General features: G+C 56.4%; 67 protein-coding genes and 3 tRNA genes (2 of these 70 running past the window's edge). 20 read left to right on the forward strand and 50 right to left on the reverse strand.

The features are described from left to right. From Pla52o_RS16185 to Pla52o_RS16390, 43 genes are all read right to left on the reverse strand, one after another. Window positions 1-891, reverse strand: partial view of a hypothetical protein gene (locus tag Pla52o_RS16185; protein ID WP_146595616.1) — the 5' portion only. The gene continues 798 nt to the left of window position 1, outside the view; 891 of the gene's 1689 nt are visible here — the first part of the coding sequence; it begins with the start codon at window positions 889-891; the stop codon falls past the left edge of the window. Beyond that, window positions 891-3098 (reverse strand): hypothetical protein, encoded by a 2208-nt coding sequence (locus Pla52o_RS26970; protein ID WP_197169278.1) that lies wholly within the window; start codon window positions 3096-3098, stop codon window positions 891-893. The genes Pla52o_RS16185 and Pla52o_RS26970 overlap by 1 nt, the downstream gene beginning before the upstream one ends. Before the next feature lie 29 nt (window positions 3099-3127). Further along, window positions 3128-3439, reverse strand: a complete 312-nt coding sequence (locus tag Pla52o_RS16200; RefSeq protein WP_146595618.1) for a hypothetical protein — start codon at window positions 3437-3439, stop codon at window positions 3128-3130. A gap of 58 nt (window positions 3440-3497) precedes the next feature. Continuing rightward, window positions 3498-4013 (reverse strand): hypothetical protein, encoded by a 516-nt coding sequence (locus tag Pla52o_RS16205; protein ID WP_146595619.1) that lies wholly within the window; start codon window positions 4011-4013, stop codon window positions 3498-3500. 55 nt (window positions 4014-4068) lie between these two features. After that, on the reverse strand, window positions 4069-4560 hold the full coding sequence (locus Pla52o_RS16210) for a hypothetical protein (protein WP_146595620.1): 492 nt from the start codon (window positions 4558-4560) through the stop codon (window positions 4069-4071). After that, window positions 4557-5120 (reverse strand): hypothetical protein, encoded by a 564-nt coding sequence (locus tag Pla52o_RS16215; protein WP_197169279.1) that lies wholly within the window; start codon window positions 5118-5120, stop codon window positions 4557-4559. The genes Pla52o_RS16210 and Pla52o_RS16215 overlap by 4 nt, the downstream gene beginning before the upstream one ends. Next, a complete protein-coding gene (locus Pla52o_RS16220) occupies window positions 5113-5841 on the reverse strand; it encodes a hypothetical protein (protein WP_146595622.1) in 729 nt (242 codons plus the stop codon). The genes Pla52o_RS16215 and Pla52o_RS16220 overlap by 8 nt, the downstream gene beginning before the upstream one ends. Beyond that, window positions 5834-6343 (reverse strand): phage protein Gp36 family protein, encoded by a 510-nt coding sequence (locus Pla52o_RS16225; RefSeq protein ID WP_146595623.1) that lies wholly within the window; start codon window positions 6341-6343, stop codon window positions 5834-5836. Before Pla52o_RS16225 ends, Pla52o_RS16220 begins: the two co-directional genes overlap by 8 nt. 55 nt (window positions 6344-6398) lie before the next feature. Beyond that, entirely contained in the window at window positions 6399-7544 is a 1146-nt protein-coding gene (locus Pla52o_RS16230) for a hypothetical protein (protein ID WP_146595624.1), read from the reverse strand. A 59-nt stretch (window positions 7545-7603) separates the two neighbouring features. Then, window positions 7604-8053 carry a head decoration protein gene (locus tag Pla52o_RS16235; protein ID WP_146595625.1) on the reverse strand — a complete coding sequence of 150 codons (450 nt, stop codon included), beginning with the start codon at window positions 8051-8053 and terminating at the stop codon, window positions 7604-7606. Between the two features lie 197 nt (window positions 8054-8250). After that, window positions 8251-9408, reverse strand: coding sequence for a hypothetical protein (locus tag Pla52o_RS16240; RefSeq protein ID WP_146595626.1), 1158 nt, complete (start codon window positions 9406-9408; stop codon window positions 8251-8253). Window positions 9409-9507: 99 nt separating this feature from the next. Then, window positions 9508-9732, reverse strand: coding sequence for a hypothetical protein (locus tag Pla52o_RS16245; RefSeq protein WP_146595627.1), 225 nt, complete (start codon window positions 9730-9732; stop codon window positions 9508-9510). Continuing rightward, window positions 9729-11210 carry a terminase large subunit domain-containing protein gene (locus Pla52o_RS16250; protein ID WP_197169280.1) on the reverse strand — a complete coding sequence of 494 codons (1482 nt, stop codon included), beginning with the start codon at window positions 11208-11210 and terminating at the stop codon, window positions 9729-9731. The genes Pla52o_RS16245 and Pla52o_RS16250 overlap by 4 nt, the downstream gene beginning before the upstream one ends. Before the next feature lie 2 nt (window positions 11211-11212). After that, the gene (locus Pla52o_RS16255) at window positions 11213-12256 is read right to left on the reverse strand and encodes a hypothetical protein (protein WP_146595629.1); all 1044 of its coding nucleotides are present in this window, start codon (window positions 12254-12256) and stop codon (window positions 11213-11215) included. Beyond that, entirely contained in the window at window positions 12257-13135 is an 879-nt protein-coding gene (locus tag Pla52o_RS16260; RefSeq protein ID WP_146595630.1) for a LamG-like jellyroll fold domain-containing protein, read from the reverse strand. Next, window positions 13132-13725, reverse strand: a complete 594-nt coding sequence (locus Pla52o_RS16265) for a hypothetical protein (protein ID WP_146595631.1) — start codon at window positions 13723-13725, stop codon at window positions 13132-13134. Before Pla52o_RS16265 ends, Pla52o_RS16260 begins: the two co-directional genes overlap by 4 nt. Further along, on the reverse strand, window positions 13725-13898 hold the full coding sequence (locus Pla52o_RS26975) for a hypothetical protein (RefSeq protein ID WP_197169281.1): 174 nt from the start codon (window positions 13896-13898) through the stop codon (window positions 13725-13727). The genes Pla52o_RS16265 and Pla52o_RS26975 overlap by 1 nt, the downstream gene beginning before the upstream one ends. After that, complete coding sequence (locus tag Pla52o_RS16270) at window positions 13891-14310, reverse strand: hypothetical protein (RefSeq protein ID WP_146595632.1); 420 nt, start codon at window positions 14308-14310, stop codon at window positions 13891-13893. The genes Pla52o_RS26975 and Pla52o_RS16270 overlap by 8 nt, the downstream gene beginning before the upstream one ends. Window positions 14311-14316: 6 nt before the next feature. Next, window positions 14317-14757, reverse strand: coding sequence for a hypothetical protein (locus tag Pla52o_RS16275; protein ID WP_146595633.1), 441 nt, complete (start codon window positions 14755-14757; stop codon window positions 14317-14319). Window positions 14758-14839: 82 nt separating this feature from the next. After that, on the reverse strand, window positions 14840-15502 hold the full coding sequence (locus Pla52o_RS16280; RefSeq protein ID WP_197169282.1) for a hypothetical protein: 663 nt from the start codon (window positions 15500-15502) through the stop codon (window positions 14840-14842). A gap of 121 nt (window positions 15503-15623) precedes the next feature. After that, entirely contained in the window at window positions 15624-15926 is a 303-nt protein-coding gene (locus Pla52o_RS16285) for a hypothetical protein (protein ID WP_146595635.1), read from the reverse strand. A 39-nt stretch (window positions 15927-15965) separates the two neighbouring features. Beyond that, complete coding sequence (locus Pla52o_RS16290; RefSeq protein ID WP_146595636.1) at window positions 15966-16937, reverse strand: hypothetical protein; 972 nt, start codon at window positions 16935-16937, stop codon at window positions 15966-15968. Then, window positions 16928-17866: a S8 family serine peptidase gene (locus Pla52o_RS16295; RefSeq protein ID WP_197169283.1), complete on the reverse strand. Its 939-nt coding sequence runs from the start codon at window positions 17864-17866 to the stop codon at window positions 16928-16930. Before Pla52o_RS16295 ends, Pla52o_RS16290 begins: the two co-directional genes overlap by 10 nt. A 53-nt stretch (window positions 17867-17919) precedes the next feature. Further along, a complete protein-coding gene (locus Pla52o_RS26980) occupies window positions 17920-18228 on the reverse strand; it encodes a hypothetical protein (RefSeq protein WP_197169284.1) in 309 nt (102 codons plus the stop codon). A gap of 137 nt (window positions 18229-18365) precedes the next feature. After that, window positions 18366-18713 (reverse strand): helix-turn-helix domain-containing protein, encoded by a 348-nt coding sequence (locus tag Pla52o_RS16300; RefSeq protein WP_146595638.1) that lies wholly within the window; start codon window positions 18711-18713, stop codon window positions 18366-18368. 719 nt (window positions 18714-19432) lie between these two features. Beyond that, a complete protein-coding gene (locus Pla52o_RS16305; protein WP_146595639.1) occupies window positions 19433-21919 on the reverse strand; it encodes a phage/plasmid primase, P4 family in 2487 nt (828 codons plus the stop codon). Between the two features lie 95 nt (window positions 21920-22014). After that, window positions 22015-22965, reverse strand: a complete 951-nt coding sequence (locus Pla52o_RS16310; RefSeq protein WP_146595640.1) for a hypothetical protein — start codon at window positions 22963-22965, stop codon at window positions 22015-22017. 32 nt (window positions 22966-22997) lie between these two features. Next, complete coding sequence (locus Pla52o_RS16315; protein ID WP_146595641.1) at window positions 22998-23510, reverse strand: DNA N-6-adenine-methyltransferase; 513 nt, start codon at window positions 23508-23510, stop codon at window positions 22998-23000. 22 nt (window positions 23511-23532) lie between these two features. After that, the gene (locus Pla52o_RS16320; RefSeq protein ID WP_146595642.1) at window positions 23533-24321 is read right to left on the reverse strand and encodes a hypothetical protein; all 789 of its coding nucleotides are present in this window, start codon (window positions 24319-24321) and stop codon (window positions 23533-23535) included. After that, entirely contained in the window at window positions 24318-24791 is a 474-nt protein-coding gene (locus Pla52o_RS16325) for a hypothetical protein (protein ID WP_146595643.1), read from the reverse strand. The genes Pla52o_RS16320 and Pla52o_RS16325 overlap by 4 nt, the downstream gene beginning before the upstream one ends. After that, window positions 24788-25534 (reverse strand): hypothetical protein, encoded by a 747-nt coding sequence (locus tag Pla52o_RS16330; RefSeq protein ID WP_146595644.1) that lies wholly within the window; start codon window positions 25532-25534, stop codon window positions 24788-24790. The genes Pla52o_RS16325 and Pla52o_RS16330 overlap by 4 nt, the downstream gene beginning before the upstream one ends. Next, window positions 25527-25781 carry a hypothetical protein gene (locus tag Pla52o_RS16335; RefSeq protein WP_146595645.1) on the reverse strand — a complete coding sequence of 85 codons (255 nt, stop codon included), beginning with the start codon at window positions 25779-25781 and terminating at the stop codon, window positions 25527-25529. The genes Pla52o_RS16330 and Pla52o_RS16335 overlap by 8 nt, the downstream gene beginning before the upstream one ends. After that, a complete protein-coding gene (locus Pla52o_RS16340) occupies window positions 25778-28363 on the reverse strand; it encodes an AAA family ATPase (protein WP_146595646.1) in 2586 nt (861 codons plus the stop codon). Before Pla52o_RS16340 ends, Pla52o_RS16335 begins: the two co-directional genes overlap by 4 nt. A 351-nt stretch (window positions 28364-28714) precedes the next feature. Beyond that, a tRNA-OTHER gene (locus Pla52o_RS16345) sits at window positions 28715-28805 on the reverse strand. An 11-nt stretch (window positions 28806-28816) separates the two neighbouring features. Next, window positions 28817-29458 (reverse strand): hypothetical protein, encoded by a 642-nt coding sequence (locus Pla52o_RS16350; RefSeq protein ID WP_146595647.1) that lies wholly within the window; start codon window positions 29456-29458, stop codon window positions 28817-28819. Window positions 29459-29621: 163 nt separating this feature from the next. Continuing rightward, window positions 29622-30758 carry a hypothetical protein gene (locus Pla52o_RS16355; RefSeq protein WP_146595648.1) on the reverse strand — a complete coding sequence of 379 codons (1137 nt, stop codon included), beginning with the start codon at window positions 30756-30758 and terminating at the stop codon, window positions 29622-29624. Between the two features lie 62 nt (window positions 30759-30820). Beyond that, window positions 30821-31093, reverse strand: coding sequence for a hypothetical protein (locus tag Pla52o_RS16360; protein ID WP_146595649.1), 273 nt, complete (start codon window positions 31091-31093; stop codon window positions 30821-30823). A gap of 56 nt (window positions 31094-31149) precedes the next feature. Continuing rightward, a complete protein-coding gene (gene rimI / locus Pla52o_RS16365; protein WP_231612397.1) occupies window positions 31150-31656 on the reverse strand; it encodes a ribosomal protein S18-alanine N-acetyltransferase in 507 nt (168 codons plus the stop codon). Window positions 31657-31689: 33 nt separating this feature from the next. Then, window positions 31690-32148, reverse strand: coding sequence for a hypothetical protein (locus Pla52o_RS16370; RefSeq protein WP_146595650.1), 459 nt, complete (start codon window positions 32146-32148; stop codon window positions 31690-31692). Between the two features lie 58 nt (window positions 32149-32206). Further along, on the reverse strand, window positions 32207-32386 hold the full coding sequence (locus Pla52o_RS16375; RefSeq protein WP_146595651.1) for a hypothetical protein: 180 nt from the start codon (window positions 32384-32386) through the stop codon (window positions 32207-32209). Window positions 32387-32394: 8 nt separating this feature from the next. Continuing rightward, window positions 32395-32736: a hypothetical protein gene (locus Pla52o_RS16380; protein ID WP_146595652.1), complete on the reverse strand. Its 342-nt coding sequence runs from the start codon at window positions 32734-32736 to the stop codon at window positions 32395-32397. Next, entirely contained in the window at window positions 32723-32989 is a 267-nt protein-coding gene (locus Pla52o_RS16385; protein ID WP_146595653.1) for a helix-turn-helix domain-containing protein, read from the reverse strand. The genes Pla52o_RS16380 and Pla52o_RS16385 overlap by 14 nt, the downstream gene beginning before the upstream one ends. After that, a complete protein-coding gene (locus tag Pla52o_RS16390; protein WP_146595654.1) occupies window positions 32970-33233 on the reverse strand; it encodes a hypothetical protein in 264 nt (87 codons plus the stop codon). The genes Pla52o_RS16385 and Pla52o_RS16390 overlap by 20 nt, the downstream gene beginning before the upstream one ends. 180 nt (window positions 33234-33413) lie before the next feature. Between Pla52o_RS16390 and Pla52o_RS16395 the strand changes: the two genes are divergently transcribed. The 5 genes from Pla52o_RS16395 to Pla52o_RS16415 all read left to right on the forward strand — a co-directional run bounded on the left by Pla52o_RS16395 (window position 33414) and on the right by Pla52o_RS16415 (window position 37722). Continuing rightward, entirely contained in the window at window positions 33414-33854 is a 441-nt protein-coding gene (locus Pla52o_RS16395) for a hypothetical protein (RefSeq protein ID WP_146595655.1), read from the forward strand. Window positions 33855-33869: 15 nt separating this feature from the next. Continuing rightward, window positions 33870-34541 carry a hypothetical protein gene (locus Pla52o_RS16400; RefSeq protein ID WP_146595656.1) on the forward strand — a complete coding sequence of 224 codons (672 nt, stop codon included), beginning with the start codon at window positions 33870-33872 and terminating at the stop codon, window positions 34539-34541. 70 nt (window positions 34542-34611) lie between these two features. Further along, window positions 34612-35535 (forward strand): hypothetical protein, encoded by a 924-nt coding sequence (locus Pla52o_RS16405; RefSeq protein ID WP_146595657.1) that lies wholly within the window; start codon window positions 34612-34614, stop codon window positions 35533-35535. Between the two features lie 5 nt (window positions 35536-35540). Next, window positions 35541-36029 (forward strand): hypothetical protein, encoded by a 489-nt coding sequence (locus tag Pla52o_RS16410; protein WP_146595658.1) that lies wholly within the window; start codon window positions 35541-35543, stop codon window positions 36027-36029. Window positions 36030-36582: 553 nt separating this feature from the next. Beyond that, complete coding sequence (locus Pla52o_RS16415) at window positions 36583-37722, forward strand: tyrosine-type recombinase/integrase (RefSeq protein ID WP_146595659.1); 1140 nt, start codon at window positions 36583-36585, stop codon at window positions 37720-37722. 127 nt (window positions 37723-37849) lie between these two features. On the opposite strand, the gene Pla52o_RS16420 is transcribed toward Pla52o_RS16415, so the two are convergent. The 5 genes from Pla52o_RS16420 to Pla52o_RS16440 all read right to left on the reverse strand — a co-directional run bounded on the left by Pla52o_RS16420 (window position 37850) and on the right by Pla52o_RS16440 (window position 41352). Next, window positions 37850-37934: transfer RNA gene (locus tag Pla52o_RS16420), tRNA-Leu, on the reverse strand. 262 nt (window positions 37935-38196) lie between these two features. Further along, entirely contained in the window at window positions 38197-38703 is a 507-nt protein-coding gene (locus tag Pla52o_RS16425) for a hemerythrin domain-containing protein (protein WP_146595660.1), read from the reverse strand. A 401-nt stretch (window positions 38704-39104) separates the two neighbouring features. Next, the gene (locus tag Pla52o_RS16430) at window positions 39105-39557 is read right to left on the reverse strand and encodes a hypothetical protein (RefSeq protein WP_146595661.1); all 453 of its coding nucleotides are present in this window, start codon (window positions 39555-39557) and stop codon (window positions 39105-39107) included. Between the two features lie 158 nt (window positions 39558-39715). Then, window positions 39716-40327 (reverse strand): class IV adenylate cyclase, encoded by a 612-nt coding sequence (gene cyaB, locus Pla52o_RS16435; protein WP_146595662.1) that lies wholly within the window; start codon window positions 40325-40327, stop codon window positions 39716-39718. An 83-nt stretch (window positions 40328-40410) separates the two neighbouring features. After that, on the reverse strand, window positions 40411-41352 hold the full coding sequence (locus tag Pla52o_RS16440) for a hypothetical protein (protein ID WP_146595663.1): 942 nt from the start codon (window positions 41350-41352) through the stop codon (window positions 40411-40413). Window positions 41353-41432: 80 nt separating this feature from the next. Between Pla52o_RS16440 and Pla52o_RS16445 the strand changes: the two genes are divergently transcribed. After that, on the forward strand, window positions 41433-42026 hold the full coding sequence (locus tag Pla52o_RS16445) for a TlpA family protein disulfide reductase (protein ID WP_146595664.1): 594 nt from the start codon (window positions 41433-41435) through the stop codon (window positions 42024-42026). 235 nt (window positions 42027-42261) lie between these two features. Here the strand turns inward: Pla52o_RS16445 and Pla52o_RS16450 are convergent, their stop codons facing one another. Then, window positions 42262-43326, reverse strand: a complete 1065-nt coding sequence (locus Pla52o_RS16450) for a thiamine phosphate synthase (RefSeq protein WP_146595665.1) — start codon at window positions 43324-43326, stop codon at window positions 42262-42264. Between the two features lie 84 nt (window positions 43327-43410). On the opposite strand from Pla52o_RS16450, the gene Pla52o_RS16455 reads away from it, so the two are divergent. From Pla52o_RS16455 to Pla52o_RS16470, 4 genes are all read left to right on the forward strand, one after another. Beyond that, window positions 43411-44145, forward strand: a complete 735-nt coding sequence (locus tag Pla52o_RS16455) for an SGNH/GDSL hydrolase family protein (protein WP_231612398.1) — start codon at window positions 43411-43413, stop codon at window positions 44143-44145. A 52-nt stretch (window positions 44146-44197) separates the two neighbouring features. Further along, window positions 44198-44271 (forward strand) — tRNA-Arg (locus tag Pla52o_RS16460). A gap of 131 nt (window positions 44272-44402) precedes the next feature. Then, window positions 44403-44825: a protein-tyrosine phosphatase family protein gene (locus Pla52o_RS16465; RefSeq protein WP_146595667.1), complete on the forward strand. Its 423-nt coding sequence runs from the start codon at window positions 44403-44405 to the stop codon at window positions 44823-44825. Window positions 44826-44930: 105 nt separating this feature from the next. Further along, window positions 44931-45386 (forward strand): hypothetical protein, encoded by a 456-nt coding sequence (locus tag Pla52o_RS16470; RefSeq protein WP_146595668.1) that lies wholly within the window; start codon window positions 44931-44933, stop codon window positions 45384-45386. A 157-nt stretch (window positions 45387-45543) separates the two neighbouring features. On the opposite strand, the gene Pla52o_RS16475 is transcribed toward Pla52o_RS16470, so the two are convergent. Beyond that, on the reverse strand, window positions 45544-46455 hold the full coding sequence (locus tag Pla52o_RS16475; RefSeq protein WP_146595669.1) for a sugar phosphate isomerase/epimerase family protein: 912 nt from the start codon (window positions 46453-46455) through the stop codon (window positions 45544-45546). A 904-nt stretch (window positions 46456-47359) separates the two neighbouring features. Between Pla52o_RS16475 and Pla52o_RS16480 the strand changes: the two genes are divergently transcribed. The 10 genes in view from Pla52o_RS16480 to Pla52o_RS16525 are tightly spaced (at most 54 nt apart) and all read left to right on the forward strand, a layout consistent with a single transcriptional unit that may run on beyond the window. Beyond that, on the forward strand, window positions 47360-47668 hold the full coding sequence (locus Pla52o_RS16480; protein WP_146595670.1) for a universal stress protein: 309 nt from the start codon (window positions 47360-47362) through the stop codon (window positions 47666-47668). Window positions 47669-47721: 53 nt separating this feature from the next. Next, complete coding sequence (locus tag Pla52o_RS16485; protein ID WP_197169286.1) at window positions 47722-49431, forward strand: cation:proton antiporter; 1710 nt, start codon at window positions 47722-47724, stop codon at window positions 49429-49431. A 54-nt stretch (window positions 49432-49485) separates the two neighbouring features. Further along, window positions 49486-49980 (forward strand): Na+/H+ antiporter subunit E, encoded by a 495-nt coding sequence (locus tag Pla52o_RS16490; protein ID WP_231612417.1) that lies wholly within the window; start codon window positions 49486-49488, stop codon window positions 49978-49980. Further along, window positions 49977-50243 carry a monovalent cation/H+ antiporter complex subunit F gene (locus Pla52o_RS16495; RefSeq protein WP_146595673.1) on the forward strand — a complete coding sequence of 89 codons (267 nt, stop codon included), beginning with the start codon at window positions 49977-49979 and terminating at the stop codon, window positions 50241-50243. The genes Pla52o_RS16490 and Pla52o_RS16495 overlap by 4 nt, the downstream gene beginning before the upstream one ends. Before the next feature lie 2 nt (window positions 50244-50245). Next, entirely contained in the window at window positions 50246-50548 is a 303-nt protein-coding gene (gene mnhG, locus Pla52o_RS16500; RefSeq protein WP_146595674.1) for a monovalent cation/H(+) antiporter subunit G, read from the forward strand. Continuing rightward, window positions 50545-50832, forward strand: coding sequence for a Na(+)/H(+) antiporter subunit B (locus Pla52o_RS16505; protein WP_146595675.1), 288 nt, complete (start codon window positions 50545-50547; stop codon window positions 50830-50832). The genes mnhG and Pla52o_RS16505 overlap by 4 nt, the downstream gene beginning before the upstream one ends. After that, window positions 50829-51563, forward strand: a complete 735-nt coding sequence (locus tag Pla52o_RS16510; protein WP_146595676.1) for an MnhB domain-containing protein — start codon at window positions 50829-50831, stop codon at window positions 51561-51563. Before Pla52o_RS16505 ends, Pla52o_RS16510 begins: the two co-directional genes overlap by 4 nt. After that, window positions 51560-51886 carry a cation:proton antiporter subunit C gene (locus Pla52o_RS16515; protein ID WP_146595677.1) on the forward strand — a complete coding sequence of 109 codons (327 nt, stop codon included), beginning with the start codon at window positions 51560-51562 and terminating at the stop codon, window positions 51884-51886. Before Pla52o_RS16510 ends, Pla52o_RS16515 begins: the two co-directional genes overlap by 4 nt. Further along, window positions 51876-53354 carry a complex I subunit 5 family protein gene (locus tag Pla52o_RS16520; protein ID WP_146595678.1) on the forward strand — a complete coding sequence of 493 codons (1479 nt, stop codon included), beginning with the start codon at window positions 51876-51878 and terminating at the stop codon, window positions 53352-53354. Before Pla52o_RS16515 ends, Pla52o_RS16520 begins: the two co-directional genes overlap by 11 nt. Continuing rightward, on the forward strand, window positions 53351-54618 hold the 5' portion of the coding sequence (locus tag Pla52o_RS16525) for a complex I subunit 5 family protein (protein WP_146595679.1). It continues 229 nt past the right edge of the window; 1268 of the gene's 1497 nt are visible here — the first part of the coding sequence; it begins with the start codon at window positions 53351-53353; its stop codon lies off the right edge, out of view. The genes Pla52o_RS16520 and Pla52o_RS16525 overlap by 4 nt, the downstream gene beginning before the upstream one ends.

The raw sequence follows: 54618 nt of genomic DNA on the forward strand, positions 1-54618 counted from the left end.
CACTGCGGACCAACGCTTTGAAATGATCGCTTGAAAAATCTGCCACGCCCGCACTCGCGGTTGATTCTGTGCGAGCTCGACCTCGACCGACATTGAGCTGTCGATGCGGTCACGGCTGTATGGGTTGACTCGCGTTCGGTGAGATCCAGAGATGTCGACTACGCCAGCGGGCCAGCCATTGGGCGACTCAATCTCAGTGTCGGTGATAACGAAATCGAGCCGCGATTTGTCCTCGGAGATTTGGAACATTTGCTCACGTTGAAAATTGTCGATCTTTCCAATGGCAATTTTGTCGCGGTATTCGTCGGCGGAATCAGGGATGCCGTCGTATTCATCACGAGTCATGGCGATGATCAAGTGGCCAGCAATCGAACGAGTTGTGAAACCTTTCCGGTTGACGGTGTAGGTGACCGAATAAGCCATCGTCATCACGCCGTCGTAGCGAGCGCCGGAACACTCAGGCACGTGAACGTCACATTCCCAAACGCACTCAGCGGCTCCGGTGTGGCCGATCGGCAGCCAGGAGATCATGCGAGGCTTTGGACCAAACGCAACGTCTCGCACCTCAACCTCTTCCTCCTCCGCGTCGTTGAAGTTGACGCGAATTGAGGGGCCGAACCCCTTTTGAGATAGCTCGAATTTCTTTCCAGGTTTGCTCAGTCGCTGGCGAATCGCTTCGACGTGCGAATCCTGATCGCTGTAGTCGTCGTTTGGTGCAATGATCGCCTTGGCTGTGACCTTGTGTTTAATGTAGGAGACCGTGCGTTCGGTGGCGTCATATACCATTTCGCTCGACACGTCGACGTGCGTAAGGGAACCGAAGGTGTAGCCGTTGTAAAACAGCACGCCATGGTCAATAGAGTCTTCGGGTGATGGTTCTGGATCTGTCATTACGGAACTCGATTCGGTTTGACTCCGCCACCGCCACCGCCACCGCCTTGGTTTCTGGCAACGACGTTTGCGAGCTCTTGCATGAATTGGTCCATCCCGCGTCCGGGGAGTGGCGTGTTGTCTTTCCCAAGGTCGTCGATAGCCTTCTTAACCTTAGTGAGCGCCTCGATGTATTCGAGCGACTCTTTCGTGCGATCCATCCCCGAAAACGGAATGTAGGTAACCAGCACGTCAAGGCCTTCTTTTGCAGCCTCAACCACGCGGACGCCAAGCGTTAGGGTGTCGGCAATCACTTCAATTGTCGGTGCCAAACTTGATGCCAGCAGGTCATAAATCTTGGTTTGCAAATCGTACACAGCGTCATCAAGTCGAGCCTTTGCCGATTCGACACGAGCCACGTCGGGCCCAATTTTTTCGGCTCGCTCTACACGGCTGGAGAATCGCTCCGCCTCCGCTTCTGCTCTTGCCGCAGCAACCGGTCCAGACACGTCCTCAAGCTCGTTGCCCATCGCCTGGAATCGATTGACGACAGCCAGGAATGCGACGAGCATCAGGCCCGCTGCTGCTGTTACCGCACCGATCACCAACGCGAGTGGACCAAGTGCGGCGGTGACTCCTGCGATTGCGGCTGCGGCACTTCCGGTCGCGGCTGCTCCGGCGCCGGTGGCTGCGGCAGCTCCGGCTCCGGCCCCGGTGGCCGATCCAGCCGATGCGGCACCGATTCCGACTCTCGCGGCAACCCTCGTGGCAAATCCACCCACGGCACGACCAGCACGGCTACCAGCGACCTTGCGTCCAGTGCTTGATGCAGCACGACCGACGCGGCTCTTTGCGACTCGCGATCCAATCGCACTGGCGTGTTTCTTGACGCTCGACCTAGCGTTGCTCGCGGCACGACCAACGCGGCTACCGGCAACCTTGGCTGATACGCGGCGAGTCGTGTTTACCGCAGCATCTTTAGCGCGTCGAGCCACCTTTCGCGGGTGAAGCTTTTCCACTCGCGATCGGACACGTCCAGCGATTTCCCTCGCTCGAACCGTTGTCCTTTCCACTCTCTCGCTTTTCGCAACACGGTCAACCACGCGATCGCGAGTGCTTCGGATCGCGTCGGTAATCCGTTGGACGACCGACATTTTATCCTGGGTCGACTTAATCGACTCCTCGGTGCTCTTGCTTGTCTCCTTCGACGATTCCTCACGCGACGACTCTTCTCGTGATTCATCGCGAGAGTTTTCTCGATTCGACTCGATTGACTTTTCGCGTGATTCCTCTCGTGATGCCTCACGGCTTTCCGTGTTCGTTTCGCTCGCTCTTTCGATTGTGGATTCGCGAGACGATTCCTCACGCGACGATTCACGATCGACCTTTTCCGACCGACTAACTGATTCATCCGGCTCAGGCCTGGCCTTTGGTCCCGATGCGTCCGACGATGGCTCACGCACGATCTCACGCACGACTTCACGCGAAGTGTCTCGTGAGTGGTCGGTTGCTTGCCGTGACTCCTGGCGGCTCTCGCGGTCGCGATCAGCTCGCGCAGTGTGCGTCCGCTGGTCGTCTCGTTCGGTTTCGGTTTGGTGGTCCGCTCTTACGCGATCACCAGCGGTGCGAGTGCTCTGTCGATCGTCTCGGCTTGACTTGGTGTGCGACTCAACCCGCTCGCTTCGTTCGATACGGCTAGCGGCCCGGCCAGCAAAGAATCCGACCAGTGAACGAGCGATGTCTCGCGGGGACAACCAGTTTTTGACGCCTCGCAAGGCATTGCCAAGCTCGCGAAAGTCGTCTCGCTTTGGGTCGTCTGGCGGGGTCTCGGATTTCGCATCAGGGCCTGGCGGCTCGGCTCGATCGACCGAAGCATTATTCTCTGGTGTACCTCCGTCCGGTCGCTCCGTCCGATCAGGAGGCGTGAGCGTTGACCGATCGTTGATCTCCGTCGCCTGCCGGTTGATCAGCAACGCGAGGTCCCGAATGATCCGGTCTAGATTCGCGTCGATGTCGCGACTTGACGCCGGGCTTGAGTTCCCCGTGCGTTCCCCTTGGTGATCGCTGGCCCGGGTCGGCTCATCGCTTTCCCATGGCTGCGATTCTCGGCTACCTGTCGCCTCGGGTGTGTGCGGACGGGTAGCAGTGCCAGCGTCTGCGGCTCGATCCGAAGCGGTGGTTGATGTTTCACCGCCATCTACCAATACAACTTCGATCTGAGTGGACAAGGGAAGGCTTTACATGCGAGAGGGTTTGGCTATCGAGCGATCTGTTTTGCGAGATCCTTGACGCTCGCGTTGAATTTATCGTTCACGATCCCCCACACCCTCGCGGCCACCGTTGGCGTTGCGACAGGGCAGCCAATCGCCACCAACTCCTTGCCAAGGTCGGCGAAGAAAGCAGCGTTGCCCTGGATGATGCCGGACTTCTGGACAAGCTTGTGCTTGTCCTCGATTCGTTCGCACGTGAGCTTGACTGTGATTAAGTCAGTATCCCACGAGTGGGACTTCTCCCCATCACGAAACACAAATGAGAGGTTTCCAGAATCGAGTTCGATCGGCTTGGGCATACTTCTTATCAGGGGAGAGGGGAGCAATGGGGACACGCAACGATCTGTTGCTTGCCAACTAGGCAACGGTTCCAAATAGTCCAGTGGACATTTCTGGGTAGATCCGCTGGCGAATCGGAACCTCGCGAAGGTCGGGAGCGAAAAGGATTTCAACGGGGAACCCTTCCGCCAAGATCGCGAGCGGCAACGTGATCGTAGATGGCCCGTCCTCGGATGCTGACGTGCCACTGACTGCGGTCAACACGAGAGACTTGGCGATGGGTGTGCCTTCGGATGAGCCATCACCACGCACCACCAGCTTGCCGATCTTCCCAAGTGTCAGTGCCGTGCCTGGGGTGCTGGCAAACGGCTCGGAGCATTCCGCCACGGCAGCCGCCAACGCTTCGATCAACCGATAGCTAATGAATTGCTCACGACCACGGTACACGGCATCTTGCGGGGTGTCACCGCCAGCATCGCCAGTGATGAGCCGCTGAAAGAATTGATGCGACAGCGTAAAGCCCTCGGCGGTTTGGCCGAGTGCCTTGGCGTTATAGGTCGCGGTGTATTGGCCTGCTACAAAGTTACCGGACATGGTGCGATCTCAAAATCTAAAATTGAAATGGTGAAAAAACTTGCGGCGAAAATTCTTAGTAATCGCCTTCGTCGTCGTTGTCGTCAGGTACTTCGGGGAGCCGGTCGGCAGCCGCAAGCAACTGGTCTTGGCTGACCTGCTGTCGCTTCGCCTTTTCAATCAGGCTCATGCCCTTGGGGTGGATTAGGAGCAGCGATTCGGCTTTCGCGAGACAACCAGGGCAGTTCGCGACCTTCGGGTTGTCAGTCACCGCTTCGTCGTTCGAGACCGTGGCGAGATATGCTCGCTTTGAGTCGCAAGCGATCACGTAGCGAACGCCGCCGTTGCCGCGGACTGGGCCATCGGGGTCGGGAACCAGCATGTGCGTGAGCGTCATCACACCGACCATGGGTGCAGAGTTCGCGCCGCATTTCGGGCAGGAGAACAAGTCGTGCTCAACCTTGAACCGAAATTCTTGGTTTGATTTTTCGCGGCAGCGAGGGTTCCGGCAAAAGCCGGTCACTGGCTGGCTTAAAACCCGATCTTCGGGAACAATGATACCGCTCATGCTTGTTGCCTTCGTGTCATGACAAATCGTGCGCCAGAGAATTTCACACCCCGACGAATCGCAAGCGTTGGATCACCCTTTGCGGTGCTGCTTGCTGCGTCGTAGGGGTCTTTGAAAACCGGCTGGGGTTTAGTGTCGGCGGAGTCAAATTTCAGCGGCTCCAGGAAACCTTCGCGGCTGCCGAGGGTGCTGATATTTGAGGTCGCCAGGTTCATTGGTTCGTAGCGAAAATCAATCGCGTCCATCACTGCCGTTAGGTCGGCATTAAGTCCGCGTGTCCTCTCGAGCAAAACGCTGCGTCTGCGATCGCGTGGTACGTCACCCATCCGGTGATAGACGACCACGCGGACCGACAACAACAGGTCAATCGCTCCGCCGCTTCGCGCGTGATGCTTGCCAGCGACAAGCCCAGCGGACGAAACGCTAAAGTGCTTCGCCGACGAAATCGCCGGTACTGTTTCGTCATCTAGCTCAACATCGCATTGGCTCTCATTGAGTTTCAGTTTCGTTCGCAACGTATCGCGGACAGCCTCAAGCAAGGCGGTTTCGGCTTCAATCATGCCTGCCCCCAATTGCGTGCTCAAGTGCAATCGTGATTGCTCGTTCTCCGGTCAACGCCCATCGGTCACGCCACACCTGTGGAGCCTCGCCTTTCGGCAAGAATGGTCGCTTTCCGTTTTGATGAGCAGCTGCGTAAGGGACGTTCGTCCCCACGATCACGCCGCCCAAAATCGTCTTAAATATCTGATCGGAGTTGCTGCCAACTTCGCCCGGCGAGAGGCTGTTGAGCAGCACGCCAGTGTCTCGCAAAATCTCGTGAGGAATGTTCGCATACTCAGCAATCTTCGTCTTGCCGCCCTCTGCTTTGACTGTCGCCCACGCGATTTTCGCCGCCCTCGCCTTCGCGGCCCCCAGCGGCATTGAAGCCGCAAATCGAGCCAACCGAGTGCCGTAAATCTCTCGCCATCGTTTGAGTTGTCGCCTGGTCAGCAAGCCATCCTTGCCACCCGGTGCGTGCCCCTTTCCTTTGGGTGCTCGGCGTCCGTAGGCTAAGGTTGCCGGTGCGAGCGGAGGCCATTTAACCCCGTCCTCTCCGGTGCCGCCTTTTGCCTTGCGAACGAAGTCGTCGTGAATGTCGGACAGGGCGGCCATGCCGATCGAACGGTGAACGCCCTGTGCTAAAATCGCGTGCGACGCGCCACGCCCGGTCAAGCTTTGAATCACTTGACGTACAAGCGTGGCAGCGTCAGCACGCGACCCCCTGAAGTACACTTTAGCCATCGTAAAACACCGCCGATTTCGCTTCGTCACGTTCTCGCGTGCTCGGCTCTGGGCTGCTCGATTGCCGAACCACACGAATGCGTTCGTTGCGATACCTACGGTCAACGGTGAGGTTTGAAAATGTAGGTTCGTTGCCCGGTTTCTGAGGCAGTCCCGGCAGTTTGTATCTCCCCGATGCAAGGCGAGCCAGGAAGCCAGTGTCAGGGTCTACGATGCGATGGAACTCCATCTCGAGCGATTCGGGAGGCATATTTCCACGACGGAGGCAAAGCGATCGGCAAGCCATCACCACCGCCCAGTCATTAAGTGTTGCGTTGCCGACCAAGCGACTCTCTTCGTACCGTCTCAGTGCCGAGGCGTCGATTTCTCGCGATGCCCGCCCGATGCAATCGTCCACAATCCCGCTGTCACCGAATCCGTCATCGTCGTGATCCGAAAATGCCGTCACTCCGTCTGCGGAGAGATAGCGATTCAGGTCATCGGCGGTGCAATACAAATTCATTTGTCATCGGGCGTGGGGAATACAAATCTGTTTGTCGAAAACCGCAGTCAGCGGCTTAGAATTCGACCGTCGCGTAAGCGGTGCTGGCTGGCACATGGTTAACGATCATCGAGTTATCTAGAGCAAAAATGTCAGTGCTCGTTGGGTTGGATCGCTTCACACTCCACGAGGCCAAGCCGACCTTGACGCTCTCGGGGCCACCATCACGCTCGGCAATCGGCTCGCTGCCTTCGTAGCACGAAATGGTGTTATCCGATGGATTGTGGCCAAGGAATAACGCGTTGCTGTCACCCACGTACTTGGTGAATGTCTCCGCACCGGGTGCTCCGATGTCCAACCCTTCGTCGGTGATGTACCACACCACGTCGGGATAGACGCTCAGGCGAGCGCGATAAACATTTTGCATCGTCGCACCCACCGCAGGGTCAAGCGAATCTCGCTCAAGCACGACAAACGGAGGCGTTGCCGAGCCGTGGACTGCCGCGACGTGCTCATTGTTGATCACATAGTTCCAGACCTTTGTTCCGCAAACCACCGCATGCAGGTGTCCACCACAAAGCTGCTGGAACGCTGCGTTGATCTTGCCGACATGGCCGGGGATGTCGGCTGTGGTCGTCGACCATTTTGTATCGATAATGTCGCCGGTGCCGAGCATGTTGAGCTTGGACTTATTGCCGGATGGCATTCGTGCCGCCACGTTGCCGATCTGCTGTCCACCGCCTGCGAAGTCGAAGAACGCAGTATCGTCCTGCCGGTTGATGTAGAGCGAATCGCGAAGCGTGCCGACCAGCATCGCCAAACGGAAATTGCTAGCCAATTGGCTCAGCGTAGTCGTTTGGCGGCGGAGCATGTCTGCCCCCGCACGGTCACGAGTGGCGGGGTCATCGATGCGACCAAGGTTGTGCAGCATCTCCGCCAACATCGAGACGCTATCGTGCATCCGAGCGTAAGTGAAATTCACCCGCCCAACACCTTGAGGATTACGCCGAGCAGCTGCGGAGCCTGGGGCCGTCAATTGCCCAACGGCTCGCACGTTGTTGTAGATGTGATAGCTGCCCTCGCGACCATGGCCAAGGTTCTCGATCGACGACCCACCGGGCTGGCAACCGAAAAGACTCAGCAACCAATTGCTCGTTGCGGCCTGGCGGCTGACAACGCGGGTGAGGGTTTGAGGCGAAAGCAAGGATTGTAGAGCGACCATGGTTCTTTACTGTCTATCGGTTGAGTTGGATCTGTTAAGGCGACTGCGTGTGCGAGTGGTTAAGTCTCAGGCTCAGGCTCAGGAATCACCAGTGGCGAAGCGACGCCGCAAAGCTCGTGAGACAATCGGAAGAACTTGAGCTTCAACGCCGCCACGGTCACATCTTCATCGTCGTGGCCAATCATCGAATCGCCGAGGATCAAGAGCCGGTCTGACTTCACGGGAGCAGACACAATCACAGGGCAGTAGCGATCAACCGCAACGCCAAGCTCGTCGGTCATCCGCAGTTCGACAGGTAGGACGCCGTAGGGCACTTCGGTTCCGTCCTCAGCATCAGGGTCGTACTGTTTGAGCTTTCCGGTCGCGGTGACAAGCCCCAGGATCAAGCCTTGTCGCAAGACGGCGGTTGGAGTGTTTCCAGCGTCACGAGATGCCGAGTCAATCGCGTGAGCACTGCTCTTGAGCACCTCGATTCGCGATTCGTCGCCACCCCAAAGGAGGTCAGTCATCGTCGCGAATGATGCGTTAGAGCTGCCGGGGATTCCGAATTGTCCGCTATTCATAATGTTTCAACTAAAGGCGTTCGAGTTGTCTTCAAACCGCAGGTCTGTCACTGCCGCAAGCCCGCTGCCGAATCAACGACAACGGGCTTACGAAGCTAACACGGCCTTTCGACGGAGCAGCAGCGTGTTTTATTGAGGCTTACTTATGACTTTCCTAGAACGAAATCGGCAGCTTTATCGGCGTCCACTTGCTCGCCGGATGCATTAAAGTCGACCGGGCCGGGGTGATCGGCAACGCTCATTCGCGTCAATCTCTGCTCGCTCGACCAGAAGGTTCCCTGTGGCACCTCTTTGCGTGAATCAATCCAGGCTTCCAGGCTGCTTTGCAGCGGCTCCCCCTTGTCGTCGAGACTCAGCTTGATCACGCCGACTTGGCTGGCTCGGTCCTTATGCTCGGCGGGAGTGCATCGACCCGAATTCAACAGGGCATCGAGTTCGGTCTTGACGGCAGCGCGGTGCGTTCGTTCGCCGAATGCCAGGGCTTGTTTCGCTTGCAAGCTCATCGTTGCAATCTGGGGGTCAACCACGGTTTTTTCTTCTGCCGGTTTGTTCGGATCTGGCATTTCTTCGATTCCTTGGGATGCGATCGCGGTCAAAAGCGCCACGTTGATTCGGTCAATAAAATTCGTGCCGGTCGTGTCTTCAGGAAGAACGATTCCGACCTTGGCGAGCTGCTCCACGACAGACGAGACGGTAGCCGAGGTGTTGACATCAGCTTCCTCGGTTTCCTCATCCTCTTCCTGGCCTTCGTCACCCTCTTCGCCTTCGTCCGACTCCTTCTCAAACGGTTTGCTATTCACTCCGAAGCGAATTGCACAGCAAACAACATCATCGACCACTTCTTCCGCGTCGGATTGGCTGTGGTCTACCGGATGCACAACGGCGTCCAGATGGGTGATGCAGTCGCTATAGAGGTTGCCTGCGCCGTCTGCCCAGTTCGAAAAGAACACTGGCGACACCTTGACGACGTTGTTTGCGAACTTTCGCTCAGCGTCAGGATCGCGAGTTTCGAAGGATACGGTCGCGCTGTTTCCATCACTGGCGACGTCGAAGCCAGACATTCGACCGATCGCATTCTTGGCCGATCGCTCTTTGCGTTCGTAGAGATCCATCGCAACCGGCGTCAACTCCTCGAGATTCGAGGAGTGATCCCAGTGCATGGGGATGACTTGTCCAGCGTCGGTCATCCGCTTGAATTGCTTCGACCAGTTGGCGAGACGATCGCGAGTGACTTTCATCTCTCCGTCAGGTGAGCGATAAGTGCCGATCGACAACATTTGTTTGCGGAATTTCTTAGCCATGCGTGAAGGATGGCAAAGATTCGCGGACGGTCAAACAAATCCCGCACGTGAATCACGTGAGTCACGCGATGCGCGAAAAACACTTCCCTTCGCAATCGATCAGGGAGAAAAAACGGTCAGGATTTTATCGATCTCGCTTTTTCGAATGCCAGGCAATCCCGACGGATGCCGAGCAGCCTTCAGCAGTCCATCCTTGACCCAGCGGCCAACGGTTGAGCGGTGCTTGCCGATCATCTTGCCAGCTTCGGTGTAAGTCAGAATGGGGTCGTCCTTGTGCGTTGGTGGTGCTTTTGCTTCGGTGCGTTGTTCTTTGTTGCGGCTCATCGGTATCCTTTGTTCGGCGGTATCACTCCGCCCCACGTGCTGCTCTTTGCGCGGGCCACGTAGCTCGCGTAACTTGCGATGTCAATCTGATCCGAGGTTTCCTTTGGCAACCCAGTCCATGCCAGCATCTCTCTCCTAAACGGTGGCACCCATGGTTCATCGGAATCGGGGATCAGCAACAGTCCGTCTTCGACCATGGAGAGCATACCCGATGCAATCGCGCGTTCCAACTTCGCACCACGACTTGTGTCATCCATTCCCGGTATTTTTGGCCCAATCAACTCGATGCTGCGACCTTTAACCTCCTTCGACAACGGTTGGCCGTAATGAGCGTTCTCGATGTAAACCTTCGGGCAGTTCCACGTTTCGAGCACACTTGGCACGCGAATCTTCAATTGGTTCCAATCCACGCGATCACGCCACACGTACCGTGCCAAAAGAATTCTCTTGGGTGGGTAAAAATCGAAGATCCCGCACACTGACCAGCTTGGCGGGTCGCCCCGTTTCTCGGCTGCTTTTTCCTTCGAGGTTCCGGCTGTGTCGATGGTCGCAAACCTCCGGCACGCCGATTTAGGGATCCTGATCAATTCGCCGCCGAGCAGCACCTCGTAGTAATCCTCGCAAATCGTGTAAGTCTTGAGCCAGCTCGAATCGATGAGTGTCCCCTCGCTCGACAGCCAGTTGCCTTTGAGCAGTCGCTCACGGACCACACGCGGCTGAGCCATCAGTCGAGCACGATATCCTGGATCCTTTTCGAGTAGCTTCGGATTGTCATCGAGCGAGGCCGCGATGAACGTCAGCGAAATAACGTGATCCGGCTCCACGTCCTCATAGGCTTCTACCAATTCCTCTCGCGAGTCCGCCCACACGAGCTGCTCGCCATCGCCCAAGTCGCGGCGGATGAAATACCGCACAACTCCCGATCGATCTTGGATCGCGAGCCCCGACTCTGGATCAATCCACCACTCGATGAGGTCAGCCACCCAGCCCGGCTCAGGGTTGCAGGTCGCGCGAGCGTAAGGGGTCACACCGCATTTGGATCGCATGCGAGTGATCAGGTAAAAAAATTGTGTCTCGGTGAAGTGCGTTAATTCGTCAAATCCAAGAAACGCGATTTGCCCACCCTGGTAAGTGTGCTTGTCCTTTTCGTGCTGTAGGTGAGCGAATTTTATTTTTGCACCGGTCGGAAAAGTCCAATCGAGATCGGTGCCGCCACGGGGCTTGCCTCCAAGGTGCCGGTACAGCTCGTGAGATTCGTCCCACAATCCGCCTGATTGCGTCACCTGCGGAAATGTGCGACGGAAGATCAACGCGTTGAATCCACGCTTTGATACATGCCGTGTCGGCTCCGCCAAGAGGAAGAACGACTTGCCACCGCCCGCCGAGCCACCGTAAATCAGGATATCGGCAGGGCAAGCGAACGCATTTGTTTGGGGCCCCGGGTTTGGTCGAATCTCTACCGGCTCATCATCCGCCACGCCTAGCTCACCGCACGTGTTGTGTCGGCGATCACGCGGAATCGTCCATTGGCGAGCACCTCGGCGCCGGCCGCTTCTCCAGTCTGCTTGAGATCATACCGGTATGGATTGGCCATCATTAGCTTTGTGATCTTTTCGTTGACCGTCACAATCACACGATTCTTAACGGCTTCATCATCGGCAACGTAGCTTTCTACCTCAAGCGATCCCATCGTCTTATCGTTTGCCGCCTCACCGTTGACACGCAGCAAGCCGTCATCAACGCTGGCCGGAATCGAGAGGGCGATCTGCAGGTTGGCCGCGGCGTCTGCTACATCGCCGCCCTTGATCGTGAGGTAGAGCTTTTCCACCCCGGTGAGGTCGCCGAGTTCCTCGATTGCGATCAGCCAGCGAGTGCCACGACTGCGGATGATTTCACCGGTCCGCTTCGCCGCTGACTCTGCTACCACCGCGGGGACAGACACGACGGCGTTGACGGTGATTTCACTGTTGCCGGTTGGTGCTTTAGCAACCGCGATCACCGTGTACTGCCAATTTCCTTCGCCGTCGTCTTGGATCATCATCCCGAGCTTGGCTGTTACTGCCGCAACTGCATTGAGGCTCGTCTGCGTCGCGAGCCCATCACGGATCGCGTCAACGGCTGTTGAGTCGAGTGTGGTCGGGTTGATTGTTGGGTCAAAGTCAATCGTCGGCGACACGTCCTCCGGGGTGGCGAATCCGGTTGCTTTGCTCGCTGTGCGACTCGCTTCGTCCGTGACAACTTGCCCTGCTGTGCTCGCTGCTGTTGTCACGACGGTAGTGCCAGTTGGGATGCAGTCCGCTTTGTGTGCCGTGACCGTGAACGCGGTGTAATTGGTTTCGGCTTGGGTTGGCACGTAATGCACAACACCTTCGACGTAGCTTGTTGTTCCGCTTCCTGCGGATGCTGAACCTCCCTCTGGTGTGACCTTTATTAACACGTCGGCGGTTTGCACAGCACCGTCGGAAATTTGCACGACGGCACCAACTGCGATGCGTGGTGGGCTAGCGTTGTTGCGTGGATACATTTACTGGACTCCGCAGCCGATAGTTCGTGAACGTTGACAGACAAACCACGGCTTGAAGCCGCCGCTTGCTGCTGGCATGACGTAATACCGCCGACTCGATCGTCGCCGCAGCAGGTCGGGATAGTAGCTTTGCGACTGGCGGTAGAGTTCGGCGACTTCGGCGGGGGCGAGTGCGCGGCTGTATACCTTTGCGTCGTCAAGCTGCCCGCTCATTGCACGTGCTGTTGTGCCTGGCCGGTTGCCGATTGTCACCGTGCTACCGCCAATTGCGCCGGTCACGGTGCCGACAGTAAACAGTGACAGGCTCGATGTTATATCCTCGCCGTCCAGGTAGCACGAAAGCGAACCATCCCACACCAGCGTTGCCATCGTCCATGAGTTGTTGGAGAACAGCGACGTTCTTGTAGCTGACCTGACCACCGCATCACCGCTGCCGTCGTCGATCATCCATTGCCAACTACCAGAATTTCCGTTCGCGCCAATAACAAACCCAGCATGCGACCCTGATGCACCCAGCGCACGGCTGGCGATTGCATCGGCAAGCGAATTGCCGCCCGTGTGCCGCACCAGCACCGATGCGGTAAGATTACCAGACGCGCCGACCTCGCTGATCGTGCCCGCTGAAACCTTGTCATTGCTTCCGTCAAAATCCAACCCGCCCCAACCACCACGCGTCCCACCTGCCACCCAGTCCGTCGCCGGGTCCATGTTCGTCAACGTGCCGTGATGTTTGCCACACAAGTCCCACCACTTGGCCGTTTTCCATCCGACGCGACCCGGCACAGCCATCCACCACGCAACAAGCCCACGGTTCAGCGAGTGGCTGCGGTTGACGGGCTGCTGCCAGTCGATTAGCGGTGGGCTGCTCAGCCTGCTCATGCGTCTTGGATTTCCTGAACAACTGGGTTTAGGACGATGTGGCTCTCCACGTCGTCGCTGTGCAATGCAGCACCGGAACTGTTCAGCAGGATTGCCGATGCGTAGCGGGCCTTTGGCGCGAACATCCAACCGTCAATGACTTGCACGGTAGTCGTGGCCTGCCCGGTATTGGTAAATACTGACACCAATTCAGCTTGCAGAACCGAGGCTGCTGCATTGCTCGAATACCCTGTGTAAGCCGCATCGGTGCCACTGACTCCGGCCGCGTTTCCGGTTCCTGCCGTTGCCGAATCGCTGTATGCCAAGTAGAGCAGCAGCGTGTTGCCAGCAGTTGGCGTCGATGCGATCTCAACGGCAAGGCGAGCGAAATACTCCATCGCCCAGTGAGCGCCGAAGTCGAACTTGTCCGATTGTCGGTAACTGCCGCTTGCCAGGCTTGCGAGAGTCAACTGCACGTCCAGCTCATCGCTACCGTCTGTGCTGATTCGCAGGTCGTTTGCCGCAGTTGGCAAAAAGTCCGTGGCGTGATCAGCCAACACGATCTGCTCTGGCGTGCCATCCATCGGCGTATAGAGAACTTTGGTGGACATTAGCAGTTACCTCGGGGGAATGCTTCGGTGATGTCGCGAGCCATTTCCACGGCCCGCTGTCGAATTTTCTTGACGGTTTCGGCGTCTTCGTGTACCCGAATACCTGCCTTGTCGATCATCTTTATCGCGATCTCTTTTGCAATCTCGCGTGCTTGCTCGCTATCACTACGCATTGCGAGCATTCGCTACGTCAGAAGGCGTCACATGCACGTACACTCCAAGCAGTTCGCGTGCTCGACTTGCCGATTCTTTCGCGACCGCATCAAACGCAACACGGGCCGCTGTCTGAGCCGAAAACAGTTTATTGAATTCCGGTGCGAAAACGGAAGGATTGACGCTGCCATCGGCCATTTCGTGCGTGAGCCATGACCGCTGCCCGTCAGTCAATCCGTTCCACTCGTCGACGGGGACAGTGAAATCGTTCGACGCGACCGAAGCCCGATAGACTTGGATCGATTCGCGAATCTCGTTTAGTAGGTTCGCGTTTGCTTCATCGTCTTGGGCCAATGTGGACAGACCCAATCCGGTTGGATCGTTGGTCAATTCATCTTTAACGATGGCAAGTTGGTCGTTGTTGAGTGACAAGGTGATTTACTCTTGAGGGCTAAAAGGGTATGCGGTGCTAACGTCAGCACCGCTAATCTGTGGTTCGGTTTCGGCTGCTGCGAGGATCGGACGTGCTTGCTCGGCAGTGAGCCCGATGCCTCCGCTTTCGATCGGCAAGGTCAGCATGTCGCGTGTTCGGGTGTCACCAACGTCTAGGCCGTCCGAATCCGGTTGCATCCATTTAAGCATTCGCTTGACGAGCGAATTCGATTCCGCAACCGCTTCGATTTGCTGCATCACGTTTTCGCCGTCCATTGGATTGGCGTATAGCGAAATGATCGTCAGCTCAGTGGCTCGTGTTTCTCGCGTCACCTTGGGTGCGATCACTCGACATCGAGCGGCACACATATCAGCAGCGCCGGCTTGAGCCAATCGCAGGGCATCCGCGTCGGATTCGATCAGCGTTCGTAGTTCGTCGGGTGTCATGTTGTCTCGTCGTTAAAAGTCGCGTTAGGTTTGTCAGCTAGTGCGGGTCCGCGAGCCCGCTTGTCAATTCGTCGCCCTTAAATTATCGCCAGATGCGACAGCGGTACGTACCATTTGGACCGCGTGCGACCGCATCACCTACCAGCGTCATTCCGCGACTCGGCGTGCATGTCGGAACAACTTCGTGCGAGACGGTCACCGAACTATGCCATCCAACGCCTTCGAATTTCCCAACGCTCGACCAGCTGCCGGCCGACTGCGGAGGATGGTTTCGCATGTCGTGCTTTGCCATGTAATTGGCCCTCATCTGCGCAACCGCTTGCCCTGGCAACTGAGCCACCGTACTGACCATTGATCGCAGCGGTTTGGCCCTCTCCGGCTGCTGAGCCGCAACGACGTACACGAGTGCCGGAGAGCACTGGCCGGTGACAACTGGTTCGCACAACGGTGCCTCACTCACCACGCTTTGGCAATCACAATCGACGCAAGGTGGCGACTCCATCACTGGTTGCGGCGGGCAGCTCGCCTGCGGAGTGCAATTCACCTGCGACTGAGCCGGAGTCATCGTCACGGTCGAGGTGACCGACACTGACTGACTGGCCCCGCAAACACCGCCAACGCATTCCGAGTTGGCCGCGTTAGACCGGTTGCCAAGTCGCTCTCGCAATTTCTTGAGTGGCCCCTGTGCCTCCGCGAACGACAGCCCGCAAAGTAAGATCGGCACAGCTAAAAACAATCGAAACATTTTCACACCTAACATTTTCACACCTTCTGAGATTAAGAGTTGCCGCTCCGTAGCGACGAAACGATTTGAGAAATGATCGCACGCACCACGCGCACGATCATGGCGATTTTGATTTGAGTTATCAGCCAGCGGTCGCGTCTCGTTCGACGCTTGCCAATCTTTCGCGAATCAGCCCCACTTCGGTCGACAGTTTTATTCGGTCCTGCTGGCATTCGTCGTGCTTTCTATCGGATTCGATCAACCGTGTTTCTTGGGCTTCAAGCTTTGACTCTTGCTTACCAACGTGATCCTCAAGCCGTTTGATTGCCTCGGCATTTTTGGACTCGTTGAGCTTGAAAAGCCCCGCCACCGCGCTGGCCAAAGTTGCAACCACTGTGCTAACTCCTGCGATTACCCAACCCGCGTTTTCCGCGCCTTCACTCATCCTAAGCTCGTTCGTCATGGTGTAAATTCACGCTGCAAATTATTTGAACTTGCGAAACTTTTCGACGTCCTGAAATCCTGTCATTTTCGCGACACCAAATCCAGGCGAAGCGATTTCGAACTGCGGCACTGATTGGGTGCTGAAGACTTCCTTTAGTTCCCAATCCCACGACTCAAGCGTCGGCCAGACTTCCGATTTCCATCGATTGCACCACGAACAGTCAGGGCGGCTGAACATCGTCACAAACGTCTTGGGTGCCGATGGTTGATCCGGCACGGGGGCAGGCACAGGAGGCTTTGCACTGCCAACCGAATCGATCAGACCGCTAGCGATCGCTTGCAGGTCGGCAAGGAATCCGCCTGGCGTGGTCGCCTTGATTCCGTCGTTGATAGGTCGACGCCAGGTGCTCAGCCAGTCCGCATCACGCGAGGCCCCTTTACGTTCCAAGAGAGCCGACTCAATCGCGGCCTGTGCATCGGCCTTCATGGCGTCCAGCGTGCCGAGGTTGACCGCACTGATTGCCGCCGCCAATGCGGAGGCTGTCGTTGGGTCGTTGAGCTTCGCCGCCGCGTCACGACTGATCTCTCGCAACTGGCTATTCGCCGGAGGGTCTGGATTGGTCGGGCCATCGGGGTCGCTCGGATCCGGAGTTACCGGGTCGCAGATGCCGTTAGTGATCGCGATCGTGTGAGTAGCAACGTCAACGTCGGCAGTAGCCTCACCAGTGACGTCGACCGCGACCAGGGCGAAGCGAAACTCGCCAGACTCACGCACCGAGAATGCGATTTGACTCTCAGTTTGGATGTAGCGATTTTCGAGGGCAGGCGGAATAATCCACCGCTTGACGTGCCCTTTTGAGTTGCCTGAGTTGAGCACGACCAGGTTGCCTGCCTCGCTCGTTTCAGGGCCGTCGATTTTCGCAACGGCCTCACCAAACGCGGTGGCGCATAGTAATGCACCGAGAAACATGGACAGCCACAGAGTGACGGTTGATTGATTTTTTAGAGCCATGATAAGTCATCATTTGCGAGGAGTTGGACGATTTGATCGGCTTGGGGAATCCCGTGGCCAAACGAAGGATCATGCCCGGGGGATCCGGCGTCCTTCGTTGTCCGCTTGATAAATGCGTGGATAGCATCGCGGCTCTGGATCGCTGCATTGCCCTCACGCCGCATCAGCTCAATGATCAGGCACGCCAACCCCGCCCCAAACGGTGTGGCCATTGAGGAACCAGACATGTACCGAAACCCGCCATTGGTCGAGCAACTGAGAATCTGCTCTCCGGGACAAGCCCACGTGAGTTGGTCACCGCCGCTAGAGAAATTCGCGATGCCGCCGCCCTGCTTGGTCGCGCCGGTGCAAATGCCTTCGTTGGATCTTGCTGGCCAGCCGATCGTGTTTCCGCGACCGCTAAATCCAGAATTTCCTGCGGCGATCACGACCCAGATGCCAGCGTTCATCGCGTCACGAATCGCGTTGATTGTCGGCTGATAGGGAGACCCACCACCGAGGCTCATTGAGATCACATCGACCCCGAGCTCGGTTGCCCAGCGGACGCCCGCAGCGATCCCACTGGACGATCCAGAGCCGCGATTGCTCAGGACCTTGCCCACCACAAGATCGGCACCCATCGCCACGCCAATATCCTCATCTCGACCTAGCACCGTGCCGCAACAGTGGGTGCCGTGTCCGTTGCCGTCGATGATCGATTCGCCGGAAATGAAGGAGCGAACATCGAGCGGCTTAGGTAAGGCCGGATGGGAGGTCATGCCGGTATCCAGCACAGCACAGACGGTGCCCTTGCCGGTTACCCGATCGCGAATCCCCCGCCAGGTCGATCGAGGCAAGTGCCACGTCTCTTGGGCGAGCGGTTGAGACAGCATCCCAACTTCGAGGTCGGGCGGAATTCCGTACACTGGCGCATTGGGATCTGGCTTCATTTCAACACTTCGCAAATTGGGGGCGGGCAAGCAATTAACGAACCGCGAGAGAGCTAGCTCACAGATTCGGCTTGCGTACCTACGCCAGGCGAGGTGTCGATTGGGGGACAACCAGCGTTTGCGTCTCGCATGATCGAGACGATTTCGCTCACCGCAGCAAACAGCCGCTGGAAGTCGAGGCATTTCAGGAAATCGCCAACGCCCTGGGTGCTGACTTGATCGAGCTCCGATTGCAATGCGGTCAATTGCGATGCGACAGGGGGACATGCACCTTCGGGGCAATCAGTCTCTTTGGCCTCGAGATTTCCGATGAGTTCGATGATGAGTGGCAGCAACGCGGTAATAAGCGATTTCCAAAACATGTGCAGAGGTCCTAACGTGGGAGGGGAATGCTTTTACGAAAGTTCTCCCAATCGTGACACTCCACCGATCCGCGTCAAACGCTTTGCACGCGAGATGCACGGTACGCACGCGATGCACGCGATGCACACGCATGACGCTAATCTCGTCCGTTGTCCGGCAAGAAAATTGTCACGCCTCCGGTGCCAGTGTTGTGCACGTCAGCGTCGATCTCTTGCCGCGTCGTGTAGCCGCGGTCTTTCGCCTTGCGGCCGAGGAAAAATCGAATCGCCCAAGGGTCGCCATTTCGGATCGCGGCGAACAGGCCACGCTCAGCGACGTCCTTCATTCCTTCGCCGGAATCCTCGATCACCGCACGGAGTGACTTGGATCGCTTGACTCGCCGGTGGACTTGCCGACGCGACATGCCGAGGCACTCCGCTGCGTCACTGATCACGCCGCCGCACAACTCCAGGGCTGCGGCAATGTCCTCGTCTGTAGCTTTCATGGGGATGGGGACCTTCGTGCCTTGGTTGTTAGTTCTCGCTCCTCAGCCAGCTTAGCACGCCCCTCGACCATCGGCCAATCGCTAACCATCTCCCTGCACGTCCAGCACCTCGTCTCTGTGCGTCCGTCGCTCCATGTCGTCTCGCGAGCCATGTGGCAGCTGCAACGCTCACACCATGGCACGCAGGCCGTCAGCGTTAGCGTCTCAACCACGGTTGGCCTGCCATCGCGACGATCTCCCACCAGCGCCTTACTCAGCGGTGGGTTGCATCGTGAGCATCGCCATTCGGTCGAGTTGCGAGGCAACCACAGTTCGGTGCACCCGCATGTGTGGCACTGGTCGCTGGTGATCTGTGGAGCGGTTGGCGTCGCAGCAGTGATTGGCTCCGGTGCTTTCGCTTCCGTCGAAAATTTCTTACTGAGAGTTCTTAACATTTGAATTTATTTATTTTCAATTTCCTGGCTGTTCCCGTGTTCCCGTGTTCCCGTTGTTCCCCCTTCGAGTTCTTGCTCTTACTCTATATGCACCTCTATTCCCTCTACACCTTCTCTTCTCTTTCTCCTTACATCTCTATTTCTTTAATTACATGGGAACATAGGAACATAAAGAGGAAAGAGACGTAAAATACGGGGTCAAATCGTGTTCCCGTGTAAAATATTTCAACGGGAACACATGAGAACTGTCGGGAACAATCGCCAAGTTGAGGTCATTTTGAGAAATCAAAACAGATTGTTTTCTTTTTCTACCGCTTCTGAAAAAATTTCGTCGACAGAAAAATTTATCCCTTCGTAGCTCCAGAGCAGTTTTTTTCCGTCGCGTTTTTTTATCCGCTCGATTTTTGGAAATTTCCTGCGTAGTTCTTTTCCAAACTGCCGTGAGCCAAGCGGCTTGCACCCAACTTTCCGGCACCAATATTGATAAAGTTCGTAGAGCCGACTGGATTCAATCGAAGAATCGCCCTCGCTGATGTAGTCTGAGAAAAATTCTCCAGCCGGATTTGAGTCTTCGCGGTACTCCGCCATAGCCGCTGCAGACACCTGAGATCGCGTGAAGTCGCGTTGCGATTCGAGTCGATGCAGGCCTACGATTGCCCACAGGAGGATGCCGGGAGCCTCTCCTTGTTCGATCCACCAATCGGGCTTATCCATCCCCAGCACTCGCCGCTCCTGGGGTATCGTGCGGTCAAACGGGATTAGCAGCATCCGACGCCACAGCCCCATCGATTTGTCTCGGATCCGCGGTCGGCTATTCCACGCTGCCATCAATTTCGCGGTCGGGCGAGCGGAGATCGGTGTTTGGTTCTTGCGGTCAAATTGCATGATGTCCCCGCCGGTGAATTGCTTCAAAACACCCTCTGCAACCATGTCGATTTCTCCCGCGTCGCCGCTGATATTCGCCGCCTTGCCGATCGTGGTGCCTAGTTCAAAGCGTCCATCGAAGTTCTCGATCGAGACGTGGCTGACATTGGACTCACCAAGCATCGCCGTCATCGCCGCGAAGTAGACCGTTTTGCCGTTGCCGCCTTCGCCCTCGAGAACAAGGAATTTCTGTAGGTCGTTGGACGTGCGGAGTAGATAGCCAGCCCACTCCTGCAGCACCGCTATACGCTCCTGGTCGCCGTCCATGCAGTAGTCAAGGTAATCGATCCACTTGGGGCATTCGGCCTCGGCATCAAACGGGTAGTCCAGCCGGAACGAAGAGAACCATTCGGGCGAGTGATCGAGCAAGCATTCCTCGGCTGAGTTGCCGGAAAACACGGCTGACAGGTCGAGGATTCCATTCTTCGCGGCAACATAGTGTGGCTTTGATCGATCGGCCATCCAGGTCCCCATTGAGATCGAGGACGCGATTGAGCACATCGATTCCATCGCACCGACCACGTTCGACACTAGTGAGCGTGTCACCTTCTTGACTGGCTTATCGTCGCCGGTCGCTCGCCGCTCTCGCCAGCTCATTTCGAATTCGTGCCGGACCGCTAGCCATATTTTCGCGTTGAGTTCCGACTTTTCGATTTTGCGATACCGACCCTCTTTCCATTTCCACCACTCGTCTCGCCAGTAGACCAACCGACCATCGTGCTCTGATTTGTATCGCTCCAGGTTCACGCGTGCGAGTCGCTGCGGGTCGTCCTCGGCCTCGTTGATCTCGCTGGCTGCTTCCTTCGCTTCCGTTTGTCCAAACTCAACCGCGTCCTTGATCCGCTCGCAGAGGATTTCAAATGTGCCGCCGCCAGCGAAATAGTCACGAACGTCGGGGCCTTCCTTTGGCTCGACCGGAAACGGGAGCGTCAAGTTGACGACCTTCTCGGCTGCCTCGGCGAGTCGCGGCGCCCAGCCAGATCGGCGTTGACCGTCGCGGCCCGGGACCCAAGTTGCTCCCTCTTGGCCTGGTTTGTCGGCATCGTGGCAGACAATGACTTTTCGGCCTTCGCACAGCTTTACGATCCAGTCGAGCGGCTTTTCCTTCGCGCCGTTGGCGGTGGTGAATGCGGCCTGGTCAGGCTGGACAGATAGGAGCGTGGCGAGATCGGTTGATCCTTCGAGCTTCCAGATGACTTTGGCAGGATCATCGAACGTGGACGGGTTACAAATGATGCCTGCCACGCTTCCAGCGGTGAGCTTGACCTTCGTCCATTCCGGCTCTTTGACGTTTGGTTTCCACTTTGGCAGGTGTCCGCCATCGGCGCGATAAAGCACGTAGCCAACTGGCGGCTCCGCACCAAGCGACGATCCCCAGACTGGAACCGCGATCACCGTGTACTGTCCACGGTAGCGGGCGAACTTGCCGCCGATCGCTTGGATAGCTTCGGGCCTGATCGGCTTCTTTTTGAGGCACCACATACCCGCCAGCGTCTTGTTCCATGGCAGGAATTCGAGGTGCTCTGCTGGATCCGCTTTCTTGCGTTTCTTCTCAGCGCTGACGCCGAGGTGGGTCGCGATCTTGCCAATGGTGGCCTGGAAGTCGTCACCGGTAAGCCACTGGAGAGCTGCGATTCCGTCGCCGTTTTTGGATGCGAAACACTGGTTGCACAGGCAAGCACCTTCATTGGCGTCGATGAGCCGAAATCGATCATCACCGCCACACTTCGGGCACGGGTGATGCCGACCATCCATGATTCCATCTGGCACCCCAGCGACTGCGTAAAAGATTTCAGGCCACCGATTGGTAGCCGCTTGCTTAACAGTCGAAACGTCGTATCTAGGCACTGAGTGCCTCCGTGCTCTGGGTGTGGTTCTTGAATCTCTCGCTGAGTCGAATCGTGTCGACTCATTGCAAATTTCTGCGTACTAGACCGGATGGCCTATTCAACGTCTTCATACTCGCCATCGTCGGCGGTTGCGAGTTTCAACGATGGCGCGTCCTCGCTTTTCGGTTCGTCGTAAACCGCTGCCCGCTCTTCCGCCGCTTGCTCCGCTGCGGATTTGCAATTCGACGCCACGCAGGAGATGAGTCGGTCTTCGATCTTATCCGCCAAATCTTGCCCGCACCCCTTTGGCAAGACTTCTTTGAACGATTGGTGAGCTTTCGATGCCTCGCCGCGCAAGTCCTCGAGGTGGCCAGCCGTCGGCGCGACAGCGCAGAGCGAATTGAGTTTCTTCGCTCCGAGTCCTGGCAGCCCGCTGAGCAATTCGGAAGTCGGCACCAACCGCCAGGCGTTGTCGTCTTCGCCTGCGGCCATATCACCGGAGTCATCACCGGAGCTTGTCGCCATATCACCGGAGCTCGCGGCCGCGGTGGTCTCCTTGGCTTTGGCTGGATCGATTGGCAGCGGCTTTCCATCAATGATGTCGGCCAGTTTTGATGCCAGCCGCTGCAGCCGGATCTGCTCACCTTTGAGATACTCTTTTTCCTCCTTGATTTCGATCTTGTAGTGATCAATCTTTCCTTCAATCTCTTGGATGCTGCGATTGCATTCCGTGATCTGTCCAAGCACGGAGATTTCCGCCAAGAATCGCCGATCAGCTTCGTTCACTTGGCTTGCTGGCTGCGGCGATTCCTCGGCGATTGTCGCGTCGTCTGGATCCGCTTGCAGGCCGTTTGCCACCTCGGCGAGCTCGGTGTTGATAGCCTCGGTGTCGGCCTCGGTGGTGTTGTCAGACGTTGCCTCACTGACCGTCTCACTGGGTGCACCGATAGCGGCCTCGGCTGTGGCCTCCACGCTCTTGGTGGTTTCGGTGGTTTCGGTGGTGGGTTCGCCGGCGTCGATGGCTTCGGCGTCGGAAGTGTTGAGTTCAGTTGTGTCTAAAAGCATGGGTGTTTCCTTTTAAGGAGGTGAAAAAATAGTTAGTTGGTTTTTCGAATTGTCTTAATGAGTTGCCCCGCGATGCTCGAGTTGGCTAGTCGCCTTTCCGCTTCGTCTCCGTAACCGATCAGCACGGATGGCCCGCCGCTGTTGTGGCCTTCCTTTGGCTTCGATCCGTCTGGTCGATAGAACGTCAACCGTCCTTTAATAAACAGCAGCGACGAAGCAAACGGCCAAACGTCCGCAAAGAACGAACGCGTCTCAGTTCGTGCAAACACAAGTGCGATTCCGTTGCTGTGCAATGCCATGCGGTTCAGCCAATGTGTCATCAGTTTTCCGTATGGCGGGTTACACCAAACGAAGCCATCCCACGGCAGAAGAAGCCCATTGTCGCTTTCCGTGTACTGACGCTTTGCGCATGCCCACGGTTGCGGTTCACAAGCACACGGATCCAGATCAAACGGCCCAAGGTCGTTAATGATCCCAGGCGGTGTTATCCAGCTATCCGTTGTCTCTGCGTTTCGTGTGTGTGCTGGCGGTGCGATCGATGCCATACATTGTCCCTCTACACGTCCATTAAGTAAGTGATTTGATAAGTTCGTCAACGTCGACCGTTCGCCGACTGTTCTGCTCGGTCGCGAATCGCCAGCCTCGTTTGAGCAGTCGGTGGGTGATCTTCTCCGCAATTCGTCGCGTGTCGAGAAACCAGAATTGCAATCCGTAGGTGTGCTGCCAGCTCATCACGCTGCCGATGAATTCGTTGATGAGCGCCGATTTGCTGCGAGTGCCACGTGGCTTGATCGCGACGATACACGCCGCGAAAGTGCCCTCGATGACAACGCTTCCGTGCGGGATTTCTGCGAGGAATTCGAGCGTCCGTGTCCATCGCTCTTGCCGATCGCCATGGCTTAGAAACGTGCCGAGTGCATCGTCGATCGATTTTCGCTCAACGTGCACGTATCGTTCGCAACCGGCAACTGAGTAATCACCATGCGTCGGGCCCAACGACTTGAACACGTATGGCTGGATGAGCGGACGATCGCCGTCGGTGAAGCCCTGGAACGTCCACGGTTGCTTCTCTTGGCTGTCAACGAGGATGGTAAACGCCTCGGTTTTCGCCGTATCGACCAACGAAATTTGCCCGCCAATTGTCGCGGTTTGCAGGTTGCGTTGCCAAAATTCTACGGTCGCATCGTCTTTGAGCGTCAAGCCACGAAGTGCGAGATAGCAGCGAATTTGATCGAGCGTGCGAGGTCCAACGCCGTGCAGATTGCGAATCCACTCGGGCCGAATCTCGCACCAATCCGATGGCTCTGAGATTTTGAAATGGTCACGGGCCTTTGCGATGAGGTGTTCGAGGCTCATGGCTCGCCACATCCCTTTCCGACTTGGCCGCCATCGGTCGGGTCGCAGAACTCTTGCCAGTGGACGAATCCTTTGGGGCACCAGAATCCCCACTCGCGAACACGAGGCCCGGTGATAAACAACGTCCATGCAGGTCGACCAATCGCCGACACAATCACGCGGTGGCGATACGTGGCCGGTCGGTACTTAATCGAGCCAACGCGGAATCGCTTCGTCCCGGCATCCGTCTGCTCGTCGTATCCACCACGCAGGCACACGCTGAGCGATGGCCACGGGTGATCGTGCAACGCGCGGTCGTCATCGTCTCGCAGGAATTCATGCAAGTAGATGTTGAGAAATCGATTGCGTGGAATGAGGAACCAGCGGTAGAGATATGGCGACTCGGAATCGCCGACAATGAAGTGCGGCTTGCCGGATAGCAGCGTCTTGATCCAGTACGACAATCGGCCTCGGTTAATGGCTTCACTCATTGTCCAGTCCACCCCATGCACATGCCTTGGCCGCCCTGGAAAGTGAACAGCATCGCCTTACCACGATTGGCCTGGAGTCTCATTGGATCGTCGCCAAATCCCTTGCTCATCGCCCATCGAACATCAGGCAGTTTCGCGATGAGATTGTGAAATCCCGATTGAATCACCAGGTCGTCATTCATCCGCATGATGCCGCCATGGCCGCTGCGGCTGTACGGATTCCCGTTGCATCGCTTGCACTTGCGATCGCTGCGGAAACCAGAGCAGCAATCCTTGCAGTCGGCATAGATGATTTCGCTCCATTCGTCCACGCGACCGGTTCGGATTTCGCCAAGACCGCAGCACGTCTCGCATTCCGTGAGCACGCCGTGGTAGCCTCTTCCAATGCACTCGGTGCAAGCGACATCCTTCCTGGACTCGTAATTGGCTCGCGGCAACTCGGACCACGACGTAACCGGATTCCACAACTGCTGGAACGCATTGTCCGTTGGTGGTATTCGCAGCGGCTTGTCTTCGTCGGCGATCCCCATCGATTCGAATACCCGCAAGCAGATTCGGCCATCGGTTGCAGTCGCGTTGCCTTTTTCGACAAACGGACTTGCCATGTCCCACCTGTGCTGTTCAGGGTTGCAGCATTGCTGCATCAGGTCCATCGAGACGCCCTCACGGACTTCGACCGTTGGCAGGCAACCAAAGATGCCGAGCAGGCCAGTGGATTTTAAAAACGTTCGTCGGTTACTCATTCTTGTTCTCTCCGAATACTTCCGCCCGAAGTGGGCAATCCCAATCACAGTGTTCACTGCCAGCCATCGAGCAACCGCCTCCAAGGTGATCTGGGAGACGACCGCAATCATCAATCAACCGATCCTCTTGGCACTCGTCGCAGTTGCAACCGTCCTCATGTTTATAGTCGTAGTCGCTCATGATGTCGTCGTCCCATCCATCGGGATAGAAACGATCGCTGCCAAGCTCGGGTATTGAATCGCTCATGCAAATTCCTTTAACAAATCTTCGGTGCTATTCAGTTGCAACAATTCTCTGAGAAACGTTTTTCGCTTGCCGATCGCCACGCGTCGGCACATCGCGTCGGCGGTGGACTTTTTGCCGAGTGAAATGCAACGAACTTTTGCCCTCGATAGACCGGTGTAAAGCCACTCTCGCGAACAAACCATGCGTGCACCCGGGTACTCGTCGACTAACACGATGCAGATAGCAACCTCGGAGCCCTGGAGCTTATGGCACGTCATGCCGTAGGCCAGTTCCCAGCTGCAGCCACTTGCCGCCTCGTCGGAATCGCCGGCGGATGGCTTGCCGCGTGGAACGCGAATCACGCGTTGGGGACTGGTGAGCGAAACGACGAACGACTTCGGCTCAATCGCGATGACTTTCCCGAGCTCCCCGTTAGCCACGTAGACTTGGTTGTCGTCGTCGTCTCGATTCGCCTCTTCATCGCGGTCGATCGCGGTATACTTTCCGTTTTTCGTGCAAACGATCTTGTCACCAAGGCGAAACGGGCTGCCCTTGATCTCGGGATTGCTGTTGAGTTCGGCCTGTAAAATCTGGTTGATCGGTTTGCGTCCGAGCGGCGATCGGTCGTTGACCGCGACGATCACTTGCGTATCCCAGACTGGGTCTAAGCCGTTCGCTTCGGCCTCGTTGATGTGATGCAACATCCGCTCGATTTGCTTTGCAGGCGTGGTCGCCTCATCGATGATCAGATTGTCACCCGGGCCCCATGGTTTGCCATCGCGGATTGCCGCGCACGCTTCGACAATGCCACCGCTGTTGCGTTTGATCTCGGTTAGCTCGCCGTAGCCGATGCACTGGCTATTGATCATGTCTCGCAGCGGGGCTCCGGTTCCGACTGGCGGCAATTGGTGGACATCGCCAACCAGCAAGACGTGGCATCCACGCGGACGAGCAGCGAACACCGATCGCATCAGCGCCGTGTCGAGCATCGAGGATTCGTCGCCAATGATCACGCGGAATGGCCAAGGATTCTTTTCGTTGTATAGGAACGACCAACCACCTTGCTCCTCGTCGGACTGGCCAACACCAAGCAAAGAGTGCCAGGTGCGAGCACGAAGATTGACGCCAGCCGCTTGCAGAGCCTCGGTCAATCGAACGGCTGCCTTGCCAGTGGGAGCACCGATTGCGATATCATCGGGTCCAACCTTACCAGACCTTAACAACGCACGAATCAGCATCGCCGTTGCGTATGTCTTGCCGGTTCCTGGTGAGCCTCCAAGGATCGCAACACGGCTCACCAGTGCGTCGGTTAACTTTTCGCGTTGGTGATCGTCAATGCCGTCAATCGTGGCAGGATTAGGCCATAGGCTGCGCGAGGGGACAACCACATTGCCGCGAGGCATCGACTGAATGGCCGTTTTCACTTGCAATGGCAAGCCAGCCGCGTAGTCGACCAATGGAACGACATCAACGTCGGTGCCGTCACTAATCGTCTGGATGCACGTTGGTCCGAAAGGCTTGCCGTTCCAGACGTGGACCATCGGTGCCGTCAATTCGCGTCCACAGCGAGCGCACTGGAACGCGGTAGCCGCTTCCTCCCATGTAATCGTCCTGTCTTCGTATTCGGTGATCGTCGATGGCTTAGCTTCTGCCAATGCCGCCGCGACCATCTCGGCAAGGTCACTCTCCGCCGCCGCCTTTTTACCCTCCGCGATCCACACGCGATTGCCATTGGGATCAATCGGGCCATCGGTGCCGACCGTTTTGATTGATGACAGCGATCCGTAATGTTCGGGGTGCATCTTGCCCAGTCGAATTGCGAGTTTGATTGCTGCAATTGGCCGAGCCTTGGCTGATCCGATGTTCTGACGAACCGACTGGATTACGTGCTCAATCGGTATCCACGTGTGACCGCTGTTGTCGCTCGCCACAGAGTGCCAGGCACACAATGCTTGACGCTTGAGCCGGTCAGGACGATGGCCCAGATGAATCCACAGGGCATCGCAAAGTTTGAACCCGCAACCACGAAACGCCATCAGGGAAAACGGATCTTTGCGAACGATTTCCGCCGCTTTGTTACCCCATTTTTTGATGGCTTTGCGTGCGGTTGTCTTCGGTAATCCGCGCCCCGTGAGCAAGTTGGTCAGCTCAATCGTCGCATCTTCGGTTGCCTTTTTCGCGGTCAGGATACTGCCGATCGTGGCGGCCTGCTCGCGTGTCATGCCATTGCTAAAACGCAGCAATTCCTCCGGCGTTTCGCGAACGATTCGCACAGCATCGCTACCAAATGCATCCCAGAGCTTCGCGGCGGTGGCTTTGCCGAGGTGGTTGCCCCTGCCCGCGAGGATTAGATACTCGATCACTCCATCGCGATCGTGCGCGCGAGCAGGAACGAACGTCTGAAACTTGAATTGCTTCTCGCCGCGGTACTCGGTGTATCGGCCATAGAATCGATAGCGATGGCCAACGGAAAGCTCTTCGTCGTCGGCATCACCATTGACTGGCAAGTCATCTTCGCCAGCAGTGATAACACCAGCCATCCACTCGCCGCGACGGGTGTACTGCTTGCGGAACACACCTTCGATTTCTTCGAGTTTTGCCATGGTGACCGGTGGATGGTGATGGGGCGAGAATTAAAAAAACAGCGGGTGTGAGACAACAAGTCTCGCGGGCTTTGTCAAACCCTCCCCGCCGCACCTAAGCGTCCGTGCGCAGTGTCGTTATTGTGATCCGTTATTCTTGTTGGCCTTGTTCATTCGCTTGCAATATCGCTCACGATCTCGTTCCTCGACTGGCGGGAAAATCCTCCCATGTCCATTCGGGCAGACTGAACCGCTTGGCGTGTTTACTCGAATTTCGCCGCACTCTTTGCATGCCACTTTCTTTCGCAGTAGCTCAAGCGTTGCGTTTGGATCGCCCATCGTTTCCCTCGTCGTTGCAAGAATCTCAAGAAATGAAGCGGACAGGATTCGAACCTGTGACCTGCGAGAAACAACGGCACGAAATCAACACCGTCTCGCCACTCTGCCACTGAGCTACCGCCTCAACCACGATCGCTAGAACATCGCCGCAACGTCGACATTATTCGCCGATTCTTTGGAGTCCTTCGCCGCTCGATTTGATGCCGGTTTGCCTGCTCCCTTCTTCTTTTTGAAGTCGAACCACGATGCGTCGTGCCGCTGCTCTTCCGGAATCATGGCGAGCGCGTCAGCATTCTTCGGAATGTCTTTCACTTGCGGATCGTCAACGTGCCAAATGTCGCTGTACGAGATTTCGAGGAACTTGGTTGGCACGTTCCAGTTGCCCGCTTCATCCTGCTTCATCTGGCGGACCAGCTTGATGATCAATTGCTTTTCGACCATGCCAGAAAGATCGATCTTCACTGATTGGCCAAGTTGATTAGGGTCGAGGATGCTTGATGCAATAAAGAATGCTGCGAGCTTGCGCCGTGCTGCGTCCTGCTTGCTCTGTTCCTTGCTCAAGTCTGGCGAGAAAATTGATTGCCCGCCCGTCTTGCCGGTACAGTTTTCGACAGTTCCAGCCAACACATCGAACTCAAACGTGAACCCGTCGATTGGCTTGCCCTTATTGCCTTCGCCCTCGCGACAGTTTGTGACAATGATGTGGAAGATTCCTTCTTCATTCAGGAATCCGCCGCCGTTGTTTACGTCTTCGGGTGCATCAAAATTAAATGACATTTCTAATTCTCCAAGTAGGATTTAAGTTTCAAAATTTCAATCAAGCTCGGCTCCCACGTCGGCGGGTATCCGAACACACTCAAACCGGCAGACCATACGTTGGCCCAGCCGTGTTTATCTGTCAGTGATCGCAGCATTTCGGTGTCAAGCACCGACGCCGCAATCAGTCCTTTTTTGCCGCACCTTCGAGTGAGGTGGTCAAGAATGTTTTGGCTCCGTTATTCGACTGGAGCGATCCAATTAGCGACTGTGCATCACTGGTCGACAGGTCGGCGAATTTATCGAGTCCATGCTTTTGCATGTGAGCTTTGACTTTCGTGACGACATCAACGCCACCTTCCGCTTGAGCCACTTGCCTGATCAGTGTTTGCAACTCTTCGCACTGCTTGTCGGTTGCACGCGCTGCCGGCGTTGCGGTTGCCTCCGGCTCAGTTTGCTTCGCCGCAATCTCGCCTGCTTTCTTTTGCAATAGCTGGCCAATGATCACGCTGGCTCCCTCCTCAGTGAGATCACCAAGGTCATCGGCCCCCATCGATTTGAAGGCACCGAGTTGCTTGTCAGCTGAGATTTCCAACTCCGTAAACAGAGCGGTCATCACCTTGATTTGCTCACCAGTGGCAAGCCCCGCAACGAAGTCTGCTTTGACCTCGAATTGAGCGTCGGCAATCTCACCATCGTCGGCCTGAGCGTCCACCGGCGTGGCAGCAACTTGCGTCGCTGTCGCCGCCGGCGGAGTCGCCCGGTCGATGACTTCGGAGTCAATCGCGTCAGAGTCTGGGTCGGCTCCAAGTTCTTCGTCAGTCGCGAAGCCTGCAAGCACTTCGGGGCATACCATACGCACTGCCTTAGTTTGACAGCGAGCGCGAAGCATTTCGCCGGGGTTCTTTTCCCAACCGCTCTTGGGTTTGATCAGTCCGGCTTTCTTGGCCATCTCAATCGTGTAACTGACCTTCAAGTCGTTCTCGCGATACTTGATATGTAGCGTCGCCGTCTTGCCATCGTCGCCCTGGTCGATCCATTGATACCAGCCACCGATTCGGCGGAACTCTGCGAGCATGTAGTCGGCACGCATGGAAAGATCGCTGCCGCCGATGATGTGGTAACGTCGTCGCATCTCCGTAATAGGAATGCCTTCGCTCATTGCCATCAGCACGAGCGTCTGGCCTGCTTCGGGATTTTTGCAGCCGAATAGACCACCCTTGGCGATCATCGCACCATACTCTTTAATCGCAGGAATCAATTCCGTTGCGTTGCGAACACTTAACGACTGTTCGCCTGTCGTGGTTAAACCTGTAGCCATGACCGGGCCCTTATGTTTATGCCAAAGAAATTTGTCCGCCGACACGCCGTCGATGGATCACACTACGCTTGCTGCTCGTCTCGCTCGCGATTGGAAAGCAGTCGATCGATAACGACGTCGGGTGGAGTACCGTGGTCGACAATATCGCGACACCATGACGCCTCGTTTGAATCTGACGCGGGATCGATGCCGAAAATCTGGCAACACTCTGCCGCTAATTGGTCGAGGAACTTTCGATGCTCTTCAGCCAACGCTTGGATTCGCAGCAAGCGAGCCGTTGAATACTGGTCGAGCTGCTGATTTTTCTCGACAAGCGTGGTTTTTCCTGCACTCATTTCGAAGCACTCCAAAGGGTCACGAACTCTGATGCGGCGACACTCCGCCGCATCAGTTAGCACGGGTCGAGGTATTTCGACATTCGGTTTTTAACTGCGGTCAATTCCTCGTTCGTTGGCTCGAGGCGATACTGCATCAAGTAAGCCGATTCGTTGTCACCTTCGTAGAAGTCCCGGAACACACCGAATGCCTTTGCCCCAAGCGACTTGAAAAACAGCTGCGCATCGAGATTCGTCTCTCGCACGTGTAAATCGATCCGCGACGGCCCTTTGTGCGACAGATAACTGGCCAAGTAGCCGAACATTGCCTTACCGACCTTGCGTCGCTGCAGATTCGGGTGCACGGCCATGTTTAGTATTCGAATGCTCCGCAGTTGAATGTTGCAAATCGCGTATCCAACAGGGCTTTCGTTTACCCTCGCGACGATTCCTCGGTTATTCTTCTCTTTGAGGCATCGCATGAATTCAGCTTCGGTCCATGGGAAGTCGAAGCACTTTCTTTCAATGTCGAGCACTGTCGCCAAATCGCGTCTAGTAATGTGAAAAATGTTTACCGTTCTCATCAGGTTGCAATCTCGTCGATGTGTGGGTGTCACTTAAATCAGTGCAGAGCGAGACTCTGATCGCTTCGCAGTAAGCTCGAAAATCAAATCTTGTGCGGTGCCATAATTCGAGCCGCAAATAATCACGCGGGCCAAAATCATCGCCTCTGCTGACCGCCGATCTCGGGCATGAAGCTCGATAAATTCCGCTGCCAAGGATCGCAACTCAGAGTCGATTCGCGTGATCTCTTTGACGCGATTCCATTCCTCGTTTCCGCATGCATCACCATCGCCGCGATACATTCGCAAATCGTTGTGTTCGTCGCGGAGTGCCTGTGCTTCTTCCTGGATAGCCGCGATTCGGCGGCTCGTTTGGTCCAGATACGATCCGTCGAGGGCGCAAAGTGCTTTCCGACTCCGAATGGATACAGTGACAAGCCCGACGACCATGGTGGCAGCCGCCAGCACGGTCAACGCCTGAATCATGTTGTGAATCTCGCTCATCTCATTCATCTCAATTGCCTCTGTTAAGGTGTGGTTGGCCCCAAACTGAACTGAACTGATTGACTCGTTAAAACACGTCGATCACGTTGCCGATCGGCTCTCGCCGGATTGTGCCGTCGCCGTATTTGACCGTAACGATTCCGCCACGAACCAGGATCACGCGTCGTGCATAATTCGGCTCACCGCGAAAAATCACGCGGCGAACCTTTACCCGGTAATCGCGTGGAATTTCAATTGTTTTTCGCACTGCGACATTCATTGTCCGTCCCCTTCACGCAAGCGGCTGTCTCGTAATCGGCTGAGGATTTCGCGAGCCTTGGCCACAATCGGAGTGATGTCGTCGCCGACTCGCATCTCGTCGATCGATAAGCAGACTGCGAGCATGTTCGAAGCCTCGACAAACAGAGTGGCGTTGCCCTCGATCTCGTCGCGAGGCAATTCGGGCTCCTCCGGGAACGAGCAAATTTCTGGACCGTCGTCACCGTACTCGTCTTCTGCGTAGATTCCGGCAGGCCAGTCGTGGTGTGCCATCACTTCGGACCATCGCGACACATGCAGTGGGCCTGGCGTATGTGCGATTCGTTTACGCTTGGCCATTTTTCACCCTGTCAATGTTGGTTTGTTGTGCTTCGATTCGTTCCGCCAATTCCTCCAGGTCCACTCGCTTGTATCGCTTCTCGCGACCGCTGCCGATTGGGATGCCCTTGAGGTCGCCGGTGCTTTCAAAGCGAATGATCGTGTCGTTGGAAACGCTCAGATAATCCGCAGCCATTCTCCGCGTCAGCCATAGCCGCTGATCAATCGGAGTCGCTCGAGCAATTCGCTCGGCCTTAGTTAGATTCTTGGCCATCGAATGACTCCTCCGGCTTCTCGAAAAACTGAACGATCAAGTTTTCGCCGTCTGCTAGTGTCCTTGCGACCATTGCGAGACGGCCCGCGGCCTGATGCGCGGACGACTGCACAGAGGTGAGTGGCCCCTTGAAATCGATCCCGTTCACTAGCGTCCTTTGCGCGCCGTCGGAGAAAACCGACCAGTCAATTCGCCCCCTCGGTCGTGGGTCAAACTTGACCTGTTGCTTGATGGTTTTTTGCATTGCGTCTCGTCTCCAATCGTTGATTGCTTGCGACATTGAAGATAATAGATAAGTGATTATGGATAATCAATAATGATTTAACATAATCACACTTGATCCCAGACATAAGTCGTTGACAGCAAAGGAGATAAAAAAATATTCTTTATTGATTAGTGTTGAATTCGCTGTTAGGTTGACGGCATGGCTAAACGAAAACCTGAATCGACGCAGCCTGTTAGCCCCGCAGAATTGCGGGTGCTCCGCTCCCAACTGGGAGGGTTTATTTCTGAAATAGACAGCTGTCTGGAGGTCGTTGGTGCTGATCGCATCTACGTCTTCAAAACAAATTCCCGCGACGTCGGGATGGAGCGACTAGAGGCATTTGTCCGCGAGTTGCGAGCGTCAAAGTTCGCCGCGCTCGAGGGCAAGCCCTACAACGAAAAGACCCGGAAGACGGCACTTTCGGGGGTGCCCGCCAAAAAAACAAAGAAAACGCGACCTAAGAAACGGACCGCCGAGAGCGATCCCGAGAGCGAACGCGTGATTGCCGAGGGCATCGCCGATATCGCCGACTACAATCGGAGTCGGGCAACAAAAAAACAGGCTGTGAGCAATAAAGCAGCCAAGAAACGAGCCGAGTAGACCTGGGAGTCAAGAATGAACAGCCCCTTTCCGCCCGAGATCCGTACCAGACAGCCACGCATTTCGAAGCCGGCCAAGACGGGCTTCGGACCGCTCCCGCTCATGATCGGTGCCGGCGCTCTGCTCCTCACGCTGGGCGTATTGATCGGCAAGGGTTTCGGACCGTCCGCAGCAGGGCCGCCCGCAGCTGCGGAAGGCGGTCCAACCCCTGCTCCGCAAACCGCTTCCGTCTTGGCGACCGCTCATCCCGTGCTCAACGACCTCACCATCCGCAACGTGACCTGGCGGTACGGGGCCTCTCGAGATCACGGCCGGCTCGTCGTGGTCGAATTTGACGCCACCAACCACTCACAAAACGCGATCGCGTACATCGAAGGCGCCATCCAACAGGCACTCCCCGGGCGACCGGTGCCGCATCTCAGCGGCGACTTTTATTCTCCCGTCTCCGGCGGCATCAACCCAGGGGAGACCAAGCGTGTGGCTGTCTCGGTGCCCGATTCCGACGTGGTGCAGCTCGGCCAAGATATTGAGCCTGGCCACGTCATTCGGCTCTCGATCTCTGGCGGCAGTTTCTTTCGCGAGGGCCGTTTTTACAGCCAAATCCTCGAAGTCGCGAAGGAAACCGAGTGGAAGGGCGACGGCCCCGACAAATTCATGCAGCAGTTAATGGACGCGACTGTCAAGTAACGGCTAATTCTTCAAGGCCTTGGACACCCGCGTAACTCACCTTGTTCACCAAACTTAGTCGAGCGACTGAATGAAACCCCGTTTGTATGGATTCAAAATTGACGGGCCCAACTGGATGACCGTTCCTGAGTTCTGTAAATCGTTAGCTGCGTTTAACAACCGGCGATTCAAGCACGGCGGAAAATACCGCAGGGCGTTTGTGCGGCAGCACAAGAAAGAGTGGCTAGTGACTTTCGTGACGGAGTCCGAGCCTCGTGACCAGATCATCGAGCAGGACGATCACGAAGTCCACGACCACCAGCCGTCCGTTCTTTATCGAAAAGAGAGCAGTGAGAACCTCCCCAAGACTCGCGAAGTAACCTGCCTGCTGTTCTGCGAGCGACGAAAAACGGGCGTGGTGGCGACCTATCGCGGCGGATTTTCTGTGCTAGCTATTTGTGGCTGGATTGCCAAAGAGTACCGAAGCCAAGTCTCGTCTCGTCGCGATGACCTGGAAAACCTACAGCCTGAAAAACAACGCAAGAAATTCCGGAAAGAACATTCACTGAAAAACGCGGTATCAGCAGGCCCAATCACAAAATCCACAGCGTTGGCGGCGGAATTGAATCACATTCGTGAGTTCCTTTCGATCGAAGCGTACGTTCCAGAACAGCCCGCGGACCCTGGAGATGTGCTCCGCCCCCTGAGCAACCATGTCAGGGTCCATGTGGCCTTCAACGCGAAAGCCAGGCAAAACAAGAAAAAATCTCGTCTTAGCATCCTAAATTTCATCAAAAACAAGAGCGTGAGCAAAGGAACCGTCGTCGGGCTGGACGAGGAAGGCATTGAGCAAAGAATCCACATCGATGAAGAAAGGGCTTTCGCTCTTGGTAGTATCGAATACGATACATTGGTTGACGAGGAGCATCTCAACCAGAATCCTCCAGCCGATGCGAAAGTATTCGAAAAGCTGCGAGAATTCATGACAAAAAATCCCGGCCTTTTTGGGGCGTAACGTCCATGCTTGGGTGGTTTACCGAACTGCATTCTTGGGTTGTCAACGATTTTTCATCGTTTTACAGTAAGTCGCTTCAAGGCCCCCTTTTCACGGCGTTCCTGACGCTGGCAGGATTGCTTTTCGGCATCCACAACTTTTTGCTCATCAACCTACAACGGGATATCTACGGGAAACCCCGCTATCGCAATTTCGCGAGAAAAGCCGAGCCCCACAAACACCCCCTCGACCGACTGGAGAACTTCAGTCAACGACTTCGTCACTGCGTGATCACATGCTTCGTGACGTCCCTTCTGCAGTTCACGATTGGTTTTGCAAATTCTGGCTGGGTTAGCTTGCTTTGTACGCTTGCGGCAATCGCAGCCTGTGCATCACTGATTCAGATGTACTGCCTTCAACATAAAGTCATTTCAGGCTGGCTGGACTATCTGAAATACGAAGCGGATGTAGAGGATGCCGAATCAGAAACCGAGGGGGAAATTCCCCATGCCTAGACGTAAAAATCGAGTCGGCAAAAAATCTTAAATGACCAAACGTGTCACTTGGGGGCGTCAAACTACCCCGTTCAAGTTTCAGCACCTTGGACGGAGTTTCTGCAATGGAGTTGCCAGCGGCGGGGGATCAGATCGAGATCCACTACCCCGAATTTACGTGCGTCCATCTCTATCGACCCCGACGACTCAAGCGGCGTCAGCTCGTCATCACCTCGGTCCGAGATCTGCTCGCCGAACCACTCTCGGCCGAGGAGTTCCTGCGACGCCCCTTCCTCCTCCGCTCCAGGTGGTTGGCCCAGGCCGTTGAGTGCCACCGTCACAGACCTCGGCAGTTTTACCTCGGCAGCTCCGCCGAGTTTCGCTCGCCTGGATCGCTCAAAGTCGGCATCTACGAACCCGGAGCCCCGCGACCGTCTCGCGTCATTGGCCGACAATTCGAGCCTACGCTCCAGGATCGCAAATTGCTGATTCACGCGCTCCGGGAGTGGCTCACGCACGACCTGGGCGAGGCCCGGTTGATGATTTTTTCCGACGATCTGCGTAGAGTGGGTTGATGGGCACCCTATTTCGCCGTACCCGCGCGGGCAAACGAAGCAACTGGATTGCCGAGTACACTGACCACGCGGGGGCTCGCGTCCAGAAATCGACCAGGACGCCCGATAAGACGCTGGCCAAGCAGATCCTCGGGCACTGGGAATCAGAGGAGGCGAAGCGATCAAGCGGCATGATTGACCCTGCCGTGGAGCGTATCCAATTACAATCGCTCCGGCCAATTGCCGAACATTCCGCCGAGTGGATAGCGTCGCTTCGATCCTCTGGCCGGTCGAGCGTCCATACCGACCGCCACGAAACACGCCTGGCCCTCGTTGTCGACCAATGCCAATGGCTGACGATTCGCGACATCACGCCAGAGAGTTTTTCCACTTTCGCCGCTGGGCTCCGCGATCGTGGCCGCTCGGCACAGACCGTCGCGCACTACGCACAGGCCGCGAAGCAATTCACCCGCTGGCTGACTCGTACCGGCCGCCTGCCGCGCAACCCGCTCGAAACGATCAGCAAGCCAAATCCCAAAAGCGACCGCCGCCGCGAACGCCGCATGCTCCTGCCAGCGGAATGGCCGTGGCTCTCCGCCGCAGCTGGGCCGCGCGCACTACTCTACGAAGTCGCGATTCAAACCGGCCTACGATCGGGCGAGCTCCGATCGCTCAAGCCGGGTAACGTCAAGCTCGACGCTCACCCGCCGCACGTCCTGATCCGATCGGGCGAGACCAAGGACAGCGAACTGGCACGCCAGTACATCACCGCCGACCTGCGTGACCGACTCCGCTCGATCGGTCCTGCCAATCGGCAACACTGGTTCGCCTTGCCCGACAAGCACAACATGGCAGATATGATCCGAGACGACCTGGCCGACGCCCGCGTGGCCTGGGAATCCCGACCAGGTGCTGACAAGAAATCTGACGCGGAGAATGATTTCCTCTTACCGACCAACGACGCAGGAGAGCGATTCGATTTCCACGCCCTCCGCCACACCTGCGGTGCCTGGCTCGCGATCCGCAAGGTCCACCCCAAGACGATTCAAACGGTGATGCGGCACAAGACAATCACGCTCACCATGGACACCTATGGCCACTTATTTCCGGGTGCGGAACCCGAAGCGATTAACGAGATAGGCCGGATCCTGCACCAGTAACGCCAGTGATTTCGCCAGTGTTTTGGAGCGTAAGCCAGCCTAAGCTAGCTGGCTGTTTGTCTGATTCGCAAATATGGCGATTCGTGAAATAGCCTGCAGAACGCGAGAGAAAACGCGTAAAACGCAGTGCCCAGGGCGGGACTCGAACCCGCACAGCCATAACGGCCGAGGGATTTTAAGTCCCTTGTGTCTGCCAATTCCACCACCTGGGCGAGCCGTCAAAATACGGGATTTGTTCCCGGCAGTCCACTCCTGGAGCTGCAATTTGTTAATCACAGCCCAAACACGAATAAGATCCGCGATCCAGCTTCTTCCCGCTCCATGCCACGAGCAAGCGAGGATTGGTTCGATTATTGCCTAACCTGCAGCACCGGCGAGCGAATATCGCTCTAGACTCGGTCCCTCGCTTACACGTTGGGTTATGATTTGCTGGGTTAAACGGCGATAACGTCACTTCAAAACGGACGCGTCGCGTTACGATTCGTCCGCTGTATCGCGTGGGGCCAATCGATCACGTGGTGTTAACGCATCCGGCGGTGCCAGCCAGCGGACATGCTCGGCTTCGCACTCTTCATGCTCCTCGATCCGGTCGATGAACAAGGTCACTTCGTGAACCGCCTCCATCCACGACTCAAAGGGAGGATCCACCTGATCAAGCCGGTCTGCTAAATCGTCCAGTTCCGACAGCAACTCCTCATGATCCTGGCACGCTTGCCGGTAACTCGCTTCCACTTCGACCGACCCTTTCGGGTAGTGCTCGCGAAGCTGGCGGCCGATCTGATCTTCACGCACAAAATGATCGACCAATCGGTCGCGAATCTGAAGCAGCCGCATCGCAGCATCGCTGAATTCCGCTGCCTGCTGCGAAGCAACTTCGCAAGTCCAGTCACGAAATGCATCCAATTCTTGCTGCAGATTGGTGTGCTCTTGTTTCCAATGCTCAAACAACGCGGCGACGGTCTTGGGCGATTCGGTTTTCATGGCTGGGACTCAATTTCAGGAATGTCGGGTTTATAAGTATTCCTTTTCTTAATGATCCGTAAGGGAACGACAGCAACGCTATGAGAGTGCCAACATTCAATCCCCGATGTCGACGCGTTTGCGTACAAGTCGTCACTATCTCTATTCTATCCATGCGAGCCTGAAAAACTCGCCGTGTACTCCCGAAACGTGCGATTTGTCACACGTGTTCTGCAACTGGATTCCCCTCCCCCTGAGGGAGCAGACCCCTCGATCCATCGCGGTTCCTGTGCGGATTTAAACGCGAATCCGACGCGCAGAGGGCGGCTCCGAACGAAAAAAAAGCCGAGCGTGCCACACGCTCGGCTTCTTCGATGTTTGATTGTGTAAATCAGCTACCTTTTTGGCAGCCTGAGAGACACTTACTCCGACTTCTCAGCGGTTTTCTTGAACGCCTTGGCGAATGACTTTTCACCAAACACCAAGTTCACCTTGGCATCGCCTTCGGCCTTTTCGACTTTGCCTTTGCAACCATTACAGCAAAAGGTCACTTTGACATCATTCACTTCGGTTGCGGTTTCGGGATTCAAGTCTCTGCCACTAATGGGGCAAGCCTTTTGCTCGTATTGCTTTGTAGCAACCAATTGATGATTGGCCTTGGTCGCGAATTTCTCGGTGTCCTTGGCAAACTTTCCAGCACATCCGTTGCAGCAGAAGTAGACCTTTGCGTCCTTATAATCAGCCGACTTGCTTGCATCGGCAGGCTTCGGTGCAATCACGCACTTGACGCCATCGAGTTTGACTTCGCCGGCAAATACCGTTGCGGTCGCGATCAATGCAACGGCGAAAACACTGGCTACTTTCTTCATTAACATTCTTTTATTCTCCAAAATCTGGTTCTTCGAGGACGGAGTTAAGCTCAGCAATATGGCTATCTAGGGTAAAGCATAGATGTATTGGCACAGCGAAGCAAACCAAAGTGGGGGATTTCGGTTGAAATCGAGGGCCTCCACGCGGCCAATGCTCACCAGGGTTACTGACCTGCTGAATCTCTGGCCGCATTGCTCCGTTGCGCTGCAGTACGGATCTCCAGCAGCATTGTCAAGTAACTTCGCGACTCGGTCTGATGCAAGCCCAGCTGATCTGCTAGCGCTTCGATTTTTTCTCGCGCGAGTTCGATATCGGCTTCCTTTTCGGCAATGCATTCGATTTCCGCGAATCGGCCGACTTCGTCCACTTCATCGATGACGACCGAAAAAACAGTGAGATCATTTGAGGCCACGTCGCCAGAAGCTTGAAACACATTGCGAGTTTTGCCCACTTCGGCCACCCGACGAAACCCAAGATGTCGCAACAATTCTTCGGTATTTTCGCCGCTCGCGTCTCCCGGACCGAGTTCCCATTCCAGTTCACGGCGAGCTTTGATCGTACCGGGAAGCTTGCTGCCCTTGTAGGTGATCCGGGGCGTTCCGTTGATGCGCCGCACACGCAACGCCTCTTTCGACTGAGCAAAGTCACGGCACGGATGGTTGTAATAGGTATCACGATGCGTCTCGGTCCCCGTAGCCCGAAACCCCGCTTCGATCAACTTGGCTTCGATCGCCCCCGCGTTGTCGATCGGGTATTTTTGTTCAACTTCAAACATGATGACTTGGCTACGGGGTAAGGGAACAAGGAGGTAATTAGGGTCGCGTTGCGGGTCCCGCATTCACTGCGTTGGCAGCGGCTTCACTGCGTTGGCAGCGGCGCAAGTGGCTGCGGCTGGGCGACTCGGCTCAGCGGCGTTGGCGCCCCTTCGCTGGTCACCCAGGCGTCGCCGTGGTGATCGATACAGATCGCTTCGATTTGTTTTAGCCGAGGCAATTCGCTGGAATCAGCCATCTGGTTCGTTTGTGCCGCGATGGTCATCTCACGCGTTGAACAGCGAAAGCAAAAAACTTGAAAGTAGCTTGCAATCCATAAGTCGCCCGTTCGCGAATCAAAATCGGCCGCGGTAGCCATCGGTAACGCAATCGTGCTTTGGTAGTTCGCGGTGATCGGGGGCGCCGCCGCGGTGGAGGACCGTGGAAACCGTATCGGCAAATCGGGCAGGTCGATCGAGTAGACATTCGCAAAGGGCAGCGTCGATTTGGCGATGAATACGATTTTTCGGCGCAGCACATCGACGGCAACCGCCTCGCAATCGCGAGCCCCATCGGGATACGTCACCCGTAGCGTGAGGTAGCGGTTGACTTTGGTCGCCTTAGTGGGATCGGGTTCTTCGAACAGGTAAAGCGAGATCGATTTGCGTTTCGCGGAATTGTCGCCACAATCCGCGACGAGCAAAAACTTGCGATTCCCCTCTTTAAACGCCGCCATATCCTCCCAATCGATGGCCCCCGCTCCTACCAATTCACAGCTTCCCGAGGCGCGGCCCCGTGAATCGAAGGCAAACAGCCGTGCGCTATCTCCGGAATCATTGTGTGACCAGAAGTGCCCCGATTGTTGGGGGGACGCTGCCAAACCGCTACTTTCGTTCAACTGCGGCTCGTCGAAGTAAATCAGCGGTGGGATGGCGGTTGGGCTTGTGGTTTGCGTATTTAAGGGTTGGGCTGAACCGGTGTGAGCGACTGCGTGGCACCACAGCAGCGCAATCGAGATTGCAAAAGGAAATACTCGATTGTGACCCATGTGACATCCTTTTTCTTTTTGAACAAGTTTATTTTTTACAAGCGACCCTCCGCGTGAACCAACCTTCCGAAGCCATCGACATGAACCAAAATTCTCGACAGCCCTCAGCAAAACGAGCATGGTGGCCGGTAGGATTATTGATTTTAGCGTTCGGATTATTTGCTGTCAGTCGAAATCGTCCCTCCAGCCAAGACAGCGTTGCGATTGGCAAACCGGCACCGCAATTGGAGCTGGTTCGGTTGTCGGTCGACCCCGCAGAAATGACGCTTGAAACGATGGCCGAAGGGAAAGTGGCATTGATCCATTTGTGGGGAACGTGGTGCGGTCCTTGCAAGATGGAGTATCCCCACTTGGCCGAAATGGCTCGCGAATTTGAAACCAACGATGCCTTTGAATTCATCTCGATTTCTTGCGAAGCTGGCTCTTCGGAAACAATCGAAGGTCTGACCAAGAAAACGCGAGAGTACCTGGGGTCGATCGCGGCCTCGACCGAAGTGTTCGCGGACCCTCGCGGCACGACACGTTTGAATGTTGCCGAGCGCCTCGAAAAACCGCACATGTATTTTCCAACGACGATCCTAGTCGATCGCAAGGGGACGATCCGTGGCGTTTGGGAAGGCTATTCGCCAAATGGCGTGGAACAGATGAAGGTTCAAATCGAACAGTGGCTTTAGTGTCTCGTCATGGCATGAACTCCGAGTCGGGAGTGCTGGCAACGACCGCCTCAGCCCCGATGACGGACAAGACGATGCGTCCATTTTACAGTGACCTTCTTGCCTTTGCTTTGAGCAAATCCTAACTTGCCGCGTTGGCGAGGGACCGAGCAATGAGTGGTATTCCCTCGCCTTTGCTGTGGGTGATGAAAGCCAAGATCGAAGCGAAAATCATCGTTCCGATGAACAATCCCGATTAGCCCGCCTGCATCAAACATTGCTTTAACGCTTCCGCGGCATGCACGGGATCCTCCGCATCGCGGATCGCACCGCTAACAGCGATGCGATGGCAACCGGTTTCGATCACCTTCGCCACGTTGTGCTCGTCAATGCCACCGATCGCGAACGCGGGCAAGTGGATCGAACCGGAGACCTGGTTCAAGAAGGCAGGGCCAACGTAACGATCAAACTGCTTCGTGCGGCTAGTGAAAACGGGGCCACAACCGATGTAATCGGCACCGTCATCGACCGCTTGGCGAGCTTGTTCGATCGAGTGAGTGGAAATGCCGAGCAAGCGACGAGCGCCCAGGATCGCTCGCGCGGCGGCGGCGGGCAATTCCTCTTGTCCCACGTGGACCCCATCGGCATCGGCCGCAACCGCGATATCCACGCGGTCGTTGACGATGAACAAACGCCCGTGTTTTTTTGCGACCGCCGCGCCCACGCACGCTCGCTCGTAGAGGGTGCGGTCATCGAGTTCGGGGGCGCGGAGCTGGAAAATATCGACACCGGCCGCAGCGAGTTGCTCGATCGACGCGACGAATTGATCCTCCGACTCACCCCCATCCATTAGCAGGTAAAGCTGGGCCGCGGCGAGCTGGCTGGCTCGCGTGGCCTTGAACGCTTGCAATTCTAAAGCGGCAGCCATCTGGTAATGGCGATAGCGGATTTGTTCCACCTGGGCCGCAAAATTGGCGTCGATGGTTTTACCGTACTCTTCGATCACGCGCAACGATTGTGCGATACGCGACGAGGCGGCTGCGATCACCGCCTGGACCGAAGCGCGTTGGTATTCGGCGGCCTCCCCAATCGCGGTGCCCACGTCCCCTGGGGTATCGCGAGCCTCGATCAGCCTCAGACGATCGAGATGTTGGTTGGTCACGGTCGTTAAATCGTGGCGAATCGACTTCAATTCGCCGCTGATTTCAGCATCGTCCAGCGCGAAACGAGCATACTCTTCGAGCGTGCGAAGTCCCTCGGTCGCTCGATTGATGGACGCATCCAGGATACGATAGGTCGCTTGATTAGTTAGGATGGTCATCTGTGGATCGTTAGCAACCGAGTAAATGGAAGGAATAACATGAAGAGCTCCGCAACCCATGCAGGTTTCATCGTTTCTGCCCTCATGATAGCGACTGTCGTGTTTGCTTCCGCGGTGGTGTCAGCGGAGCGGCCCGATGTCAATTCAGCCAAGACGAAACCGACCCCGAATCGTAAACCAACCGTTAAAAAGGTGAACCCGGCATTCGCGCCGCCGGTGGAGATCGCCGGGCTGCCAAATGTGTTGTTGATCGGAGATTCGATCTCGATCGGTTACATGCTCGACGTTCGCAACCAGCTCGAGGGGGTCGCCAATGTCTATCGCCCCGCGGCGAATTGTGGGCCGACGACCCGCGGGCTGGCCTCGCTCGACGCTTGGTTGGGGGATCGCAAATGGGACGTCATTCACTTCAATTTTGGGCTTCATGATCTGAAATACATCGGTCCAAAAGGGCAAAGTTTGGCGGATCCCAACGCCGCGACCAGCCATCACCAAGTGCCGATCGACCAATACGCGGCCAATTTGAAGAAGATCGCGGAGCGACTCAAAGCGACCGGAGCGACGGTGATTTGGCAAGAAACGACGCCGGTCCCCGACGGCTCGGCCGGACGTGTCGCTGGCGATGCGAAACGTTACAATGAAGCCGCTGCGAAGGTGCTCGCCGAGCTCGGCGGCATCCAAACCGATGCGATGTATGCATTCGCCGTGGCACACGCAGACTTACAACGAAAAGCGAATGTCCATTACACTGCCGCCGGATCGAAGAAGTTAGCCGAGCAAGTGACGAAGTCGGTACGCAGCGTGTTGGAAAAAAAGTAGTTTCTTCCCCCTTCACACTTTCGCTCTCTCGCTTCAAACTTCCGTTTCTATCGCCCTCGTAGCTCAGCTGGATAGAGCAGCTCATTCCTAACGAGCAGGTCGCAGGTTCGAATCCCGCCGAGGGTACTGATTGGCAAACCGTACTCGCTAGCACGTGCTAGCGAGTACGCAGTAGGGTCCCGATTGGCCAAGCCAATTGGGATCGCGGATCTCACTCAAGGTTCCATCACTTTTGGGGCGAACGAGGCTCGGGAACGATGCAAGAAATTGAGGTCGGTCAACTATGGGTCGGTCACGCGATGGACACTCGCGATCCACATTCGTTGTTTGATCTGGGAATCCGAGCGGTGGTGGATCTCGCCTATGAAGAGCCTCCCACCCCGCTGCCTCGACAGCTGATCTATTGTCGGTTTCCGATTCTCGACGGGGCTGGCAATGATGCCATCGTCCTCCAACTCGCCCTCCAAACGATCGTGGACCTACTTCGCTCAGGGCATCGCACGTTGGTCGCTTGCTCCGCGGGGATGTCTCGTTCACCGACGCTCACAGCCTTCGCGTTGGCCACCTTTCGCGGAGAGACGCCCGAAGCGGTTCTGCAGCGGATTGCTGCATCGCGAGCCTTGGAGGTGAAGGGGCCACTTTGGAATGAAGTCGCAGCCCTCTTTTCCAAAATTCGCTAGCGGCGCCGCGGCAACATCGTTCTGGCACCGATCCCTCGCTAACGCGTCGGGTTATGATTTCCTGACAGCACGGCAGTAGTGCAACTTCAAAAGAAACGAATCGAAATGCAGTCAAGTGACTTAGGGCCAAAGCTCTGGTCCACGCCCGTTTCCGCTGCCAAATGGAGTGCGGGTCTTGTTGGCATGATCCTGCTGGCGATTGGATGCTGGATCGCCTGGGATCTGGAAACCAGTGGCACGATCTTTGTCCGTGGCTTTGGGCGAATTCCAGCGGGTGATTTCATCTGGGGCTATCGTCTCGTGATGGCTATTTTTCTCTCGTTCGCTACCGGGCTGGCTTCGGCGTGGTACTGGTTTCCGAAAGTAGACGTGTTTGAGCATGGTTTGGTCCTACCCGATGGACGCAGAGTGCTGTGGTCCGAGGACCTCCGCTGCGAGCAATCCCGTCCCGGCAAATGGGTTTTCCAGCAAGATGGCGACCGTATTGAGATGCTGGTTTACGACGCACTCAGTATCAAACGCATGAAGGCCGAACTCGAGAGTCGAGGCTTGATCGGTTGATCGGTTTCCCAGCCACGGGACTTTCTTGGCCACGGGACTCGAATGATCCAATGGGAATCGATGTGCCAGAGTCAAACCCCAGCTCCGAGAAACACCGCACATTTTCGGGGATAGGAAACCGAGGGGCAGCAGATTTCCGTTCCTGGCAACTCGGCCGTCAAACACCTAGCAGTCGCCGGATCGCTTGACGGTCGTCGGCGACGGCTTGGATACGTTGGGCAGCCTTCTCAGGGTCACGATGATCGATGTATTCCATATGGACCGAGACGGGGATTCCCTCGATCGGGTCCTTTCGCAGCCCAGCATAAAAGCTATCGGGAACCAGCCCCAATCCTAGCGGCACATTCTCTACCTTCGCTTGATCCCAACGAAAATCTTTGCAGTACAACGCGCCAACATGTTCGCGGAGCATGCTCCAGTGCACGGGCCAGGAAAGGCCTGCTTCCACCGTTGCGTGGCGGATGTCAAAGGCAACGGCCAATTGTTGTTTGGGCTGATCGGCAGCGATCCGATACAGATCCCACATCCCCGCGCCGCAGTACCGCGTGCCAGCGTGGTTTTGGTACAACGCGGTCATTCCCAGTTCGCGATTGAGCGCGACCAATTGCTCGACCTGACGCGTGAACTGATCCAGCTGAGGCAGGATCGGGCGGCTAAGGTCGTACCGGTAATACGACATGCGATAGTAGCGGACGCCCAATTTGGCCGCAGCCCGCAAGGTCGACTCGGTCAACGGTTGCTCGACGCTGTTGATGTCGCTGGCGAACAAGACAACGCGTTTCTCTTTGGCGGCCAGCGCCTCGACCAACTTGGGCAACTGCTGATCGACTTTCGACGGATCGACTTGGCCTCCCTCGCGGACCGTCGCCTCGATCCCGTCCCATTTCTGATCGACCAACAGATCGGCCAATTCTGAAAAGCTCAGCATCTGCAGCGGTTTGGCAAAGACACACAGCGGTCCCCACACCGATTCCTGTTTCGATGTGGCTCCGTTATCGTCGGCGTAGGCCCAGCGAGCTGCCAAGCCCGCAACGACGGAACCAATCGCGACGCGTCGATTACATTTCAATTTAGGCAAGTCCAGTTGAGGAAGGGGGCGGGGACGATGTTGATCATAGCCGTTGGCCAACGCAAACGCGCGAACTTTTTTGCCCGGCCGTCGCGATGCCGCAGGCTAAATTAAATGTTTGCCGTTGGCAGACTCAAAATCAAGACCGACCCGGTTGGCCTACGGCCACTTACAACATTGCGAGAGGCAACGTCCCCGCAATGAGTCGTGTTAATTGGTGCTAATCGGTGCCTGCTAATCGGTGCCAGCCAACCCGGTCATGTCCTTGAACAAGGTTGTCTCGAATCGTTTCGACGAAATCGGTTTTGCATTCGAATTTTCTAACCTTTCATTTAACTTAATCCTTATCTCCACGCCGAGTCGTGTCAAAAGGCTGACGAACTCGAACGTTGCCGACGATGCTCGCCGCAGAGATCGCAATCGTTTGCAAAGCAAATGCCATTGGCTGTCACGCGAGAAGGTTAAAAAATGCGAGGTTAGAAAATTGGCGACGCAATCCAAGTCTGACACCCGATGCAGCCATCCTCGATGGTCAGCCGCGACAGTGTTCGCTCACAGAGGTGAGCTCCGAGAGCTCTGAGGGACGCAGCACTATGCACGGGAGCTCTAAGGGAAGTTCTAAGGGACACAGCACATTGGGGGGGGCAGAAACGAGGGGAGCAATCGATAGCTAGCATATTGGAAGTATCTCCCCCTTTCAAAGTGCTATGTCCCCGGCAGCTTGTCCCCGGCAGCTTGTCCCCGGCAGCTGTTGCGGATCATGGCGGCGGTGGATCCCGATCCGACGGAAATCGATAGGGATGCACTGAACGCGTTGATTCTGAATCTTTCCGCATCGATGGCAGAGGAAAACGACGCGGAGCTGCACATCGATCATGCTTGGACGCTATTCTGAGAATCGATCATGCAGGGACGAGCACAAATGACGGAGTCAGAGATTCCCGGGTACATTCAAGAGGAGTCGGAGCGGCATCAGGCACTTTTGGATGTCTTGATAGAGAAACACACGGACGGTGCGGCACAGGTTCACATGGTCAAAGGAATTGCCTCGTCCGCGATCCCTGAAATGGGCAAGGCCCAGAAAGCCGACTTGCTCGTGATGGGAACGGTGTGCCGGACCGGCATCCCAGTTTTCTTCATCGGGAATACCGCGGAAAAGATACTCGATGAAATCGACCGTTCCGTGTTGACCGTCAAACCAGCGACGTTTTAGTCGCCGCTGACGTTCGACTGATCGATCGATAAAGACCTCGCCGGAGCGTGCGATTGGGATCTGGAAACGTCTTTTACGAGTTTGCGCTATTGCTGGCGGCAGCCGGTGTTCTGGGCTTTGTTGCGCATTGGCTCAAACAACCGTTGATTGTCGCCTTCATCGCGGTTGGAATCCTAGTCGGACCGGCGGGCTTGAAATGGGTTTCCATCGGCAGCGAAATCGACCTGCTGGCGAAGACCGGCATTGCACTGTTGTTGTTCACGGTCGGCTTAAAGTTGGACTTGAACGTGATTCGCACGATGGGGCCCGTGTCGCTAGCCACCGGCTTGGGACAGGTGACGTTCACGTCGGTGATTGGCTACTTGCTCTGCCTTGTCATGGGGTTTTCGCATCTGGCCTCGCTCTACGTGGCCGTTGCGTTGACGTTCTCCAGCACGATCATCATCGTCAAATTGTTGTCGGACAAACGCGAGATTGACTCGTTGCATGGACGCATTGCCATCGGTTTTTTGATCGTCCAAGACTTGGTGGTGGTCTTGGTGATGATCGCGCTGACCGCGTTCGGGGCCAGCACCGGCGTCCACTGGGTGCAGGGCATCTCGTTGGTCGTTGTCAAAGGAATCGGTTTGCTGGTCGCCGTCGGTCTGCTGATGCGTTACGTGCTGCCGAAGCTGTATCATCATGCGGCTCGTTCGGCCGAATTACTGACGACGCTAGCGATCGGGTGGGCGGTCGCGCTGGCGGCGATCGGTGATTGGCTGGGGTTCAGCAAAGAGGTCGGTGCGTTCTTAGCAGGTGTGTCGCTTGCTGGGTTGCCGCACCGGGAAGCTCTCGGGTCGCGTCTGATCGGCCTACGCGACTTCTTGCTGCTGTTCTTCTTTGTCGATCTAGGTGCCCATCTCAAACTCAGTTTGCTCGGATCGCAACTGCTGCCGTCGCTGGCTCTATCGTTGTTCGTGCTGGTCGGCAATCCGCTGATCGTGATCATCATTATGGGACGGATGGGGTACCGAAAACGAACGGGCTTCCTGGCCGGATTGACGGTCGCCCAGATCAGCGAGTTTTCCTTGATGCTTGGTGCACTGGGAAAAGACCTCGGGCATATATCCGGTGAAGTCTTGGGGCTGATCACACTCGTGGGCTTGATCACGATCACACTGTCTACCTACCTGATTCTCTACTCGCACCCGTTGTATGACTGGCTTGCTCCCTTCATGTCCTGGTCCGAGAAGAAAAATCCGTTTCGCGAAGTTGAACTGGAAACGACCGTCGAGCCCTCACGAGGTTTTGACACGATCGTGTTTGGTCTGGGGCGTTTTGGGAATCATCTTTCTCGCGAACTGACCGAGCGAGGGCAACGTGTGTTGGGAGTCGACTTTGATCCCGATGTGGTGCATCGGCTCCGCGAGTCGGGACACTCGGTCGTCTACGGCGATGCGGAAGACCCCGAGTTTGCATCGACGCTGCCGCTCTCGCACACGCGTTGGGTGGTCAGTTCGGTGCCGCAGGTTTCGGTCAATCTCGCCTTAGTGCACGCGTTGTCTCGCTATGGCTATACCGGATCGATCGCCGCGACCGCGCACAACGAACGTGACGCCTCTACATTAAGCAATGCAAGAGTCAACTTGATCCTGCTGCCATTCTCGGACGCCGCCAAAGAAGCCATCGACCAACTCGGCGAATCGGAGCCGAGGAAATCTGTCGCCGGATCACCGCAAAGCAGGACCAATGAGCCGTTCGACGACCACGACGCTCATCCCTAATCAAGAGCCGCAAACATCAACGTGGTGCACCACGGCTACGCGTATAATGCGGTGATGAGATTCATGGTGACATTGATCGTTTTGGCCGGTTTATGGGCATCGCTAACCGAGGCGAGCGGCGATTCGTGGATCGTCGGTGGCCCCGTCGTTTTGGCAGCATCGCTATTTGCGGTGCACTTGGCGTCTGAGGATCGCTGGCGGTGGTCCGTTATGGGCTTGTTCGCGTTCGGCCCCCATTTCGTCCGCTCGTCGATTGTGGGCGGGATCGACGTCGCTTGGCGGTCGATGCACCCGCGTTTGCCCATTGATCCACAGATGATCGCGTACCCATTACGTTTGCCCGCCGGTACGTCGCGAACGTTCTTTATGAACGTGGTGAACCTGTTGCCGGGAACGGTCAGTGTGGACGTTCGCAAGGATGTACTTTCCGTGCACGTGATTAATGTCAATCCGCCGGTGCAGCGGGAACTGAGAACTCTGGAAGACGCCGTTGCAAGCATGTTTGCCATCCGGCTCAATCCGCTTGGCGAGCAGGGAGAGAGCGTATGACGCATACGTTGTTGCTGCTTGTGGTGGTGTTATTGGCAAGCATGATTGCGGGACTCGTCCGCGTGGTGCGTGGGCCCACGGCCTCGGATCGAATGCTGGCAGCACAGTTGATGGGCACGACGGGAGTCGCCGTTATCTTGTTGCTTTCCGAAGCGACCTCGCGACCGGCATTGCTGGATGTGGCGTTGGTGTTCGCGTTGTTGGCCGCGGTTACCGGAATCGCATTTGTCCAGCGTTATCAGGCAATGGAAACGGGTGAGTAGGAATGAGCATCCTCGACATTACGTCCATCGTCTTGATCGCAACCGGTTGTCTGTTCTTCATCGCGGGCAGCGTCGGCATGTTGCGTCTTCCCGATGTGTTCACGCGGCTACACGCGACGACGAAAGCCGACAATGTCGGTTTGGGGCTATTGGTGATGGGGTTATTGCTGCGATCGGGATCGATATTCATCGCGTCCAAGCTGGTGTTGATCTGGATGCTAGTTTTGGTCGCAGGCGCAACGACGTGCCACTTGATTGCGAGGTCGGCAGTACGCCGTGGCGAGCGACCGTGGAGTAAGCGATGAACAGTCTGTTGTGGATTTTGGACATCACGCTGTGCGGAAGCCTGATTTGGTTGGCATGCCAGACGCTTGCCACTGCCGATCTATTCAAGGCGATTGTGCTGTTCATCATGCTGGGCCTCGTCATGGCTTTGGCTTGGGCGCGGCTCGACGCCCCTGATATTGCGTTGGCCGAAGCGGCGATTGGTGCGGGGTTGACCGGAGCCTTGTTGCTTTCGACGTTGGCGGCAATCACGAAGCCTCCTGCCCCGAGGACGCCGTCCGAGAAGACGGAGGTTGATGCATGAGCCAACCGCCCCCCGTAGCACTCATCAACATTGCGTTTGCCATCGTCGTCGCGGCGATGATTGGCATCCTGGGGATCGCGATCTTCAGCCTGCCAAGCGAAGCGGTCGGGTTGTCCGGGGCGGTGGAAGCTGAACTTGACCAGGCCGGTGCCAAGAACCCGGTCACCGCGGTGCTGTTGAACTTTCGCGGCTACGACACGATGTTGGAGATCGTGGTGTTGTTGCTGGCCGTGATCGGTACACGCGTATTGACCACTGCCGATGCGTCGCTTGAGGTCGAGCGAAACCGATCCGTCAATCCGGTGCTGCTCGGTTTCATTCGCATCCTTGCACCCGTGATGATTGTCGTTGCCGGATATCTGCTGTGGGTTGGTGGACACGCACCGGGCGGCGCCTTTCAAGCAGCCGCGGTGTTGGCCGCGATGGGCGTGCTGTTGAAACTTGGTGGCGTGCCGTGGACGCGAAACCTATCCCAGCGCGGCGAGCGACTTCTGCTGGTGGCGGGGCTGGCCGTATTTCTCGTCGTGGCGACCGCAGTCATGCTGACAAGCCAGCGAAACCTGTTGCAGTATCCGCCCTCGGCAGCCAAGACGCTGATTCTGTTGATTGAATCGGCAGCCGCCGTTTCGATCGCTGCGATCTTGCTGGCACTGTTTGGCTCCGGAACGCTTCGAGAAACGCAATCGCCTGTGCCCCGCGACGAGATTCCCCGCGACGAGGCTGCGCCGTGACGATTGCCACTCTGTATGCCGTTTGTGGAGTCATGCTGTTTGGCATCGGGTTCTATGGCGTCGTCATCTGCCGACATTTGCTCCGTAAAGTGATTTCATTGAATCTGATGGGCAGTGGCACGTTCCTTGTCCTTGTCGCGTTGGCTCATCGGACTCCCGATGGACAGCCCGATTCGGTGCCGCACGCGATGGTGTTAACCGGGCTGGTCGTTTCGGTCAGTGCGACGGCGCTCGCATTGGCGTCGCTTCGTCGCTTTCACCGCGAGACTCAGCGGACCGAACTTTCCCTGCATGCGGAAAGGCGGGGAACGGATGACGCCTGAACTTGCGATGGTCGGACTAATCACGTTGCCGCTGGCCGCAGGTATCATTGCGTTTGTCGTGCGCCGAGTTGCGGTGGTGCTGACGATCGTCGTGGCGAGCGTGCAAATTGTGCTGGCGGGCCACCTCGCACATTCGGTGTTTTACCAGGGGAGACTGCGGTACGAAGTCGGTGGTTGGGGGGCACCGCTAGGGATTGACTTGTATGTGGACGGTCTGAGCGCATTGATGTTACTGATGACGGCGTTGGTGGGACTGGCCATCGTCGTATACTCACCTTCGTACTTCGCGCACCCTCGCAGCCACCACTCAGGCGAGTACTTTTGGCCGTTGTGCCTATTTTTGTTCGCGTCGCTCAACGCGTTGTTTCTGGCCGGAGACTTATTCAATCTGTATGTGACCTTGGAATTGCTGACGTTGACGGCGGTCGCATTGATCGGTTTGGCAGGCACCGTCGATGCGTTGGCAGCTGCGCTGCGGTACTTGATCGTAGCGGTTACCGCATCGCTATTCTTTTTGCTGGGGGTGGCGCTACTCTACAGCAGCTATGGAACGGTCGATCTGCATCTGTTGGCGACGAAGTTTCAATTCGACTTGCCGAGCCGTTGTTCGATCGTTTTGATTGCCGTCGGATTGTTATTGAAAACGGCCTTGTTTCCGCTTCACTATTGGTTGCCGCCGGCCCATGCGGCCGCGCCCTCCCCGGCCAGTGCTCTGTTGTCAGGTTTGGTGCTGAAATCTTCGTTTTACGTGTTGCTACGGCTGTGGTTCGATGTCTTTCCCTACGCGGACTTGCGATTGGTAGGTCACTTGCTCGGTGTCCTCGGTGCGACTGCGATTCTGTGGGGTTCGATCCAAGCGATTCGCCAAACGCATTTGAAGCTGCTGGTCGCCTATTCGACGGTTGCTCAGATCGGGTATCTGTTTCTAGTCTTCTCGCTAACTGTGGAAACGACCATGGCATGGAGTGGTGCGGTGCTCTTCGCAGCGTCGCATTCATTGGCAAAAGCGGCCGCGTTTTTGGCGGCGGGGTCATTGAAGTACGCTCACGACAGTGACCGCATCGACGAACTGGCGGGGGCGGCTCAGCGACAACCCGTGACGATCTTTGCCTTCGCGATCGCCGGCGTCGGTCTGATGGGATTGCCGCCCAGTGGCGGGTTCCTCGCCAAGTGGATGCTGTTGAATTCCGCTGTCACGTCGGGGCGATGGGGTTACGCCTTGGTGATGCTCAGCGGGGGCGTGCTGGCCGCGATCTACGTGTTTCGCGTGGTCGCCAAGTCGTTTGAAAACATCGATCCGATCGCGTCCTGTCCGGTCGCAACGCGTCCGATCTCGCCTTGGATGCAATGGACGCCGCTGGCGCTGGCCGTCGCCTCGCTTGCCTTGGGCGTACTGGCCTATCTGCCACTGGGGTTACTGGAAATCGGGGCGCCGTTTTCGCCAACGAGTGGCGGAGGCACGCCATGAACCTGGATCACCTGCTGCCGCTGATGGTCGTCGCCAGTTCGCTGATTCCGGGGCTCGTCATTTTCGCGTTGGGTGAGCAGCGGAAAACGGCGCGCACGATTCTCAATCTCGGCGGTGCGTCGGTGAAACTGTTGTTGGTAGCGATGATGCTGTGGGGCGTATCACAAGACCACGTGTACGTGGTGCGTTTTCCCATCACTCAAAGTATCGACTTCGCCCTACACGCCGATCCGTTCTCTTTACTGTTCGTGACACTGTCGGCCGTGTTGTGGTTTTTGACAACCATTTATGCGATTGGCTATCTGGAAAACTTGCCTCACTGTGGGCGTTTCTTTGGCTTTTTCAGTTTGTGTGTGGCGGCGACATCGGGGATCGCTCTGTCGGCCAATCTGCTGACGTTTTTGGTCTTCTACGAGATGCTAACCCTGACGACGTATCCTTTGGTCGTTCATCGTGGCACCCCAGAGGCGATTCGCGGCGGACGGATCTATTTGGCGTACACGGTTTCCGGTGGTGCGGTGCTGTTGTTGGCAATGGTTTGGCTGCAGTCGATCGTCGGTCCGGTGGAGTTCGTCGTCGGGGGATTCCTGGAGAGTGCCGGCCACGAGTATCGAAACACGTTTCGCTGGATCTTTGCGTTGTTGATCGTTGGCTTTGGCGTCAAAGCAGCATTGGTCCCGCTGCACGGTTGGCTGCCCGAAGCGATGGTCGCCCCCGCTCCGGTCAGCGCGCTGTTGCACGCGGTGGCCGTCGTCAAAGCGGGTGCCTTTGGCATCGTACGAGTGGTCTACGACGTCTTCGGCGTGGAATTCTGTGGAGAGCTTGGCGTCGCGACTCCGTTGGCGATCGCGGCGGCGGTGACGATTTTGTACGGATCGCTGCGGGCGGTTTATCAGAACGACTTAAAGCGACGATTGGCCTACTCGACCATCAGCCAGGTTTCTTATATCGCCTTGGGAGCTGCCATTGTCGGACCGATCGCGACCGTTGGCGGGATCGTGCATCTGGTCCATCAAGGCCTGATGAAGATCACGTTGTTCTTTGCCGCTGGGAATCTGGCGGAAACATTGGGTATTCATGAAGTCAGTGAACTCAATGGAGTCGGACGACGGATGCCTTGGACGATGTCCGCATTCACGATCGCGGCGTTGGGAATGATCGGCGTCCCACCGATGGCAGGTTTTGTGACCAAGTGGCTGCTGGGAAGCGGTGCGATCGCCGCGGGGCAATGGTGGGTGGTCGGTGTGTTGGCCGGCAGCACCGT

This window comes from Novipirellula galeiformis (assembly GCF_007860095.1).
GTDB classification, from domain to species: Bacteria; Planctomycetota; Planctomycetia; order Pirellulales; family Pirellulaceae; genus Novipirellula; species Novipirellula galeiformis.

Coding starts and splice junctions, on each gene's coding strand:
- Pla52o_RS16200 (WP_146595618.1), bottom strand. CDS start 3,439: ATGCCCAAGCCGATCGAACTCGATTCTGGAAACCTCTCATTTGTGTTT.
- Pla52o_RS16205 (WP_146595619.1), bottom strand. CDS start 4,013: ATGTCCGGTAACTTTGTAGCAGGCCAATACACCGCGACCTATAACGCC.
- Pla52o_RS16210 (WP_146595620.1), bottom strand. CDS start 4,560: ATGAGCGGTATCATTGTTCCCGAAGATCGGGTTTTAAGCCAGCCAGTG.
- Pla52o_RS16215 (WP_197169279.1), bottom strand. CDS start 5,120: ATGATTGAAGCCGAAACCGCCTTGCTTGAGGCTGTCCGCGATACGTTG.
- Pla52o_RS16220 (WP_146595622.1), bottom strand. CDS start 5,841: ATGGCTAAAGTGTACTTCAGGGGGTCGCGTGCTGACGCTGCCACGCTT.
- Pla52o_RS16225 (WP_146595623.1), bottom strand. CDS start 6,343: ATGAATTTGTATTGCACCGCCGATGACCTGAATCGCTATCTCTCCGCA.
- Pla52o_RS16230 (WP_146595624.1), bottom strand. CDS start 7,544: ATGGTCGCTCTACAATCCTTGCTTTCGCCTCAAACCCTCACCCGCGTT.
- Pla52o_RS16235 (WP_146595625.1), bottom strand. CDS start 8,053: ATGACTGACCTCCTTTGGGGTGGCGACGAATCGCGAATCGAGGTGCTC.
- Pla52o_RS16240 (WP_146595626.1), bottom strand. CDS start 9,408: ATGGCTAAGAAATTCCGCAAACAAATGTTGTCGATCGGCACTTATCGC.
- Pla52o_RS16245 (WP_146595627.1), bottom strand. CDS start 9,732: ATGAGCCGCAACAAAGAACAACGCACCGAAGCAAAAGCACCACCAACG.
- Pla52o_RS16255 (WP_146595629.1), bottom strand. CDS start 12,256: ATGTATCCACGCAACAACGCTAGCCCACCACGCATCGCAGTTGGTGCC.
- Pla52o_RS16260 (WP_146595630.1), bottom strand. CDS start 13,135: ATGAGCAGGCTGAGCAGCCCACCGCTAATCGACTGGCAGCAGCCCGTC.
- Pla52o_RS16265 (WP_146595631.1), bottom strand. CDS start 13,725: ATGTCCACCAAAGTTCTCTATACGCCGATGGATGGCACGCCAGAGCAG.
- Pla52o_RS26975 (WP_197169281.1), bottom strand. CDS start 13,898: ATGCGTAGTGATAGCGAGCAAGCACGCGAGATTGCAAAAGAGATCGCG.
- Pla52o_RS16275 (WP_146595633.1), bottom strand. CDS start 14,757: ATGACACCCGACGAACTACGAACGCTGATCGAATCCGACGCGGATGCC.
- Pla52o_RS16280 (WP_197169282.1), bottom strand. CDS start 15,502: ATGTTTCGATTGTTTTTAGCTGTGCCGATCTTACTTTGCGGGCTGTCG.
- Pla52o_RS16285 (WP_146595635.1), bottom strand. CDS start 15,926: ATGAGTGAAGGCGCGGAAAACGCGGGTTGGGTAATCGCAGGAGTTAGC.
- Pla52o_RS16290 (WP_146595636.1), bottom strand. CDS start 16,937: ATGGCTCTAAAAAATCAATCAACCGTCACTCTGTGGCTGTCCATGTTT.
- Pla52o_RS16295 (WP_197169283.1), bottom strand. CDS start 17,866: ATGAAGCCAGATCCCAATGCGCCAGTGTACGGAATTCCGCCCGACCTC.
- Pla52o_RS26980 (WP_197169284.1), bottom strand. CDS start 18,228: ATGTTTTGGAAATCGCTTATTACCGCGTTGCTGCCACTCATCATCGAA.
- Pla52o_RS16300 (WP_146595638.1), bottom strand. CDS start 18,713: ATGAAAGCTACAGACGAGGACATTGCCGCAGCCCTGGAGTTGTGCGGC.
- Pla52o_RS16310 (WP_146595640.1), bottom strand. CDS start 22,965: ATGCTTTTAGACACAACTGAACTCAACACTTCCGACGCCGAAGCCATC.
- Pla52o_RS16315 (WP_146595641.1), bottom strand. CDS start 23,510: ATGGCATCGATCGCACCGCCAGCACACACACGAAACGCAGAGACAACG.
- Pla52o_RS16320 (WP_146595642.1), bottom strand. CDS start 24,321: ATGAGCCTCGAACACCTCATCGCAAAGGCCCGTGACCATTTCAAAATC.
- Pla52o_RS16325 (WP_146595643.1), bottom strand. CDS start 24,791: ATGAGTGAAGCCATTAACCGAGGCCGATTGTCGTACTGGATCAAGACG.
- Pla52o_RS16330 (WP_146595644.1), bottom strand. CDS start 25,534: ATGAGTAACCGACGAACGTTTTTAAAATCCACTGGCCTGCTCGGCATC.
- Pla52o_RS16335 (WP_146595645.1), bottom strand. CDS start 25,781: ATGAGCGATTCAATACCCGAGCTTGGCAGCGATCGTTTCTATCCCGAT.
- Pla52o_RS16340 (WP_146595646.1), bottom strand. CDS start 28,363: ATGGCAAAACTCGAAGAAATCGAAGGTGTGTTCCGCAAGCAGTACACC.
- Pla52o_RS16350 (WP_146595647.1), bottom strand. CDS start 29,458: ATGTCATTTAATTTTGATGCACCCGAAGACGTAAACAACGGCGGCGGA.
- Pla52o_RS16355 (WP_146595648.1), bottom strand. CDS start 30,758: ATGGCTACAGGTTTAACCACGACAGGCGAACAGTCGTTAAGTGTTCGC.
- Pla52o_RS16360 (WP_146595649.1), bottom strand. CDS start 31,093: ATGAGTGCAGGAAAAACCACGCTTGTCGAGAAAAATCAGCAGCTCGAC.
- rimI (WP_231612397.1), bottom strand. CDS start 31,656: ATGAGAACGGTAAACATTTTTCACATTACTAGACGCGATTTGGCGACA.
- Pla52o_RS16370 (WP_146595650.1), bottom strand. CDS start 32,148: ATGAATGAGATGAGCGAGATTCACAACATGATTCAGGCGTTGACCGTG.
- Pla52o_RS16380 (WP_146595652.1), bottom strand. CDS start 32,736: ATGGCCAAGCGTAAACGAATCGCACATACGCCAGGCCCACTGCATGTG.
- Pla52o_RS16385 (WP_146595653.1), bottom strand. CDS start 32,989: ATGGCCAAGAATCTAACTAAGGCCGAGCGAATTGCTCGAGCGACTCCG.
- Pla52o_RS16390 (WP_146595654.1), bottom strand. CDS start 33,233: ATGCAAAAAACCATCAAGCAACAGGTCAAGTTTGACCCACGACCGAGG.
- Pla52o_RS16395 (WP_146595655.1), top strand. CDS start 33,414: ATGGCTAAACGAAAACCTGAATCGACGCAGCCTGTTAGCCCCGCAGAA.
- Pla52o_RS16400 (WP_146595656.1), top strand. CDS start 33,870: ATGAACAGCCCCTTTCCGCCCGAGATCCGTACCAGACAGCCACGCATT.
- Pla52o_RS16405 (WP_146595657.1), top strand. CDS start 34,612: ATGAAACCCCGTTTGTATGGATTCAAAATTGACGGGCCCAACTGGATG.
- Pla52o_RS16410 (WP_146595658.1), top strand. CDS start 35,541: ATGCTTGGGTGGTTTACCGAACTGCATTCTTGGGTTGTCAACGATTTT.
- Pla52o_RS16415 (WP_146595659.1), top strand. CDS start 36,583: ATGGGCACCCTATTTCGCCGTACCCGCGCGGGCAAACGAAGCAACTGG.
- Pla52o_RS16425 (WP_146595660.1), bottom strand. CDS start 38,703: ATGAAAACCGAATCGCCCAAGACCGTCGCCGCGTTGTTTGAGCATTGG.
- Pla52o_RS16430 (WP_146595661.1), bottom strand. CDS start 39,557: ATGTTAATGAAGAAAGTAGCCAGTGTTTTCGCCGTTGCATTGATCGCG.
- cyaB (WP_146595662.1), bottom strand. CDS start 40,327: ATGTTTGAAGTTGAACAAAAATACCCGATCGACAACGCGGGGGCGATC.
- Pla52o_RS16440 (WP_146595663.1), bottom strand. CDS start 41,352: ATGGGTCACAATCGAGTATTTCCTTTTGCAATCTCGATTGCGCTGCTG.
- Pla52o_RS16445 (WP_146595664.1), top strand. CDS start 41,433: ATGAACCAAAATTCTCGACAGCCCTCAGCAAAACGAGCATGGTGGCCG.
- Pla52o_RS16450 (WP_146595665.1), bottom strand. CDS start 43,326: ATGACCATCCTAACTAATCAAGCGACCTATCGTATCCTGGATGCGTCC.
- Pla52o_RS16455 (WP_231612398.1), top strand. CDS start 43,411: ATGATAGCGACTGTCGTGTTTGCTTCCGCGGTGGTGTCAGCGGAGCGG.
- Pla52o_RS16465 (WP_146595667.1), top strand. CDS start 44,403: ATGCAAGAAATTGAGGTCGGTCAACTATGGGTCGGTCACGCGATGGAC.
- Pla52o_RS16470 (WP_146595668.1), top strand. CDS start 44,931: ATGCAGTCAAGTGACTTAGGGCCAAAGCTCTGGTCCACGCCCGTTTCC.
- Pla52o_RS16480 (WP_146595670.1), top strand. CDS start 47,360: ATGCAGGGACGAGCACAAATGACGGAGTCAGAGATTCCCGGGTACATT.
- Pla52o_RS16490 (WP_231612417.1), top strand. CDS start 49,486: ATGAGATTCATGGTGACATTGATCGTTTTGGCCGGTTTATGGGCATCG.
- Pla52o_RS16495 (WP_146595673.1), top strand. CDS start 49,977: ATGACGCATACGTTGTTGCTGCTTGTGGTGGTGTTATTGGCAAGCATG.
- mnhG (WP_146595674.1), top strand. CDS start 50,246: ATGAGCATCCTCGACATTACGTCCATCGTCTTGATCGCAACCGGTTGT.
- Pla52o_RS16505 (WP_146595675.1), top strand. CDS start 50,545: ATGAACAGTCTGTTGTGGATTTTGGACATCACGCTGTGCGGAAGCCTG.
- Pla52o_RS16510 (WP_146595676.1), top strand. CDS start 50,829: ATGAGCCAACCGCCCCCCGTAGCACTCATCAACATTGCGTTTGCCATC.
- Pla52o_RS16520 (WP_146595678.1), top strand. CDS start 51,876: ATGACGCCTGAACTTGCGATGGTCGGACTAATCACGTTGCCGCTGGCC.